Source organism: Moraxella lacunata (assembly GCF_002027545.1).
Classification (GTDB): domain Bacteria; phylum Pseudomonadota; class Gammaproteobacteria; order Pseudomonadales; family Moraxellaceae; genus Moraxella; species Moraxella lacunata.
Genome location: NZ_MXAN01000004.1, coordinates 1 through 57,671, shown reverse-complemented (window position 1 = coordinate 57,671; position 57,671 = coordinate 1). Strand labels below are relative to the sequence as shown.

The window sequence follows — 57,671 nt, the reverse complement described above, 5'->3', positions numbered from 1 at the left end:
TGGCAGATTTTAAAATTTGTTGGTATTTTGCTGTGGCTTGTACTGATGGCACGTGGCTGGGCTTATGGGTTTAAACAAAAAGGCGATAAAAACCTATTGTTTATCTTTGTGGCGTCTGTGGCGTGTGTCGGTCTGTTCTACGGCTCGGGTCTGTTCTATGGTGAACGCACCAACATTGCCATCATGGAATACTGGCGTTGGTGGGTGGTACATCTGTGGGTTGAAGGATTTTTTGAAGTATTTGCAACCGCAGCATTTGCCTTTATCTTTTATAACCTTGGGCTGGTGCGTTATAAAACCGCCACAGGGGCGACCATCATCTCAGCGGCATTGTTCTTATTGGGCGGTGTGCCAGGGACGTTCCATCATCTGTATTTTACAGGAACGACTACGCCAATCATGGCAATCGGTGCGTCATTTTCGGCATTGGAAGTTGTGCCACTCGTGGTGCTTGGCTATGAAGCCTATGAACACTGGGAAAAACAACATCAAGCCCCGTGGATGGACAAGTTAAAATGGCCCATCTTGTATTTTGTGGCAGTCTCGTTTTGGAACATGGTCGGAGCAGGCGTGTTTGGATTTATGTTAAATCCGCCATTGGCACTGTTTTATATCCAAGGGCTAAACACGACTGCCGTCCATGCTCATGCGGCGTTATTTGGTGTGTATGGCTTTTTGGCTCTCGGCTTTGTGCTGTTGATTGTGCGTTATATTCGCCCTAATCATGTCTTTGATGACAGTCTGATGAAGATGAGTTTTTGGGCTCTGAATGCAGGTCTTGTGCTGATGATAATGACAAGTTTGTTGCCTATCGGGGTGTATCAAGCCCATGCATCCATTACCGAAGGCTTGTGGTATGCACGCAGTGAAGGCTTTTTGCAACAGGACTTTTTGGTCATGCTAAGATGGATTCGCACCATTGGTGATGTGGTCTTTATTATCGGGGCGATAGCAGTAGCATGGCAAGTAGTAAAATTGGTCTTTGCCAAAGCAGGTGATGATAATCATCAGCCTAATGCCCTGTAAATCGTTAAATCTTTGTCAGTATTATAACCGCTACTTAATCTGGGTGGCGGTTTTTAATAGACTTCTTTCCAAACCCCGATTTTTGTGGATTTTTAAAAATCTCAACCCCAATACTTATAAGGGTTTATTTTTAGTTTGGAAAGAGATTTAATGGTAAAAAGGCGATCAAAAGTCAATCACAGGGCAATCGCACTATATTTAATTTCTAGCAAATAAAATTATGTTTTTGAAGAAATTGGCAATTTTTAGACACAAATTATTTAAAAACTCACCAAACCAATTATATTTTGAATAATTTATTAAAAATATATTTATATAAAATTAACTATAAATACTAAATTTGCTTGATTTTTAATCAATTTCATGTAAAATTTTGTAGTGCGATTGCCCTGAAGTCAATCATGAGTGATATTTAATCTTTTGATAGAATGTGTTATAATGTCAAAAGATGTATTTATCCATTTTGAGAGACCCATGTCATATAGTTTGCTTCGCCCTTATCTATTTTCCATGCAACCTGAAAAAGCCCATGAATGGACGCTTGAAAATTTAGAGCGATTGCACAAAGCACGCCTGCTTGGGTTTGCTTATCCACGCCAGTCAATGCCGACCAACTGCATGGGCATTAGCCTGATGAACCCTGTGGGACTGGCGGCAGGGCTTGATAAAAATGGCGAGTATATTGACGCTTTGGCTGAGCTTGGCTTTGGTTTTTTGGAGATTGGTACAGTCACGCCACAACCACAGGCGGGCAATCCACGCCCGAGAATGTTCCGTTTGGCGGACAGTGGGGCGATTATCAACCGTATGGGCTTTAATAACGATGGCGTGGATAAGATGATTGCCAACATTGAGCGTGCCAAATACAAAGGCGTGCTTGGTATTAACATCGGCAAAAATGCGACCACGCCTGTTGAGAATGCTTTGGATGACTATGTGTACTGCTTGGAGCGGGTTTATCCGTACGCCAGTTATATCACGATTAACATTTCTAGCCCCAACACCGCCAATTTACGAACCCTGCAAGGGGCATCTGAGCTAGCCCATCTGTTAGATGGTATCAAGACTTGCCACACAAAACTGGCAAACGAGCATGGCTACTATGTGCCACTTGCCCTAAAAATCGCCCCTGATTTGGACGAGAGCCAAATAGATGACATCGCCAAAAATCTCACCAACTTTGACATTGATGGGCTGATAGCCACAAATACCACGTTATCACGAGTGGGTGTCGAAGACCAAGAGCATGCCCATGAAGATGGTGGTTTGTCAGGCAGACCGCTTAGTCATCAAAGCACGTTGGTACTGACGGCATTTGCCGAGCGACTGTCGGGCAAGGTGGATTTGATTGGGGTGGGCGGTATTGATACGGGCGATTTGGCGGTGCGTAAGCTGACCGCGGGAGCGACTGCTGTACAGCTGTACTCAGGACTGGTTTATAAAGGTCCTTCGCTCGTGCAGGACTGTGTACAAAGCATTGCCAACTACAAAGAGCGTGCCTTGGTCGTGGCGGATAAATCTGATAGCTTGGATAAAAACGTGGACGATAATGATCCAGACAAAAATGCTTCGGGCGAGCCAAACAAAGCATGAGCATTCTTGATATTGGTATCGCCTTTATGGTGCTTGTTGGGTTGTGGCGTGGTTTTCAAGCAGGGGCGATTAAGACAGCGATGTCACTGGTGGCATGGTTTGTCGCACTCATTGTGGCATCAGCTCTTGCCAAAGAGTTCTCGCCTTTGTTCGTGGGTGTGGTGGATAACGAAGTCTTACAGATTTCGCTGGCGTTTTTGGTGATTGTGCTGATTATTGTGAGTATCACGCACGTTATTTCGTGGCTGGCATTAAAAACCTTAAAATTTTTAAAATTGGGCTTTTTGGATAACATTTTGGGTGGTATCTTGGGGGCAAGTAAGGGCGTATTAAAAGTGCTGATTATCCTAAGTATCGCATCCCCCTTGCTCGTTAAATTGCCCCAATGGCAAGAGTCCATTCTCGCCCAAAACCTACTGCCCCTTGCCCCTGTGGCACAGGCGTTATTGACCGAAGTGCTTGGCGAAGCATGGAACCAAGTGGAAAATCCGTATCAATAGGACGGATTTTTTAATGCAAAAAATTTGTTAAAACTAACTTTGTATTAGTGGTAAATCTCTTTAACCTAATTGGCGTGTTGCCAAACTTTTGGAGTGAGTGACTATGTGTGGTGTGATTGGTGTGTGTGCCCATGAGCCTGTGGGTCAGATGTTATATGATGGCTTGACCATGTTACAACATCGGGGGCAGGACGCGGCAGGGATTGTGACCCTAAAAGATGACCGCCTGTATCTGCGTAAAGACAACGGCATGGTGCGAGATGTGTTTTTAAATAAGCACATGGTGCGTCTGGTGGGGAATTTTGGCATCGGGCATGTTCGCTATCCGACCGCAGGCACGTCAAGCACGGCAGAAGCTCAGCCTTTGTACGTCAATTCGCCCTATGGCATTGCCTTGGCACACAACGGTAACCTAACCAATGCCGAAACCCTTGCCAAAGAAGTCTATGAGCATGACCGTCGTCATTTGAACACCGACTCGGATTCGGAAGTGTTACTCAACATCTTTGCTCATGAATTACAAAAATTCACCAAAACCAAACTTGCTCCCGATGATATTTTTACCGCCTTACAAGCTGTCTATGACCGCTGTCAAGGGGCGTATGGCGTGGTAGCGATGATAGCAGGGCATGGCATGCTCGCATTTAGAGACCCGAACGGCATTCGCCCACTGGTCTATGGTCGCCGTCTGACTCCTGCTGGCGTGGAGTACATGGTGGCGTCGGAGTCAGTGGCACTGACTGCGTTGGGCTTTGAAGTGGTGCGAGACATCAACCCCGGTGAAGCAATTTTTATTGATTTAAATTATAACTTGCACACCAAACAATGCACCGACAAAATCAAGCACACACCTTGTATTTTTGAATATGTCTATTTTGCCCGTCCTGACAGTATCATTGATAACATCTCGGTGCATAAGGCTCGCATGCGGATGGGGGAGAAGCTCGCTCAGCGAATCGTCTCTGAGTGGGGCGAGAATCACGAGATTGACGTGGTTATTCCTATTCCTGATACATCTCGCAACTCGGCATTAGAATGTGCTACTTATCTGGGTGTGAAATACCGTGAAGGCTTTAACAAAAACCGCTATATCGGGCGTACCTTTATCATGCCTGGTCAGTCCATGCGTAAAAAGAGCGTCCGCCAAAAGCTAAACGCCATTCCTTTGGAGTTTAAAAATAAAAACGTCCTATTGGTGGATGATTCTATCGTGCGTGGGACGACCTGCCATGAGATTATTCAAATGGCACGAGACGCAGGGGCGAAAAACGTCTTTTTTGCGTCTGTTGCCCCACCAGTGATTTTCCCGAATGTCTATGGCATTGACATGCCAGTGCGTAGTGAGCTGATTTCATCGGGGCGTACGGTTGATGAAGTGCGTGAGATTATCGGGGCTGACCGCTTGATTTTCCAAGATTTGGATGATTTGGTGGAAGCGGTAAACAACACCAAATACAGCCGTGTTGATGGCTTTGACTGCTCGGTGTTTGACGGCTGTTATGTGGCAGGGCAGATTACCGAAGAGTATCTACAAGAGCTGCAAGCCAAACGCAATGACGGTGCCAAAAAACAGCAAGTGGCAAATAACCCTGTGGACATTACAGGAATTATGGAATAAATCCATGCTTTATTTTGTGAAAATAGGTCTTGTCTGTCAAGACCTATTTTTATATACATCCAAGAAACTTTAAAATTACTGCAAACACAATGATGTTTGGATGTAGGGGCGTGCTGTGCACGCCTTGTGTAGTAATGCCATCAAAAGGTGTGCTCAGCACACCCCTACAAACCCGTGGCAAATATCAAGTTGGCTGGGTGTATAAAAGCCAAAAATCAAGCCTACCAATCGATAGGCTTGATTTTAAAATCACAACTTACACGCTCCGCCTGCACAGCCGTCATCTAACTCGCCTTGGCTGTCGTCTGCTCCGTCTCGGGTATTATGATAATACAGGGTTTTTACGCCCAGTTTATAAGCGGTGAGCAGGTCTTGAATCATGATTTTCATGGGGACTTTTCCGCCTTCAAACTTACTAGGGTCATAATTGGTGTTGGCAGAGATGGACTGGTCGATGAATTTTTGCATGATGCCAACGAGTTTTAGGTAACCGTTATTGTCAGGCATTTGCCATAATAGCTCGTATTTATTTGCTAGGTTTTCGATATCAGGCACGACTTGTTTTAAAATGCCGTCCTTTGACTGCTTGACCGACACCAAGCCCCGTGGTGGTTCGATACCGTTGGTGGCGTTGGCGATTTGGCTGGATGTCTCAGATGGCATGAGAGCTGACAGGGTGGAGTTACGCAGACCGTGCTGTTTGATGTTGGCACGCAGGGCTTCCCAGTCTAGGTGTAGTGGCTCATTGCAGATGTTGTCCAAATCCGCCTTATAGGTATCAATCGGCAAAATGCCTTGGCTGTATGTCGTCTCGCCAAAGGCAGGGCAAGCCCCTTTTTCTTGGGCAAGTTTATTAGATGCTTGTAGCAGATAATACTGGAACGCTTCAAAAGTACGGTGAGTCAGTCCAATCGCCCCCATGTCCGAGTAGCGTGTGCCGTTTTTGGCAAGATAGTAGGCGTAGTTAATCACACCCACACCGAGTGTACGACGGTTCATGCTACCATTTTTGGCGGCGATGACAGGATAGTCTTGATAGTCAAGCAAAGCGTCCAACGCACGCACGATAAGCTCGGCAGGCTCTTTCATCTCTTCTAGCTTATCAATCTTGCCTAGGTTGATGGCGGACAGCGTACATAGGGCAATCTCGCCATGCTCGTCATTGATGTTATCAAGCGGTTTGGTGGGTAGGGCGATTTCCATGCATAGGTTGGACTGGCGAACAGGGGCAACAGACGGGTCAAAGGGGCTGTGCGTGTTGCAGTGGTCAACGTTTTGGACATAGATACGCCCTGTGCTGGCACGCTCTTGGAGCATGAGACTAAACAGTTCACGAGCAGGGATTTTGCGTTTGCGAATGCTCTCGTCATTTTCATATAAGGTGTAGAGACGTTCAAACTCGGCTTGGTCAGCAAAAAATGCGTCATAAAGCCCTGCCACATCAGACGGGGAGAATAGGGTGATGTCTTCGTTTTTGATGAGTCGGGTGTAGAGTGTTTTGTTAATCTGTACGCCATAATCCATGTGGCGGACACGGTTGTCTTCGACACCACGGTTGTTTTTTAGGACAAGTAAGCTCTCCACTTCTAAATGCCACAGCGGATAAAATAAGGTCGCTGCCCCGCCACGCACACCGCCTTGCGAGCAGGATTTGACCGCTGCTTGAAACATTTTGAAAAAGGGAATACAGCCCGTGTGCTGAGCTTCACCGCCACGAATGGGCGAGCCTAACGCACGAATCGCCCCTGCGTTCACGCCAATACCCGCACGCTGTGAGACGTAGCGGACGATGGCGGATGTGGTGGCGTTAATGCTGTCTAGGTTGTCGCCACATTCGATGAGTACGCATGAGCTAAACTGACGGGTGGGGGTACGCACGCCTGACATGATGGGGGTAGGCAGTGAGATGTAGAAGTTGGATGTGACGTCATAAAAACGTTTGACATAGTCCAGTCGCACCGCTTTATCATAGTTGGCAAATAGGCACATGCCGACCAAAATATACAAAAATTGGGGGCTTTCATAGACTTTTTTGGTGACACGGTCTTGGACGAGATATTTGCCCATCATCTGCTCAACCGCTGCATAGGCAAGGTTCATGTCACGTTCGTGGTCAATGTAGGCGTTTAGCTCATCAAATTCGGCACGGTCATAATCTGCCAAAATATGTTTGTCGTATTTGCCCATTTCGGTCAAGCGGGCGACATGGTCATACAGATGTGGCGGTTCATAGTCGCCATAGGCAATCTTGCGTAGATGGAAAATGGCAAGACGAGCCGCCAAATATTGATAATCAGGCGTTTCGGCTGAAATCAAGTCTGCTGCTGCCTTGATGATGGTCTCATGAATGTCACGGGTAGCAATGCCGTCATAAAACTGAATGTGTGATTTTAGTTCTACTTGCGACACGGAGACATTGTCTAGCCCTTTGGCTGCCCATGTGATGACCTTGTGAATCTTGTCAAGGTTGATGGGTTCAAAGGTGCCGTCTCTTTTTTTGACTTTGATTTGGTCGATGTGTGTCATAAAATCACCCGTTTGTTGTAAATTGTAAAAAATTACCAAATCTCAATGACTTAGCGATTTTTCTATTTAAAAATTAACCACTAGATGTAGTAATGCATTTCTAAGGTAGCACAATATAGCCTAAAAATTTTTAAAATACTAGCTTGTATTTTGTGCCAATCTGTGATTTTATCATTTTAGCCAAACTTGAAAAACGTACAGAAAAGACAGGGTAAGGCTTTGGGGCTTGTCAAGAGATGGATAAAATTTTTTAAGAAAATTTTGTAAAGAAATTGGGTAAAATTTAATCAATTTGTTAGACAGGCGATTATCATATTTTTGATAAATTTTATAAAAATTATAAAAAACCAACCAGTCGGATTTTTAAAATTTATTTAACATAATCCATTTTTTAAATTCTTATTTTGAAAAGAAAAATGCACATCAAATCAATCATTATATTTTTAACCATAGAGAATTGTTTTTTGCTTAATTTCAAAATCATCTCCTTGGCGTATGTAGTTTATAGCCAACAAAAAAGCCGTCCAAAGACAGCTTTTTTAAAATACTTTTAAAATACTTAAATCATTTTTCAACCCATTGGCGAATTTTTTCACGCTCTTCGGGCGTGGCATTGAGCCACAGTTGCATAAAGCCGTCTAGGTTGTCTTTGGGGGCGACCATGGTTGGGGCGGTAGGCTGCGTGGGGGCTTGGTTAAGGGCGGCGATGGCTTTTTGGTTGGCTCGGGTGGCGTCATCACGACCGAATAGCCCGCCAATGCTGTCGCCTAGTGTTGATAAAATGCCCGTGCGACTCTCTACGGTCTGCTCAGAAGCCAACACTTTGCCATTTTGGCTGATGGCAAGGGTAGGGGCTTTGGCGTATTCTTTGGCATCTCTATAATTGTTTGGCTGATTTGGCATGACCAGCTGATAAGCTTGGTTGTCCGCTAGGTCAGCGGTGATGGTAACGTTACCTGATTTTAGGTAGTCATGCTCGCCACGGGGCAAGTCAAATAAGCGGTCATAGCGAGCGGTGATGACATGGCGACCAGCGTCAAGGGTAAACTCACGTCTAAGTGGTTGCAAAGCCCCGTGTTTAATCTCTTGCCCGTTGATGGCGGTTACTTTGATATGCTCATCCACATTCAGACGTACCTCGGCAAAAGCAGGGGTGGCAAGTGCGATGGCAAGCAGTAGGCTTAATTTTTTCATGGTATTTCCTGTTGGGTGGGTGGAAGTTGGAAAAAGCGGGGAAACGCTAATTATTTAAAATTAGTAAAGCAAAATCAGTCGCTCATGTCATCGATGTAGTCACCGAGCTCCAAAAGTAAGGTTTCTTTATCGATGATTTTTTTGGTGTCTTCTAAGGTTTTTTTGCTTACGGGCGTGCGTGCCAATCGTGTGAGCAGGGGCGAGATACTGTCTAGCACGCTCATCATGTCCGTGGCATTATAAGGACCATCGCTGACCAGATATTCAAAAATAACAGGGGGCAGTCGCCAGTTTTTACGTCTTAGAATGGACTTTAACATTGCCTCACGGTCGGCAGGGTTGTCGCCATCGGGCAGTTTAAAGGCAGGGGCGAGCGACAGCCGTGTGAGTAGGTCAAGCAAGTTGATGTCTAACTCACGAGCAGGGTCGTTGGCTAGGAACACGAGCTGTTTTTGTTCACGTCTGACCTCATTTATCAGATGAAACAGCCCCTCTTGCCATTCATGACTGCGTGCTACTGCCTCGACATCGTCTAATATCACAAGGTCAAACAGCTGTAAGCCTTGTAGGGCGGACGCATCATCGCCCTCGCTTTCTATCATCTTGTCAAGCGATAGACTGATGGCGGTTTTGCCTGTTTTGGTGTATTCGTTGTAGATGGCGAGAGCGAGATGGGATTTGCCAGAGCCTTTTTTACCATAGATAAAGATTTCAGGTAACTCGCCTTGGCAGAGCTTTTGGGTAGCGATGATGACCGCTTGGTAGCCCACGGACGTAAAATCCGAAAGCCGAGATTCCTCTTGTACGTCAAGGTCTAGGGCGGACTGAAAAAGGTCGGTCATGTAAGCTTGGTATCCAAAAGTCTGCTAGAACCGCTCAGCGGTTTTCAACTGATTTAAAAATGTGCTATATATACCAAATTTTTGGCGGTTTTGCAAGTCATATCGTCCTAATGCTCAAAAATAATATCCTTGCCATCATGTTTGTCATGCACGCCAAATTTATCCACCAAGGTTTTGCTTGCTTCATTTAGCCCAAAGACTTCCACCGATACGCCTTTTTTGCGGTATTTCATGACGATTTTGTCAAGGGCAGATACGGCTGTTACGTTCCAAAAATGAGCATAAGTCAAATCAATGCTCACCGCCTTAACAGGTTTATCAAAATCAAACTGAGCCACAAATCTATCAGCACTGGCAAAAAATACCTGCCCTACCACGCCATAGGCGAGCGTGGTGGTCTCATCTGGCGTGGGCAAGGATTGCACCGATATAAAGCGACCGATTTATTGGCAAAAAACAAAGACGCAAGTAGCACGCCTGCCCCTACGCCAAGGGCTAGATTGTGCGTGTATAGCACGATGGCGACCGTGGCAATCATGACGACATTAAAGCCCAAGGGGTGTGTTTTTAGCTCTTTGACCGACTGCCAATTAAATGTACCGATGGACACCATAATCATCACCGCCACGAGTGCTGGCATGGGAATGACGCTTAACACATCGCTCAAAAATACCACCATAATCAGCAAAATCACACCTGCCAAAAACGTGGATAGACGTGTGCGACCGCCTGATTTACGTTGATGACCGACTGCCCAATCATCGCACAGCCTGCCATCCCATCAAAAAATCCTGCCACAATGTTGGCGACCCCTTGCCCTTTGCATTCTTGGTTTTTGTCGCTCGTGGTGTCGGTCGTCTCGTCCACGATGGTTGCCGTCATCAAGGATTCAAGCAGACCCACCGCCGATAGGCTAAGTGCATAAGGCAAAATAATCCACAGCGTGTCCAAATTCAAAGGAATATCAGGCAGCAAAAACACAGGCAACGTATCAGGCAATTCGCCCATATCGCCCACCGTCCGCACATCAAGCCCCATCATTACGCTGATGACGGTCAAGACGACAATGGTAACAAGGGGTGATGGCAGGATTTTGCCAAGTTTGGGGATATAAGGAAAGGCATAAATAATCCCAAGCCCAAGTGCAATCAAGGCATAAGTTGCCATACCACGCCCCAAAATCTCAGGCAGTTGTGCCATAAAAATCAGTATCGCCAACGCATTGACAAAGCCCACGACCACCGCACGGGCGACAAATTTCATGAGATATCCGACTTTTAAAAAGCCAAAAATGATTTGAATCACGCCTGTCAGTAGCGTGGCAGCGAGCATATATTCTAGCCCGTGATTTTTGACAAGGCTTGCCAAGACAAGTGCCATCGCCCCTGTCGCTGCCGAAATCATGGCAGGGCGACCACCAAAAAAGCTAATCACCACCGCAATGCAAAAGGACACATACAGCCCCACTTTGGGGTCAACCCCTGCAATGATAGAAAAGGCAATCGCTTCTGGAATGAGTGCAAGGGCGACCACAAGCCCTGACAGCACATCGCCACGGACATTTGAGAACCATTGGTCTTTGGTAAAGTGGTTAAAAATATTCATCGGTCAAATCAGTACAGTATCAAAAACCGCCCATTATAACGTATCTGCCACCCAAACCCAAATAATCGCTCAAACAATTACCCAAATAATCGCCAAAAAACAGTAAAAGCAGTAAAAAATAATGGCAAAGACGAACCCTGCCATGATTTATTTGGTATTGTTAATTTAACTTATGTCTTTGGATAAATTTGTAGGGGCAAATTGCAATTTTCCCTATGATAAAGCATTGATTTTGGGCGAATAAATTGCCCCTACACGTTCAAATTTTAAAATTGTATCTTTATTGAACAATGCCATTTATTTTTTAAAAATTAATAGTGGTTTAAAATTTACCATAATGTCAGCTGTTTTTGCCCTTTATACCAATCGCTATCCAGATAAGCACAGTACGCATGATGAAACAGGACATTTAAAATCGCTGAGACGGGCAGGGCGATGAGCATGCCAACAAAGCCAAACAAAGACGCCCCTGCCAACACCGAGAAAATCACCCACAGTGGCGACAGTCCGATTTTATCGCCAAGCAGTAGGGGCTGTAACACATAACCTTCCATTGCTTGACCAACCATAAATGCCCCAATGATAAGACCGATGTAAATGGGGTCAAAACCAAATTGGAACAGCCCCACAACAATCGCCGCAATAATCCCCACACCAAAACCCAGATACGGCACAAAACTTGCCACGCCTGCCCCGATACCGATGAGCAGTCCGAATTTTAGTCCGATGAGTTGTAGCTGTATGGCATAAATTGCCCCAAGCAGTAACATGACACTAAGCTGACCTTTGATAAAGTTCATGAGCGTGGTATCGCAGTCTTTGGCGATTTCTAGGGCTTTTTTTTGATGGGATTTGGGTATGGCATGCAGCCATGTATTTAGACGTTTTTGCCAGCCGATGAGAAAATAAAACGTCAATATCGGCACCATTACTGCCATGCCAACATTATTTGCCACCATGATGCCTGAGCTTAGCACTTGTTTGATGAGTGACTGGGCATCTGCCACCTGATAATTTTTCTGAGCGTATTCAATGAGTGCATTTGAGATGACATCAACTTCAAGCGGCATGGGACGTCCGCCCATGTGCTGACTTATCCATGTTCTTGCTGTGGTGTTATACCACTCTACAAGCAAGGGTAGTGACTCCCACGCCAAAGTGATTTGTTGCCACAATACGGGCACAAACCACACAACCAACGCCCCCGTCAGTAGAATGCTGGCAAAATACACCACCACAATGGCAAGCATGCGATTCATGTAACGAGCCAATCGTGTTACCAACGGGTTTAGCATGTATGCCAAAATAAACGCCGCCACAAAAGGCAAAATCACCGCACGCATGAGATACAGGGCGTACAGAAAAATCACCCAAAACAGCACAATCAGTATTCGGCGAAAAAAGGGGTCAAGGGTACGATGTCGCATGATAAAATAGCACAAAAAAGTGGGCAAATATCCGCCTATTTTATGCTATTTTTACCAAAAAGGTAAGTTATTTATGATGAATTTTGTAAAAATAAATGATAGGGCGTGCTGAACATTGATAACATTTTTATAAATATAATCAAAGAACTTTAAAATCACCACAAATTTATGATGTTTGGGTGTAGGGACGCGCTGAGCACGCCTATAAAAATCGCTGTGTCATCAAAGGATGTGCGGAGCCAGTCCTACAAAGCTTGTGGTAAATATCAAATTCGTTGGGTGTAAGATGAAAATTTAATGTTTTAAATCAATTTTTGCATGAAAAATGGCTATCTGACCACTTAATTTAAAAAATTAAGTAAAACTCTTAAAATTTGCCCAGTTAATTTTTGAAAGATTTTTTGAAAATTTATTGGCAAATAATTGGGGCGTGTTGAACATTGATAACATTTTTATAAAATAAGATGAAAATTTAACGCTTTTATCAATTTTTGCATGAAAAATGGCTAAATCTTGTTTTTCATCGTCAAAAACTTGTCTGATAGAATGACTATCAGCCTGCGTTTTTTCCTTGAAAAACGTGCGATTTTTCTCATTTTTCATTGCAAATACCAAAGTTCAACACGCTCTGATAAATAGACAGGCAAAAGACATAAAAAAATCCCTAAGTCAGGGGAGACTTAGGGGATAAACTGGAAAAACCAGTTAAAAATGGCGCAGCGGACGGGACTCGAACCCGCGACCCCCGGCGTGACAGGCCGGTATTCTAACCAACTGAACTACCGCTGCTAAGGTCACTAATCTTTTTTAACCATAAAAGATTTAAAATGGTGGGCGGTAACGGATTCGAACCGCTGACCCTCTGCTTGTAAGGCAGACGCTCTACCAACTGAGCTAACCGCCCGAACTTAACTTACTTAACTATTTAAACAATGTTGTTTATTTGTTATGTATGTCGTTCGTTGTGGTGCGTATTATATAGATTTTTTGGTGGGTGTCAAACACTTTTTGCAAAAAATTTTGAATTTTTTTATAAGTGGTTGATTTTTATTAAATTAAAATCTATATAAATTTGCTTGTTATGCCAATGCTTTGACAATATCATCTTCCAAGCTCTCAGGCTTGGTGGTGGGGGCGTAGCGGTCTAGCACCTTGCCATGACGACCGACCAAAAATTTGGTGAAGTTCCACTTGATTGCATCGGTCAAAATTCCGCCTTGCTCGCGCTTTAAAAACTCAAAAATCGGGTGAGCGTTGTCGCCATTGACATCAACCTTGCTCATCATCAAAAAGTCCACGCCATAGTTCATTTCACAAAAACTTGCAATGCCAGTTTCGTCATCGGGTTCTTGTCCGCCAAACTGATTGCAAGGAAAGCCGATGACAACCAAACCTTTGTTATGGTATTTTGCGTGTAATTCTTGCAAACATGCAAGCTGTGGCGTAAATCCACATCTGCTGGCGGTATTGACAATGAGCAATACTTTGTTTTTAAAATCGGCAAAATTAACCACATTGCCACGAATGTCGGTGGCGGTAAAGGTGTAAATGGTTGTCATAGATTTTCCTAAATTATTGATAATTATAACAAATTATTGATTTTCAAGGTGAATGGACGCTGAGTTAATGCAATATCTCATGCCTGTGGTCTCTCTTGGTCCGTCTGGAAAAACGTGTCCCAAATGTCCACCACAATTGGTACAAGTCACTTCAATACGTCTCATGCCGTGCGACAAATCAAGCGTCTCGGTCAGGGCGGTATCACTGATTGTTTTGTCAAAACTTGGCCAGCCACAGCCTGAGTGGTATTTGTTATCGCTGTCAAACAGCTTGGCATTACAGCCCTTACAGCGATACACGCCCTTATCAAACACATCGGTATAAAGACCAGTAAAAGCTCGCTCGGTGCCTTTTTCACGCAAAACATGATATTCATCATCGCTTAGGCGGTTTTGCCAGTCTTGTTCGGTTAATTGGGCGATTTCATCGGGGGTTAGGGTGTTGTCAGATAGCATAAATGTTTCCTAATCAAAAATGCAAGTGTAGCATAATTTGACACGGTGGCAAATTGGCTTTTTGTAACGGCTTTTTGGTGGTAAAAGGGTAGGGCTTGGGGTATAATGAAAATAAACACAAAAGGTAGCATATGTGGCTAAAATTACTTCCTTATATCCAATTTATTTGCTTTATTATCTTTGTTATAGGGGTAATAAAATATGCAATTAGAACAAAGACATTTTTTGTCATGCCAAACATGAAACACCCAAAACACACCAAAGATGAAATTATTTTAAGTGCTTTTGGATTGCTTGGCTTTGTTATTAGTAGTAATTTAAGGGGATTTTTGGACATATAACAAAATCGCTTGCAAAATCCCCCAAACAGGCGTATGATAATTGCAACTTTTACTTGCAATGACCGCCATGACCACCAACACCCACCCACCAAATACGCCCACCACGCAGGGCGAACGCCTAAAACAGCTCCGCAAATCCTTAGGATTATCCGCCCAAACCCTAGCCGATAAGTTAAACGCCCACGGTGCGTCCGTCAGTCGTGGGGCGATTGCCAATTGGGAATGCGACAAAAATGGCATCACAAGTAGCAAGCTCCCCATTGTCGCCCAAGTGCTAGGCACGACCGAAAACTATCTTTTGACAGGCAACGTATCGGCAAATCCAACCGCCAATAACGCCAGTCAAGAGATTGATTTTCAAGAGATTGATTTACAAGACAATTTATCAAATTCACACAATCATTCTCACAAGGTAGCCCTCATGAAGCCTTTAAAAAAATCCGCCAAACTTGCCAACGTCTGCTATGACATTCGTGGTGAACTTTTGCAAACCGCCAACCGCATGGAAGCCGAAGGTCAGCGTATCATCAAGCTCAATATTGGCAATCCTGAACCCTTTGGGCTGTTGCCCCCTGATGAGATTGTGCAAGATGTGGCGATGAACTTGCATAATGCGTCTGGCTACTCCGATTCTAAGGGGATTTTTTCGGCTCGTAAGGCGATTTTGCAATATTATCAAGCCAAAGGACTGCTGTCGGCAACCGATGTCAATGATGTGTATATTGGTAATGGCGTGTCCGAGCTGATTGTCATGACTTTGCAAGCCTTGCTTGATGACGGCGATGAAGTACTGATTCCCATGCCTGACTATCCGCTTTGGACAGCGTCTGCCAACCTAGCTGGGGGCAGGGCGGTGCATTATGGCTGTGTGGAAGAAGACAACTGGCACCCTGATTTGGCGGACATTGAGAGCAAAATCACCGACAAAACCAAAGCCATTGTCATCATCAACCCCAACAACCCCACAGGGGCGTTATATAGCAAGGAAATCTTGCAAAAGATTGCCGATTTGGCGGTAAAACATGGCTTGGTTATCATGGCGGACGAGATTTATGACCGTATTTTGTACGATGATGCCGTGCATACGCCCATGTGTACGATTACCGATAAGACGCTGGTTTTGACGTTTAATGGCTTGTCAAAATCGCACCGCATTGCAGGTTATCGCTCGGGCTGGGTCATGCTGTCGGGCAAAAAAGACCACGCTGGCGACTTTATTGAAGGCTTGACCATGCTTGCCAGTATGCGACTGTGTGCCAACGTGCCTGCCCAATACGCCATACAGACGGCAATGGGCGGTTATCAGTCCATGCAAGCCCTGACCGCACCAACAGGGCGGCTGTACAAACAACGTGAAATGGCAGTCTCTCGCCTAAATGCCATTAAGGGCATTAGCTGTACCAAACCACAAGGGGCGTTTTATTGCTTTGCCAAGATTGATACAGATGTCTATCCCATTGAAAATGATATGAATTTTATGATGGATTTGCTTATCCAAGAAAAAGTGTTGATGGTGCAAGGCACGGGCTTTAATTGGGATAAGCCTGACCATTTTAGGGTGGTATTTTTGCCCAATTTGATAGATTTAGAAGATGCGATGGATAGGCTTGACAGATTTTTTGCCAATAAACGTAAGGAATTTGGCACGGAATAGAGTAGGGTGGTCATCTGGCGAATTAACCCCAATTTGCACCAATGCTAATTTTAAAAATACCCTTGTAGGGGCGTGCTTTCCACGCCCGTTGGTGTATTTTGAAGTTAAATGATTATATAGTAAATTCTATTCAAAACACAACAAAGGTTTTTCCGTTCGTGGTGAGCCATGCCTGCCCATAACGGAAAACCACTTCACCCTTCGACAAGCTCAGGGCGAACGGTTTTTGTATGGCTTTGATATGAATTAAGTATACAAAAAAGGGCGATTGATGTCGCCCTTTTTGATGTTTTTGTTTTTATTCAAGTTTTTAGCCAATAATCCCAAAAAACTGTAACAAAAACAAGCCTGCAAACCCTGCCAAAAAGGCAATGCCAAGCAAGGCATAGATGTTCATTTTTGGGGTGAGTAGGTTTTCAGATTTTGCCAAAGAATAGTTCAGATAAGCAAAAATCGGAGCGGAGACAAATGAGCTAATCATCGCAAATTTGAGCAGGCTTGCCATTTGCCCTGCAAACACGTTAATCAAGATAAATCCACCAATGACCATAGTAGTTGTCCAACGCATGACGTATTTTTCGGTAAGCTCGGTCGTGCCTGTTTTGACGAGCGACAGACTCTCGGCGTTGGTACGCCCATAGCCGTCTGCACTGGTGATAACCGTGCCAAACATACACAAAAAGGCGATGAATGCCACGAGAATTTTTGACCAGTTGCCAATGGTCTCTGTGTACATATGTACAAGCTGACCGATATAAGCACCGCCTTTGGTGGCAATCTCTTCGCCCGTGCCGTATTGCACAAACACGCCAAGCGTCAAGAAAAATAACGCCAAAATCGCCGATGTAAAATAACCCACATTAAAATCTACCACGCCTTGAAAATGGCTGGTGCGGTCGGTGCGGATTTTTTTGGATGTCCAGACGGATGTGATGACCGAGAATTCAAGCGGAGCAGGCATCCAGCCCATCAGAGCGATGATAAAGCCCAAAGACGCCAAATTCCAAGGCGACATCGGCACAAAATCAGAGGTGACTTCTTTGGGCGACATACCTGCGATAATAACCGCTGCAATGGTGGCAACCGTCAATGCTAGGATAATCCACTTTGAGATGTTATCCAAAACCTTATAATGCCCTGCAATGAGTAGCCCCCATGAGACCGTCATCACGATGATGGATAGAACAAGTGGATTTAGCTCAAAGGGCAAAATAAAGCCCAAAATGGTCGCACAGAGCAGGGCGACTGCCCCTGTGGTTATCACACCTGACACAACAGATAAGCCAAAAAATGCCCAAAGATAGGCTTTGGATTTTTTGGCATAACCTACCACAAGGCTGTCGCCTGTTTTGTAGGCGTATTCTGTACCAAAGCGGTAAAAGGGGTATTTAAAAAAGTTGGCAAGCACAATCATAATGGCAAGTTGCCAACCGTATAATGCCCCAGCTTGGGTGGACGATACAAGGTGCGAACCACCAATGGCGGCGGACGCCATAAGAATGCCTGGTCCGAAGGCCCTCCAAGTGAGTTTTTGTGTTTGTGTGTTGGTCTGTGGCGATGTGCTTTGTTCGGCTGTTGTCATGTTTATTCTCAAATAAAAAAACTATCAATCAACAAAGATATAAAATATAGATAAATAAGATAACATAGTTTATACAGAATAAAAAGTGAAGTATTTTTGAGATAGGTTGAATAAAATGGTGTTGTTTAGGCACTCTTCCCGATAGGTCAGGGGTGAAAAGTTTGCCCATCTACCATCAGTCAAAAACTTGCCCCATTTAGCGAGATATTTATAAAAATCAAATACTTGTATTTATAACACATGCATGACCTATCAAAATGTCTAGACAAATTTGCAAAACTTTTTTATAATCACAGTCCCACCCACACATTTTTAGGGACAATAATGAACATCGATTTTGACAACTTAGCCCGCCTTATCAAGCTGACCGAGACCGCCCAAATTCACTCGCTAGAAATCCAAGACGGCACACAAACCATCAAACTTACCAAATACCCATCTGATACGCCACCTGCTCCTGTTGGACACATCGCTCCTGTGCCAACAGCCGACACAGCCCCCACCAGAGCCACTCAAACACCCGACAATCCAAGTGCCAAACACACCATCACATCGCCCATGCTGGGGACATTTTATCGCAAATCCGCCCCCGATAGCCCAAATTTTGTGGAAGTGGGCGACACCATCAAGGCAGGCGACACCTTGTGTATTGTAGAAGCGATGAAAATCATGCACGAAGTCAAGGCGGACACCGATGGCGTGGTGGCTGAGATTTTGGTAGAAGAAGGCGACATGGTGGAATATGATGCACCATTGTTTGTCATCGATAACAAATAGACAACAAGGACAGTCCATGAACCCAACTCCCTTCAAAAAAATTCTCATCGCCAACCGTGGCGAGATTGCCCTAAGAATTATCCGTGCTTGCCGTGAGCTTGGCATTACATCGGTGCTTGTGCATTCTACTGCCGACAAGGACAGCTTGCCTGCCCGTCTTGCTGATGAGACGGTGTGTATTGGCAGTCATCTGCCCAAAGACAGCTATCTAAACCAGCGTGCCATCGTATCGGCAGCCGAGCTTTTGGGGGTGGACGCCATTCATCCTGGTTATGGGTTTTTGAGCGAAAATGCCGATTTTGCCGAATTTGTCAGCGAGCAGGGGTTTGTGTTTATTGGCCCTACCGCCCAAAATATCCGCATGATGGGCGATAAAGTCGCCGCCAAAAACACCATGATAGCCTCAGGCGTACCGTGCGTGCCAGGCTCTGATGGGGCGTTGCCTGATGATGACGAACAAATCATCAAAATCGCCCAAGATGTGGGACTACCTGTCATCATCAAAGCCGCTGGCGGTGGCGGTGGTCGTGGCATGAGAGTCGTTGAGAGTATGGACGAGCTATTGTCTGCGGTCGCCATGACCAAAAAAGAAGCAATGAGTGCCTTTGGTAATCCTGTGGTTTATATGGAGCGATACCTAAAAAACCCACGCCACATTGAAATTCAAGTCATCTCAGACACGCACGGCAACGCCATTCATCTGGGCGAGCGAGACTGCTCCATGCAACGCCGTCATCAGAAAGTCATCGAAGAAGCCCCTGCTCCCTTTATCAGCGATGACGAGCGTGCCAAAATCGGACAAGCGTGTGTCAAGGCGTGCCTTGATATGGGCTATCGTGGGGTGGGGACGTTTGAATTTTTGTATGAAAATGGGGAATTTTTCTTTATTGAGATGAACACCCGCATTCAGGTGGAACACCCTGTTACCGAGCTTGTAACAGGCGTAAACCTTATCGCCGAACAAATCCGAGTGGCAGAAGGCTACCCCTTACAATTCACCCAAGACGACATACAACTGACAGGACACGCCTTTGAATGCCGTATCAATGCCGAACATCCGTTCACACTTATGCCATCGGCAGGAACGGTAAGCTACTGTCATCTGCCCGCAGGCTATGGCACACGAGTGGACAGCCATCTTTATACAGGCTACAAAATCCCTGCCTATTATGACAGCTTGATTGGCAAGCTATGTATTCACGCACCCACAAGAGAGCTTGCCATTGCCAAGATGAAATCCGCCCTAACCGAGCTTGACATTCAAGGTGTGCAAACCAACAAAGCCCTACATCAAGCGATGTTTGATGATGACAGCTTTATCAAAGGTGGCGTGAGTATTCATTATCTAACCCATTGGCTTGACAATTATCAAAACAATCAGCCCAATCACAAAAATTAGACAATTTAGGCAACTTATGGATATAAACACCCAATGGATAAGCTCATCAGAAAGCACCTTTGTGCTATTTTTGGGTGGGCAAATCAGCCTTGACAAACAAAAACTATGCTGGGCATTGTCCCACCATCTGAACGCTTGCACCGATTTGCCTGTAAGTGAGACGGTGGTTGGCATGAACGCCTTGACGGTGTATTTGGATAAAGATGTACTTTATCAAAATCCAAGCAATCTTGCCATTTATCAAAAACTGCTAAACGAGATTACCGATGATTTTGTTGGCTCATCAGGCAGTTTTGATGGCATAGATGGCAAGCACGTGGACATTCCTGTCGTCTATGGCGGAGAATATGGGGCGGACTTGGCGGACAGTGCAAAAGTGCTGGGCATGAGCATTGATGAGCTTGTGGCACGCCATACCGCACCGCTTTATACCGTGTATTTTATTGGCTTTCAGGCAGGCTTTCCTTATCTTGGGGGGCTGCCTGATGAGCTACACCTGCCACGCCACGCCAAACCCCGCACCAAAGTCCCGCAAGGCTCGGTGGGTATTGGTGGGGCTCAGACGGGCATTTATCCTTTTGAATCGCCTGGGGGTTGGCAACTTTTGGGGCGGACGGATTTGCCACTTTTTGACAAAACAAACAACCCCCCAACGCTACTACAAGCAGGCGATACCTTGCGTTTTGTGGCAACGGACATTTTGGCATAAGGATAAATCATGTTAAAAATCAATACATTATCTGCCATTGCTAGCATCCAAGATATAGGACGCACAGGCTATTTAGGGCTTGGGATTGGACGATGTGGGGCGATGGATGCTTTGTCTTTACAGCTTGGCAATGCCTTGCTTGGCAATAAAAAAAGCCTGCCTGCCCTTGAAATCACACTTGGTGGATTGACCGCCACGTTTACCAAAGATACTACTTTTTGTCTGACAGGGGCGATTTTTGACGGTGTGCTTGATGGTAAGCGTGTCATTACAGGCTATCGTTATTTTGCCAAGCAGGGGCAGGTTTTGACCCTAAAACGCATGACAAATGGTATGCACGGCTATCTGTGCGTGCAAGGCGGATTTGATGTGGCACACGAGCTAGGCTCGGCAAGTACCGACGTCAAGACACACCTTGGCGGACTTGGTCGCTATGTGATGGCAGGCGATGAATTACCTTATCGTGCAGGGTGTGAGATGACTTCGATGGGCGTGGCGAATTTGTACCAATTTGACAAATTGACCGACATTCATGTCATCAAAAGTAGCGAATATGACAAGATTATCCAAGGGCGTGATGAATTTAGCGAACAAATATACACATTATCACCCAATAGCAATCGCATGGGCTATCGGTTAGATGGCACGCCATTAATCTTTGGCAAAATTGAGATGAATTCGCACGGTGTGGACTTTGGTATGATACAAGTACCACCCGATGGCAAGCCCATTGTTCTGATGGCGGACGCTCAGACCACAGGTGGTTATCCCAAGATTGGAGCGGTCATTGGGGCAGATTTGGGCAGATTGGCTCAGGTGCGGTTTGGCAATCAAATTCGCTTTGTGTATGTGAATGCAGACACCGCCCTACAAAAGATGGCAACGTATCACGCCCATCTACACCAAGTGGCAAGCATGGCAAAACGATTTTATTAGCTAGGAGAGAATATGACAACGATTGATTTAAATGCAGACGTGGCAGAAGGATTTGAATTTGATGAAGCACTCATGCACATCATCAGCTCGGCAAACATCTGTGCAGGATTACACGCAGGTGGGGCGGTGTGCATGGCACAAACGCTTGCCTTTACCCGTGATAATGGCGTAAGCATTGGCATACACCCAAGCTATGACGACCGTGCCAATTTTGGGCGTACCAATCACACCCTACCTGCTGATAACGTGCGTTCTTTGTTGTTTTATCAACTGGGGGCAACTGTGGCGGTTTGTCAAAATATGAGGCTTACCCCAAGCTATGTCAAGCCACATGGGGCATTGTACAACCAAGCCAGCACCGACCCTACTCTTGCCAAGACCATAGCCCAAGCGGTGTATGATTTTGACCCAAGCCTTGCCCTTATGGGCTTGTCTGGCAGTCAGCTTATCCATGCAGGTAAACAGGTAGGCTTAAAGGTCATCTGTGAAGCCTTTGCCGATAGGCGTTATAATGCTGATGGCACGCTGGTTTCACGTACCTTGCCCAACGCTTTGATAGAAGACGACCATGAAGCCATCAATCAAGTGGTGCGTATGGTGCAAGACGGGCAAGTGGTGGCGGTGGACGGCTCAGTCATCAATTTGCAAGTGGATAGCATTTGTTTGCATGGCGATGGCAAGCACGCCCTGGACTTTGCCCAAAAAATCAAACAAACTTTGCTCGAAAAAGACATTGGTATTGCACCTAAATACAACCCAAAACCCAACATTTAATGTGTTTTGCAAGGGCGAATAAATTACTCTTGCTAGGGCGTGTTGAACTTTGGTATTTGCAATGAAAAATGAGAAAAATCGCACGTTTTTCAAGGAAAAAACAAAGGCTGTAGTCTTCTATCAGACAAGTTTTTGACGAAGAAAAATAAGATTTAGCCATTTTTCATGCAAAAATTGATTAAAATTGTCAAATTTTCATCTTATTTTTATAAAAATGTTATCAATGTTCAACACGCCCTATACATTTATCCAAAACATCACTCCATTCTCAATTTTATATGGGTAATTGATTTATCAAGGGCGAATGTGATTCGCCCCTACAACTCAAAAACAATTGCCTAATAATCAATAATTTGTAATTTTAAGTTGAGATTGAAATAAAACATCGTTAATTGGTAATAAGGACATTTATGAAAAACTCTACCAAAAATTCCGCCATCTTAGGAGCGGCGTTCTTGATGGCAACATCAGCTGTTGGCCCGGGCTTTTTGACCCAAACCGCCACTTTCACCGAAAAACTAGGAGCAAGCTTTGGCTTTGTGATTTTGGTGTCCATCTTGATGGATATTGGCGTACAGCTCAACGTCTGGCGAGTGATTGCCGTCTCAAAAATGAAAGCCCAAGAGATTGCCAACCTTGTCATGCCCGGTATGGGCTATGTCTTGGCAGGGCTTATCATTATGGGCGGACTTGCCTTTAATATTGGCAACATCGGCGGAGCAGGTCTTGGCGTACAGTCCATTTTTGGCATTGACCCCATCATTGGGGCACTTGTGTCAGGCGTGATTGCCGTTGGGATTTTTTTGAGCAAAGAAGCTGGCTCATTGGTGGACAAATTTACCCAATTTATGGGCTTTGTGCTGATTGCCCTTATCATCTATGTGGTATTCAACACCAATCCGCCCTTTGGCGAAGCGGTTGCCCGCACCGTCGTTCCCGAAAAAATTGATGCGATGGCGATTGTTACCTTAGTTGGCGGTACGGTTGGGGGCTATATTACCTTTTCGGGGGCTCACAGGTTGCTTGATGCTGGCATTACTGGCAAAGAAAATCTGTCTGTCGTTTCAAAAAGCTCCATTCAGGGCATTTTGGCGGCGTCCGTCATTCGGGTATTCTTATTTTTGGCGTGTCTTGGCGTGGTTACATCAGGTGTTGCCATGATGAAGGACAACCCTGCTCTTACGCCCTTTACGCACGGGCTTGGCGATACAGGGCGGATTATTTTTGGTATGGTGATTTGGGCAGCATCCATCACATCGGTAATTGGCTGTGCTTATACATCGGTATCATTTTTGACCAATTTTCACGCAGGCATCGCCAAAAACAGCCGTTATTTTATCATCGGTTTTATCGCCATCTCAACGCTCATCTTTGCAACGATTGGCAGACCTGCCCAAGTGCTTGTGCTTGTGGGTACGCTAAACGGGCTTGTACTGCCGATTGCCCTTGTGGTTATTTTGCTTGCTGCCTATCGCAAAAACATCATTGGCGATTATAAGCACCCTGTATGGATGGCAGGCTTTGGCTGGATTGTGGCGGTGGCAATGTCCATTCTTAGCGTGATGACAATTTATAAATATTTGGCAGGATAAATCATGAATTTTGAGACAATACAACGCCTTATCGCACTTGCCGAAACAAGCGAACTTGGGCAAATTGAAGTTATAGATGGCACAGAGCGTATCAAGGTGGTCAATACCACCAAAACTTCAATGCCCACACCCCCCAAAACCGCCATAAGCCCAGCCCCACTTGTGGACGATGATGACAATGTCGATGAATCAGCCGTCATCAGGGCGACAGCCGTGGGCAAGTTCTGCCTTGATGGGATTGCCCTAACCACAGGCGACACCATCAAAGCTGGCGACACGGTGGGGGGCGTGCTTGCCCTTGGCGTACTCACACCCATCAAAGCCGATAAATCGGGGGTATTTTACGAATATCTTGTCAAAGATGGCGATAAGGTGGAATGGGGGCAGGCGATATTACGTTTGGTATGAATTTATTTGGCAACATTGATTGATTGAAATGTTATATAAAAAGGCAATGAATGTTCATCGCCTTTTTTATATAAGAGTTGATTTGTGAAAGTTTGAATTTAAAAAGAAATAACCTTGAAAAGGGCAAATATCAAAACCCAGCTTTGACAAACATCAGTGCCACGCTTGATATTATCATGAAAAACAAGGTCAGGCTAAACGCTTGGTAAGCCAAAGGCAGTCCTTGTTTGACTTGGTAAAATTTGGGCGTTTTTATGCGAATGTTTTTTATGCTGCTCTTATGATAAAATACCACATCATTACCCGTGATGTCTTGTTTGATGTGTTGTAGTGACTGGCGAATACTTTGATAGAGCATTTCTAATTGTTGGCAAATGACAATAACGACTTGCAATAAATGGCAAATTAGTTGTATGATATGATTTCTTATGGGGCGTAAAGATTTCTTGTCCTGTGAATGTGCCATGTGCTGAGCGGCGTCATAATTAACCATGTCATAAGATGTGTTCATCGCTAATCTCACTATAAAATACAAAAAGGGCGTCAGTTTGGATGCTGTGGGCAAAACTGACGAGTTATCTTGAAAGTATACAAAAATCGGCTAAAATTTTATTTGAATACTGTTACAACAATCAAGATGATGATATAATACCACAAAATTTTTAAAAGACAAGCAATTTTATGAGCAAAAATGACCAAGACTCAAAAACCATGCCAGACCCCACGCCAAATAACAGTGTCAAGGACAAAGGGGTAAGCGAAAACTCTCATGGCGGTAAGCGAAAAGGGGCGGGGCGAAAGCCATCCGCCATCAAGACGGTCGTCAAGCGGGTGCCGAGTATTTTAGTGCCGATGATTGATAAGATGACCGAGAACATGATGCAGACACTGGCAAATTCAGCAGTCATCAAAAGCCCCAATGTGCCACTTGATGCCATGATACCTGCCAATGATGACACGGATATGTCAGTGCTGATGAGCCTTGCCAAGGTGCCAGCAGGGTTGCCTGCTTATAATGATGGGCAAAGCGAAGAGATTAATCTTAATGACTATCTGGTCGGGCGTCAGAGTGATACGTTTGTGGTGCGATGCGGGGGTTATTCAATGTTGGATGCTGGCATTGATAAGATGATTTACTCATCATTGACCGCTCGGTAGAACCAAAGCATTTTGACATTGTGATGGCGGATTTGGGCAGTGAATTTACCATTAAACGCTTGCACAAGTTTAAAGATGGGCGACTGGAGCTACATTCAGAAAACGAAGCTGACCCACATCCTAATTTTAGTTTCAAAGATGGCGACCATATGATGGTTGTGGGCGTGGTCATGCACGTGATTAAGAGTTTGCGGTAAACACGCCTGCTTGTTTCTATATTTATATTAAAACTTGTACATATCAAAAATGTGCGAGTTTTAATATAGAAAAAGCGTAAGAGTTGGTAAAAATAACAGCATGGAAATTTGGGCGAATCTATGCTATAATTAGCTACTTCGCATAATCAATATTATGTTAAATAGTAAACGCCAAACTTGTCGTAATCATTATACAAGTTTGGCGTGAGCGTTGCTATTGTAACATAATATGCGTTATGCAAAAAGCAACGCACTTTTTGCACCGTCCGCCCTGCTAATTAAATATGGGTTCGGATTTGAACTTATCAGTAAAAATGTACTCATCTGTACTTGTTATGCCCCCTTGCACGGCTTGGGGGCTTGTTATCGGTCATGGTATGCCCCCTAAAGCAAACTAAAATGTGAAAATGTTACATGCATGCAAATAACATTGAGTGCATAATAACACATGTATGCAAGTTTATCAAGCACAAATAACAAATAACATGTAAAATTGCATGCAAGTTTTTATAGAGAGAATCCAAATGGTAATGAGCGTCAGAATGACAGAGACCGAGCAAGAACTAATACGCAAAAAAGCGGTAGAGATTAACCAAAAACTAATAAAAGACGGGCACCAGCCGTTAAGAGATAGCCAGCTTGTACATGCTATACTAGAACAATGCTTGCCCTATGTCGAAATAGGTAGCAAAGGTCAAGTAATTGTTGCAAAATAAAGGGTAAAAAATGATAAACATCCTACTAAAAATCTTTTTCTTGTACATTCCAGCAGGCTTAATGTGGATTGCAATTATCGCAGGAATTTTGGGTTATGAGTTATAACCCAAAATGTTACACAATTCTAACTAATTGTAAATAACCCTGCCAAAAATTCAAAAAAACTCTCAAATTTGAGAGCTAGGCACACCATTAGATAAGGTGTGCCTAGGTCGCCCTGTTACAAACTTTTCCAAAAAATCGCCTTTTCGTTTGTCGCTCCATCCGTCGCTTCGCACTCAAAGGGCGATTTTAGAAAATGAGTACAGTAAGAAGTTACCCACAATAACCGCCTACCCTGCCTGTGTTTGAATTTTCCATAATAATTCATCACAATCCATCACTCCCAAATCTTATCAGGATTCATGATGTTTTTGGGGTCGATGGCAGATTTGATGGCTTTCATGACTGCCAAAGCACCGCCATGCTCTTTTGCCATATATTTACGTTTGCCTTGTCCCACGCCATGCTCACCTGTGCAGGTGCCATCCATATCAATGGCACGCTCAGCAAGACGGGATAGGATTTCTTTGGCGTGTGCCACTTCACGCTCATCATCCATGTTCACCAATAACAGCACATGAAAATTACCATCGCCCACATGACCCACCACAGGCCCTAACATGCCACGTGTCTCTATGTCCTTGACCGTCTCGGTCACGCACTCAGCAAGGCGTGAAATCGGCACGCACGCATCGGTAGATAGTCCGCTGGCGGTCGGACGTAAGGCACGACTGGCATGATAAGCGTTATGGCGTGCTGTCCATAGCTGTTTACGCTTACTCTCATCTGCATCCCACGCAAAATCCTGACCATCAAAGTCGGCAATGATGTCCCCAAACAGCTGTGCCTGTTCTGCCACGCCTGCATTGGTTCCATGAAACTCCACCAGTAACGTGGCGGTCTCTTTGAGCGACAGCCCAGAATAAGCATTGCACGCCTTGATTTGTGTGGCGTCCAGCAGTTCGATACGAGCAATCGGCAAGCACATCTGTATCGTCGCCATCACCGCCTGACACGCTCTATCCACATCGGGAAAATGACAAATGCCACTGCCGATACACTCAGGTAAGCCAAACAGCTTCACCGTAATCTCAGTCACTATCCCAAGCGTGCCTTCGGAGCCGATGATGAGCCGCGTCAAATCATAGCCTGCCGATGATTTTTTGGCACGACTGGCGGTGCGGATAATCTTGCCATCAGGCATGACTACTTCAAGCGACAGCACCACATCTTTCATTGTGCCATAACGCACGGCATTGGTGCCACTGGCACGAGTCGCCACCATGCCACCAAGCGTGGCATTCGCCCCAGGGTCGATGGGGAAAAACAGCCCCGTGTCTTTTAGGTATTGATTAAGAGCTTCTCGGGTCACGCCTGCCTGCACAGTGGCGGTCAAATCTTCGCTATTAACCTGCAAAATCGCATCCATCTGACTCATGTCAATGCACAGCCCGCCATGCGGAGCATTTAACTGCCCTTCTAGTGACGAACCTATCCCAAAGGCGATGATGGGCATGCCGTGAGCATGGCAAATTTTGACTGCATCGGCAACGTCTTCTTTGGATGTGGCGGTCAGCACCGCATCGGCAGGTTCGTTATCTAGCCATGTCATGGTGTGGGCATGCTGCTCTCTGATGGTTAGGTTGGTGCTAAGAGCGGTGCCAAAACGGGTTTGTAATTCGCTGATGGCGGTGGCAAATCTGGCGGTCATGGGATGTCCTTGTGGATATGGAATGAATGGTAAATACAGGGCGTAAAATAAAATTATCCTTGATTTGACAGGGTTTTGCAAGTGCATTTATCAAAAAGTATAGGTTTGAATAGACCTTACTGTTTGTTGTAAAAATTTAAAACATTTGTTTCTTTTTGTAGAGATAATTGAGTAAATATCATGAATTTTTAAGATAAAATTGTCAATTTTTAAAATTTTAATAACAAATATTTATCATTTTAACAAAAAATAATCAGTTTTTATTTTTAAAGTAACCCTAATTGACAAATTTTGTAAAAATTTATACAATATCATAAAAATAATTACTATTATTTGATAATAGTAATATTAGTGAACAACATTTTTATTTAATGGTGAAATTTTATGAAAATGACAACCAAATCTACACTAACCCTATCCTTAGCGATACTGATGACTGCCTGTGCGTCCAACAAAGGCGATGTCGCACTGACTGCCATCGAACCGATAAAGCCGCCCAGTACCAACACCCCTATCCATGAAGATGTCCCCACGCCACCTAGAACCGCAGAAGAGCTTGATGCACTTATGGAGCCATCACTGGGCTTTCATATGGCAACCGTCAGACGTAACTTGCACGCAGACAGCACAGAAGAACATGTACCCCTGTCTACTGACATGATTAAGCCCATTAATGACAGGCTTAGCAGAGTGGTTGACAAACACAAAAAAGACTTGAACAACCTAAACGGTGCGTCCAGTCTTTATTCGGATAATTACGAAGACTCACACAGTCCCGTGCCAACATCCGCAGGTGCGTGGTATGGCAGTCGTGACCGAGACTACATGAAATTTGTCAAATCAGGCTGGGTGGCTGATTTGCAGCCCAGACCGAACTTTGCCACCAACACCATCCAATCAAGGCACTAATCCCGCCACCGCCCTACCCACCCAGACCATCACCTATAAAGGTACTTGGAATTTTATGACGGATGCCAAAAAAGGACGTGGCTCTGATGAGTTTCACAGCGAATACAAGAAAAATGCAGGGGCGGATTATAGTGCGTTTTCTTTTCATGAATCCACCAAGGATGATGCCAAATGGCGTGATGAAGGCAGAACAGGCGATGTAAGTCACACCAGCGTCTTTACCGTGGACTTTGCCAATAAAACCCTAACAGGCGAACTCTCTCGCCACAAAAGCAAGTCTGAGAAAGTCAAACGCTATGACATCAAAGCTGACATCAAAGACAATCGCTTTCGGGGCAGTGCCACAGCAAGCAATCCTAACGACCCATTTTTTAAATCCAACTCTAAAAGCTTAGAAGGCGGTTTTTTTGGGGCAAATGCCGAAGAGCTTGCGGGCAAATTCTTGGCTGATGACAATTCTCTGTTTGCTGTGTTTGGGGCAAGACAGCATAAAGATGGAAATCGGGCAGAATTTGGCGTTAATTTTGACAACAAAACACTCAAAGGCACGCTATACGCTGGGGGCAGTGTCGCCCCTAGTATCATCATTGACAACGGGGTCATCAGTGGCAATGGCTTTACCGCCGATTTTAGAACTGGCGAGAAAGGTCTAAGCCTAGATAAAAGCTCAATAAGTGGTGCCGTGGCTCATCTGTCAGGCAAGGTTGATGGTGGTTTTTATGGTAAAAATGCCACAGAGCTTGGCGGGTCGTTTTATAGTGAACGTACCAGTAAAAAAGACGGGGTTGCTGGCGTTTTTGGTGCCAAACAGCAGGTTAAAAAGTAACCGTTAGCATTTTTAAAATAGACTTCTTTCCAAACCCCGATTTTTGTGGATTTTTAAAAACCTCAANNTTTTTAGTTTGGAAAGAGATTTAATATATGATGAAATCTTGGCATGTCAGGCATTGGTGTGCCAAGATTTGGTTTTGATTTATTTGAAAATTATTAGGAAATATCATGTTATCATCTTATGTTATCTCACGTCCGACCACGCTACATTTGGCGGTGCTGTCTGTCTTTTTGGGAATGGGCAACATGGCTTATGCCAATACCACAGAAAACCCAAGCACGCCCCACCCTGATGATGAGCCACACGTCATCTTAGAGTCAGAGACCATTAAAATCGTACGCAAATTAGGACGTAAAAGCACCGAAGTAACAGGACTGGGCAAAATCGTCAAATCCACAGATGACATCAACAAAGAACAAATCATGGGCATTCGCGACTTAACACGCTATGACCCTGGTATTGCCGTGGTTGAGCAAGGACGTGGGGCGAGTAGTGGCTACTCCATCCGTGGCGTGGATAAGAACCGTGTGGGTTTGCAAGTTGATGGGATTGTACAAGTGCAATCCTACATCAACGACCTAAGTAATAAAGCCAATGGCGGTGCCATCAATGAGATAGAATATGAAAACGTCCGCTCCATCGAGCTCTCCAAAGGCTCAGCGTCATCTGAGTTCGGCTCTGGGGCATTGGGCGGGGCGGTGAGTTTTCGCACCAAAGACGTGGGCGACATCATCAAAGATGGCAAAGATTGGGGCGTCTCTACCAAGAGTGCATACAGCAGTAAAAACAACCAATTTGCCAATACCGTTGGACTGGCAGGACGTGCTGGCGGTTTTGAGGCAGTACACGCACCGCACAGGCGAAGAAACCAAGGTACACAAGGACGTGGCAGACCTGCCCCAAAGCCTTACCCGTGTGGGGGCTTTTACCGATTTGTACGAACTGCGGGGGTCGCCGTGGAACAACACGGGTGATACCGAGATTGTGAATAATCACAACTGGTTTATCCTGCAAAATGAATGCCCGACACGAGACTGCACCCCAAAAATGCTTGCCAAACACACGCTGGACAATCCCCATACCATGCGTACCGACCCGCCCTACACGCCTGCCGAACAAGAATCCTACGACAAGATGAAGCACATCACCGAAACCGTGAGTGCCAGCGACTACACAGGGGCGAATCGTATCATGGCAAACCCCATGGATTATGAATCCAAATCCTACCTTGCCAAAGTCGGCTATCGTTTTGATGATACGCATTATGTTGGCGGCGTATTTGAGAACACCAAGCAAGAGTACGACATCCAAGACATGGGCCAAGAAGCCTACATCACGCCTGCGTTTCTTAAAAAATAAAAAATACATGAGTGGCACGCCTGCCATCCGTGGGGTGTATTATGGTGACAATCTACTATCAGGCTTGGTCGTGCCGATAGCCCCACATAACCTAAGTCTGGGCTATACCCGTGGTTTTTATTTTGATGAACATCACGATAAAAACCGCCATGGCATCAACTATCACTACACACCAAAGGCTCATGCGTGGATTGATGATTTGCGTCTTAGCTATGACCGTCAGAGCATTAAACTTGACACGCTAAGACGAGAGACCAGTTGTGCTGTTTATCCGACATTTGATGAAAATTGCCGAGCAGACATCACCAAGCCACTGTCAAGCTATCTGTCTGAGCGTAACACCTATAAAGAACAGCATGACGTGTTACAACTGTCCGCCCAAAAGAGCTTTAAATTTGCCAATACCGAGCATAGGGTTAATGTCTTGATGGGCATGGATAAGTTTGATTCTGCTCTAAGACGTGGCGATTGGTACTCCGAACAAGCCCAAACTAAGGTGACTAATCTGGGCGGTAAGGGCAAACAGGATGACCCTTATGTTTATCAGTTTGAGCCCACAACCATCCACACCGAGCATTTTTGCAAAGATGGCTTTAGCACCCAAGACTGTACCGACCGCAACATCACAGGATACAACCATTTCTTTGCCATACGAGACCACATCCAACTGGGCGACAAAGTGGACTTGGGGCTGGGCGTGCGTTATGACAGACACAAATTTGACTCCGATGATGATTTTACCGCCACCGGCAAATACAGCAACTGGTCGTGGAACACGGGTCTAACCTTTCATGCCACAGACAACATCGCCCTATCCTATCGTCGCTCCAATGGATTTAGAGTGCCAGCATTTTATGAGTTGTATGGCACTCGTGGGGCTTATGACGGCAGTAACGCTGTCAGTGTGGCAAGACAATACATCTCACAGCTTGACCCCGAAACATCATCCAACCAAGAATTTGGCATTGGTCTGACGGGCAATTTTGGATATCTTGAAGTAAGTCATTTTGATAACAAATATCGCAATCTCATCACTGTCGGCGAGAAAATCGGCAATGGCAGTGAACGCAATGACGGCTATCATAACCTACAAGACATCAGACTCTCAGGCATTAACGTGCTTGGCAAAATCGACTGGTATGGCGTTTGGGACAAACTGCCCGATGGTCTGTACACCACGTTGGCTTATAACAAAATCACTCCCAAAGAGCTAAGCATCAAAGAAGGCTACACCAAAGTGCGTACACCCATACTGGACACGCTCCAACCTGCTCGCTATGTGGCAGGGCTTGGCTATGATTCCCCTGATGATAAATGGGGCGTCAATCTCATGGCAACTTACTCAAAAGCCAAAAATGCGGATGAATTACAAGGGGTAAGTACCTTTGGCATTGACCGAGCCATCGTGGCAACCCAAGGGGCGACAAAACGTTGGTACACCTATGATTTATCAGGTTATTATCATGTCAATGACAGCATGACTTTGCGAGCAGGCGTGTACAATCTGTTTAATCGCAAATACAGTACTTGGGAGTCTGTCCGCCAGTCTTCTATTAATGCTGTCAATCCAACCACAGGCAACACTGCCCGTTATGCCGCCCCAGGGCGTAACTTTAACGTGGCATTAGAATTTAAATTCTAATTTTTAAATTCTAGCTTGTAGATATACTTAATTTTTGTTAAAGTGTGCGATTAGTCGCACACTTGTTGTTTTAGATATTAACAGACCTTTATATGCCCTACTCTCAACTTCGTATGAGCGATTGATTTAAAGGATGAATTGCAATTCGCCCCTACAACTTGGAAATAACTATTTGATAATCAATAAGTTATAATATTAAGTTGAGAGTAAAGTTTTATATAAACCTTGGTAGGTTTTATGGATTTTATGCAAAAATTTCATCTCCCATCATGTTTAGCACTCTTGCCTTTTATTGGCTTTTTTGGCGTGGGCTTTGGCGTGAACATCGCCCACGCTGACGCTCTGACCAAACAAGATGACAGACGTATCCAAGACAGTCATTTACAAAGACAGGTAGAACAGCAGAATCTGCCCCTGTCCTTGCCACCCATAGATGTCCCCATCATCGAGTCGTCTGATGACAACACTGTCTCGCTAAGTACCGATGAGCTAAAAGAACATCCCCAGCTCATCGTGCGAGCCTTGATGGGCAGTCTCATCCAAAACCAAGCGGACAACGTGGCATTTTTATTGCCCTATTATCAAGACTTGCCCAAGCATCAGCATGAGCCAATGATAGAGCATTGGGCAACAGGACTGGTCGCTGAACAAGCAGGCAAAAACAGCCAAGCCATCCATGCGTATGAACAAGCCCTAGCCCATAATGAGCATGCCAGCCTGATTCGTCTGCGACTTGCCATGGTGCTGTTTTATGACAAACGCTTTGTTAATGCTGAGCAAAACTTTCATAAGCTTTTAGGTGAGCCTGACATGCCCGATGAGTTAGCCACACTCATTAACGCACATCTGCAAGCCATCCACGCCCAAGAGAAAATCTCCATCCAAGGCGGGGGTAACTTTTTGGATGATAAAAACATCAACAACGCCCCTGTCAGTCGTGATTTGGGTGGGGGCTGGGTAGCACCCGAGCCAGAGTCCGCCCAAGGCATTAGCCTTTATCTCAATGCTCACAAAAAATGGCTAAGACCCGATGGCTTTTATCATGAAGTCCGACTGGATAATAACGGCAAATATTATTGGGACAATAAACCCTACAACGAACTCGCCAGTCGCTTATCCTTAGGCATGGGACATGCCAACGCCCATCATGACATCACGCTTTTGCCATTTAGTGAACATACGTTTTATGCAGGTGGAAGTAAAGACTCTGATGACTTAAAGCATTTTTCACAAAATAAGGGGCTGGCAGTCGAGTGGCAATATCGGTTTAACCCCCAATGGCAGAGCAGTATTTATGGCGAAGTTGCCAAACAGACCTACCACACACGCCCCCATCTAAACGGTATCGCTCGCAGTCTAAGTGCCAGTGCCATCTACTCGCCAAATGCCAAGCGGTATTGGCTGGTTGGTGTGGACGCTCATCGCACAGACGCTCGTGATGCCGATGATTCGTTCATCAGACGGGGTGTGCGGGCAGGCGTAGGACAGGAGTTTGACAATGGTTTTGGTGCTCGTCTTAATGTCGGCATGGCACATAAAGACTACCGTGGGGCAGGTTTTTTTGGTGAGATTCAGCACAACAAAGAATACACGCTTAGCACGTCTGTGTGGAACAACCATTGGCAAATGTTTGGTATCATGCCACGCTTGACATGGAGTTATCAAAAAGTGGACAGCAATCTACCCTTATACAAATACGATAAAAATCGTGTGTTTATCGAAGCAACAAAACGGTTTTAAGATTTTTTAAAGTGCATTTGAGATATTTTAAAAATAAGTCTAACTTTAAAACCAAAGTCATCCACACCAAAAAAATCCCTACCAAAACGGCAGGGATTTTTATCATGATTTAGCTCTTAAAATGAATTGCAAATGAGCATTGTGGCTTTTACTGCTTTCTCGCCCCATACGCCCCTTTGACTGCACCATCATCACTGGCAAAGACACCGCTAAGCTCGCTGGCGTTTTTGCCATAAAAAGCTCCTTCGGTGCGGATGTTGATTTTATCGTTTTGCTGAGTGCCCGAGAAGGTGTTGCCTTTGATGGTTGCTGATAGTTTTATCAATTCATTTGGCAAATCCACGCCTGCTACTGTGCCTGTCAAAGTTTTTTGGTCAAAATTAACAGAGAACTTAGAACCCGCACCGACCTTGATGTTATTATCATGCACATAAAGTGATGAACCATCATAGCTGACCACCCCCTTGGGAAATCATCAACGCCAGTCTTAGCCCCTTGATGGAACAGGTATGTGGTGTTTGTTTCTTTGTCAAAGACATAGCCGTATTTGGCATTGCCTAGATGAGTACCACTAACCATCAAGGCGTGGTTTTCATCACTGGTATTTTGCACAAGGCCTTCGCTCACCCCTGTGCTAGGTGCTAGGTTGTAAAGCTTGCCATCTATAACCAACGTATTAATGTCGGTAAAGGTTAGCTGACTTAGTACAGGCTTGCCATCTTTGAAAGTGTAGCCTTGGGAGATGTTAGTGTCATCAACAGTATTGCTTGGGTTGCTTGGTGTGTCATCACCTGATTTTTTATCATCGTTATTGGTTGGCGGTATGACAGGCTTGGGTGTGACTGATGGTGTGGTGTGGTTAGCGTGGTTACTGTGACCACCGCCACTACTACATGCACTGATGGTTAGGGTAGAAAGTAAAGCAAGTGTTAATAATGTCGTTTTTTCATAAATTACCGTTAAGATTATGAGTGCAAAACACATAAAGCCAAGAAAATAATCAAGACCTAAATGTTGGCATAATAAATGATTCTTATAAATTATAAAAATAATGCACTCTTGTTAAAAATACCCCACCCGATTAGACGGGGTGGCATTATAACACATCTGTTCTTATAATTAAAAAAATTAATACCAATATTTTAAAAAAACAATGATTTTAAATTCATGTTTCTTTAAACTCATGTTTTTGGAACCTGCCTACCTGCCACCCAAAACCCTTGCAAGCGGTTTTGTCCGATAAGATAGGACAAATCGGCAGGTCGGTCAATCTGCCACAACGCCACATCAGCATCCATACCTACCGCAATTTGCCCTTTGGTGTCTTGTAGTCCCAAGGCTTGGGATGCGTGAATGGTTGTCCCTGCCAGAGCTTCTTCAGGCGTTAAGCCAAACAGCGTACACGCCATGTTCATGGCAAGCAGTAGGCTTGTTGATGGCGATGTGCCAGGGTTACAGTCGGTAGATACTGCCATCTTTACGCCATGTTGTCGCATGGTATCAATGGGGGGTAGTTTGGTTTCTTTTAGTACATAAAAGGCAGTCGGCAACAGCACGCCCACCGTGCCATGTTTTGCCATCTTGACAATGCTGTCGGTGGACAGGTATTCGATGTGGTCGGCTGACAAGCCGTCAAACTCTGCCACAAGTCCCGCTCCGCCCATGTCGCTCATCTGCTCGGCGTGAAGTTTGACAGGCAATCCTAGCGATTTGGCAACTTCAAAGAGCCTGCTTACTTGATGGGTGTCAAAGGCGATGGACTCACAAAACGCATCCACCGCATCCACCAAATGCTCGCTATGCAACACTTTTAGCCACTTGCACGCCTGCTTGACATATTCGTCTGCTTTCCCTTGATATTCTGGCGGTAGAGCATGTAGGGCAAGGTAGGTTTTTTTGACGGTAACACCAAAGTCATCGCCCAATTTTTTGGCAACTTTGAGCATTTTGCGTTCGTTATCCAAATCAAGCCCATAGCCCGACTTAATCTCAATCGTCCCCACGCCTTGACTTACAAGGCTTTTAAAACGTGGCAAACTAAGCTCATACAATTCATCAAAATCCGCTTGTCTTGTGGCTTTCACGGTGGACAAAATCCCACCGCCCTGCTTGGCGATGTCTTTATAATCCACGCCATTTAGACGCATCTCAAATTCATTACTGCGATTACCGCCATAGACCACATGGGTGTGGCAGTCCATCAAAGCAGGGGTTAGCCAGTCTTGTTTGGCATCAATTATCTTGTTAGCAGTTGCCGTGCCAAGCTCGCCCATTGTGCCGACAAAGGCAATTTTGCCATCTTTGATGCCAACTGCACCGCCATGTATCGCCCCATAGGGGGTATCTTTGGTGTAGCCAAATGTGTCGCTCATGGTGGCGATGTTGGCGTTGGTAATTAGGGTGTCAAATTGCATGGTTTTTTCCTTAGATATTAGATTAGCTTTAATCTCAACTTAAAATTACAAATGATTGATTATTGGGCAATTATTTTTTGCTTGTAAGGGCTACTTATTCGCCCTTGATAAATCAATTACCTATACAAAGTTGAGAATAGAGTAGATTAATAGTTATCGACAAGTTTTAAGTTTAATTTAATCCCAATCACACACCACCAAGCAATGCCCGCTCCACACACACCGCAAGCAGGCGTGCCACGGTTTTTGCTCCACGGCTGTCAATGTCGTAAGTTGGGTTAAATTCGGCAAAATCCAAGACCTTGACTTTGCCTGTTTGAATGAGCTTTTCAAGCAAAAATTCCACCAAATCAAGCTCAGTCCCCTTGGCATTTACCGCACTGACCGCAGGCATGACCCCTGCTGGCAGACAGTCCAAATCCACCGTAACATACAGCACATCAACGCCCCTAACAAAGCCATCAAGCCTTGCCCAAATCTCATCATAAGACAAGCGATGGCAGTCATCATCACTAACAACACCGACGCCCAAGGCATAAGCCTTGTCAAATAGACTTGCTGTATTACCAAAACGGCTAATGCCCACACAAAAATAATAAAACTCATCGCCCATCGTATCAGCAATCTGCAAAAAAGGCGTACCTGACGTGGCGTACTCGTCCGTTCGCAAATCAAAATGAGCATCAAAATTGATAATGCCAATCTTGGGTAAGTCCTTACTATTTGATTTTAGATACTCATACAACCCCAAAAAACTGCCATAAGCAATTTCATGCCCACCGCCAAGCCCCACCGCTAGGGCGTTGTTTTGTAGGGCGTGAGTGATGTGCGTGGCATAATTTTTTTGGGCGGATTCCAGACTGTCCTTGATGATGGTATCATTGTCATGACACACCACATCACCACAGTCGCCCACCAAGTCGGACAAATTGGCGTATTTGTCCTGCACGCCTGCCGTGATGGGCAGTTTGGCAAAAAACTCTCTGATGATGGGTGGAGCGGACTTTGCCCCCACTCTGCCTAAGTTTCGCCTTACCCCTTGATGGCAAGCAAAGCCCACCAAGGCAATAGGCTGTCGGTCAAAGGCTTGCACGGCATTATGCCAGTACACTGCCCTATTACTCTCAAAAGGGTCGGTGCGTCCTGTATAATGAGCAGGGTCAAAAGGGATATGGGTGGTGTGGATGTCGGTCATGGCTTTTAATTGGCTTAAAATGGATTGATAAATCAGCTTGGATAAGAAAAAGGGTTAAGGGTTTTGATGGGCAAATGGGCAAAATCCGCCACGTTGCGAGTAACCAAAATCAGTCCGTGCTCTTTGGCAGTGGCTGCTATCCAAGCATCATTCTCTGGCGATTTATTAGGAACGTGAAACGTAGCACACAGCTCGGCGGTGCGTTCTGTGATGGGCAGAATTCGCCCTTGATACAAATCAAGCACTGCCTTTTGATACCAGTCTCTAAGGCTTGCCCCCTGCCTGATATCTTTTCGCTCCATGGCAAGTACGCCACGTTGCAACTCCATCGATACCACAACATTGATGTACAAATCTTTTTGCAAAACACTGGCATACCATTCATCAAAACCCGTGTTGGCAACGCCCCGATAAACTTTTCGTGTCTCGCTGATGGCGTTGGTGTCAAGTAGATACATCATTACTCTCCAAAGTCCACAAGGGAGCGTTGGGCGGTGCTTCTTACTGGTAGTTCAAAGTCAAGCTCTGCCAAGTCATCGCTTAGTTCAAGCGACAACAGCACCTCTTTAGCGGTCTTAAACTCACTTAGCTCTTGTGTTTTTTGATAATCGGCAAAGGTCATCAGTACATAACTTGGCTCGCCCCGCTTAGTGATGATGACAGGGGCGACATCAGCTTGACGTTGGGCAAAGCTGGTGCGTTGATTAAACTCTCGGCTGGTCATTTGCATGACATTCTCCCAGTCAGTATAAATATCAGCATAAATGTAGATATATTACTACATTTATCTTAATTTGCCAATATTGCTCGATTAGTCTGCCAAAACCACAAAATATGGGGCAAATAAATCACCCCATAATAATACAACCATCACACATTGCTAAACCAGTTTTGGCGTAGCTCGTCCCAACCGTCAAGCAATTCGCCCGACAAGACAAGCTGTTTGGCACTTTCAATATCAGGGGCAAAGTAGCGGTCTTTGTCATAATGAGCAATGCTCGCACGCACTTTGGCATGAACGTCGGTTAGCACCTTATCGCTCTTATAACCCAAGTCCTCGCTGTGAATGTCCACGCCTTGGGCGGCAGTCAGCAGTTCAATGCCAACCACGGCAGCGGTATTGTGTGCCATCTCAAACAATCTTCGCCCTGCATAGGTCGCCATTGAGACGTGGTCTTCTTGATTGGCAGACGTTGGAATGCTGTCCACCGATGCAGGGTGGGCGTGCGATTTGTTTTCGCTAACCAAAGCGGCGGCGGTAACATGAGCAATCATAAAGCCAGAATTCACGCCTGCATTACGCACCAAAAACGCAGGCAATCCTGACAAACTACTGTCAATAAGCAGAGCAATACGGCGTTCGCTCATTGAGCCAATCTCACTGATGGCAAGTGCCAAGGTATCGGCAACAAAGGCGACAGGCTCGGCATGAAAATTACCGCCCGAGATAGCAACAGGCTCATCGTCGCCAAAGATAAGCGGATTGTCGGTTACGGCATTGGCTTCGATGAGCAGTGTCTTACCTGCTTGATTGATAAGGTCAAGGCACGCTCCCATCACTTGGGGCTGACAGCGTAGGCAGTAGGGGTCTTGTACACGCAAATCCGCCTCGCCACGGTTTTTGCCCCTAAATCCGCTGTGTTCAAGCAATGCCTTATAGGTCTTGCCAAGCTCAATCTGCCCATGATGTCCACGCACCTCGTGAATGCGTGGGTCAAAGGGCGAATCATTGCCACGAGCCGCCTCCACCGACAACGCTCCTGTTACGGTCGCACTTGCCAGTAGGTCGCACGCCATAAAATAGCCACGAATGGCAAGGGCGGTGGACGTTTGGGTGCCGTTGATAAGTGCCAAACCCTCTTTGGCAGCAAGCGTGATGGGCGACAGTCCTGCCTTGGCAAGGGCATCTTTGGCGGACACACGCTCACCATGAACCAACACATCGCCCTCGCCCAAAATCGCAAGTGTCATGTGCGACAACGGGGCAAGGTCGCCTGATGCTCCCACCGAACCTTTGGCGGGAATGATGGGTGTAATGTCGTGATTGATAAGATTGATAAGTGCGTCTACCACTTCACGGCGAACACCCGACACCCCTTGCGATAGGCTTGACACTTTCATGGCAATGATAAGGCGAACCACATCTGCAGGCAACGCATCGCCTGTACCAACCGAATGGCTTAGGATAAGATTTCTTTGCAAAAGTTCAAGCTCATCGTCAGGGATACGAGTCTTGGCAAGCAGTCCAAAGCCTGTATTGATGCCATAAGCAGGTTTATCACGGGCGATAATCGCTTGCACGGCTTGGTGCGACTTTTCGATGGCATCATAAGCCGATGGGTCAAGGCTGATGGTAACGGGGCTGTTGTAAATGGCACGCAACTGCCCAAAGGTGAGATGGCGTGGGCTTAAGGTAATGGTGGGTTTCATAGGCTATCCTTATTTAAATGCAATGAATGAACAAAAGATAAATTTGTCTATACAAATATAACAAGAAATTCCATCAAGTGCAAGCCCCAAAACAAAAAATTATCCCACAAAGTGTCTGCATTTATCGCTAGTCAAAAAATTTAAATTATGATATAAATACTTACAAAAATTAGGTGATTGTAGTGAAAAAAAGGGGCTTAGTATGATTTATCTGTTTTCATTTTTGATTTATGCCGTGGTCTTTGGGGCGGGGTTTTATTTGGTCAGAAAAAACCCTACCAAAGTCGAGCGGTTGGTTGGGCGGATTTGCTTTATTGGGCTTATCTTGCAACTGTTTGTCAATTATCTGTTTTGGGGGCAGTATGGCAAGTGCTTTCAACCCTTTGGCGGTCATGATAAGCCCCGAGCGGAGTGCGGTAAACTTGATGTTTTTGGCACTCATTAGCATTTTTTGTTATGCCAATTTGCTTGTGGTTTTGTTTAAGGCGAATGATTTTTATAACGAATAACTGCTTTTAAGAATACTTTTAAAAATAGGCTACTCCATCATGGTAGCCTATTTTTCTTAACGCCATCGCAAAACGTGCTAGCCAAGCCAGCCCATCATCATGGCAAATTGCCCAAACCACCCTGCCAGCACAATCGACAACGCCACACGAATCAGCCACACAAGCACCATTTTGCCAATGCTAAGCGGAATTTTGGTGGCAAGCACACAAGGTATCATTGCCGAAAAGAAGATAATGCCCGACACCGACACCACCGCCGTTACATAACGAGTCAAAATATCAGTGTTGGCAAGCAATAAGGCAGGCAAGAACATCTCTGCCAGCCCTGACGAGATGCCTTTTGCCGATGTCATCGGTTCAGGTAGTCCGCCAATGAACGTAAAGGGATACAACACTACGCCCAAAATATCAAAAACAGGCGTGTACTTTTCTAATAACAGTCCAATCAAACCAATGGCGATGATAGATGACACGATGGCAGATGCCATATTGATACCATCTTTAAAATTTTGCCAAAGCAATGTGGGCAGGCTTGGGGCATTTTTGGCAGTGTGAATGCCTGTATCAATGGCGACTTTTAGGCGTGAGGCGGTTAATTTGTCATCATCGGCAATGCGTTTTTCATCGCTAAATCGGCTAATGGGCGGAATGCGTGCCGTGATTGCCGTTACCAAAAATGTGATAAAAAGACACGACCAAAAATACACACCCCAAAACGGCATAAGCTCCAAAGTCTTGGCGACAATCACCATAAAGGCGGTGGATACGGTCGAAAATCCTGTGGCGATGATAACCGCTTCTTTGGCAGAATACGCCCCTTGCTGATAGACCCTGTCGGTAATCAAAAGCCCCACCGAATAACTGCCCACAAAGGACGCCACCGCATCAATGGCGGATTTGCCCGATGTTTTAAATATTGGTTTCATGACAGGTTGCATGAGTACGCCCACCATTTCAAGCAAGCCAAATCCCAACAAAAACGACAGCATAACCGCCCCTATCGGCACAATCATGCCCACAGGCAAGGCAAGCTTGTCAAACAAAAAAGGCAACATATCTTTTGTCATCAGACTGGCAGGGGCAGTATTGGTAACATAAAGACACGTCAACACAAAACCCACCACCTTTAAGACGGTTAAGATTTTATTGGTTAGATTGGCGTTAAATGATTTATCCCTAAAAGGCTTGATAATGCCATATATCATCAAGCCAAATAATAAGACAATGGCAAGACTTCTTTGCTCTTTGACCAGATAACTTGCCATGTGGTCAAAGGCGATGGTGTTTTTGCCACCGATGTCAATCGGCACAAAAAACAAAAATATCCCAAGCAAGCTAAATCCGATAAGTTTGGCAAGTGCCATGCGATTTTGTGTTGTCATACATTATCCTTAATTCATCTTACAACCTAAAAACAAAACAAGCCATCGACATATTGCCAATGACTTGTTTTTTAATTATAGCTTTTAAATCACCAAAAGCTATTTAACCATCGGCAAATTTAGCCCATAATTTTTGGCGGTTTCGATGGCAAGCTCATAGCCTGCATCAGCGTGTCTCATAACCCCACTGCCACAGTCATTAACCAGCACATTGGCAAGGCGTTCGGCAGCTTCATCTGTGCCGTCCGCCACAATCACCATGCCCGAGTGCTGACTGTATCCCATGCCAACACCGCCACCGTGGTGCAAACTTACCCACGTTGCTCCGCCTGCGACATTGAGCATACCATTTAACAATGCCCAGTCGGACACCGCATCCGAGCCATCTTTCATGGATTCGGTTTCACGGTTGGGACTTGCCACAGAGCCTGTGTCTAGGTGGTCTCGCCCGATGACGATGGGGGCTTTTAGCTCGCCATTTTTAACCATTTCATTAAAGGCAAGCCCTGCTTTATCACGCTCGCCCAAGCCAAGCCAGCAGATACGAGCAGGTAAGCCCTGAAAGTGAATGCGGTCTTTTGCCATATCAAGCCAGTTGTGAACGTGAGTGTTGTCAGGGAACAACTCTTTGATTTTTTGGTCAGTTTTGTAGATGTCTTCTGGGTCGCCAGACAGTGCCACCCAGCGAAAAGGTCCTTTACCCTGACAGAACAAGGGGCGGATATAAGCAGGAACAAACCCTGGGAAATCAAAGGCGTTTTTTACCCCTTCATCAAAGGCAACTTGGCGAATGTTGTTGCCATAGTCGGTAGCAGGTACACCCATCGCTTGCAAATCAAGCATGGCTTGCACATGAACGGCACAAGACTTGGCGGCAGCTTTGGAGAGCTTGTCGTGCTGATTTGGGTCTTGTTGGGCAGATTTCCACTCATCCACCGTCCAGCCCATCGGCAGATAGCCGTTAATCAGGTCATGAGCGGACGTTTGGTCGGTAACAAAATCAGGTTTGATGTCGCCATTTTTGGCACGCTCAACAATCTGTGGCATAATCTCAGCCGCATTGCCTAAAAGTGCAATCGACACCGCTTCGCCTTTGGCGGTATGTTCTTTGATGAGCTCATAGGCGTGGTCTAAATCACGAGCCTGCTTATCCACATAGCCTGTCCGCAGACGAAAATCAATGCTTGACTGCTGGCACTCGATGTTAAGACTCGCCGCCCCTGCAAAAGTGGCGGCGAGTGGCTGGGCTCCACCCATACCACCAAGCCCTGAGGTCAAAATCCAGCGACCCTTCCAGTTGGCGGTGGACTTATCCTTACCACCGCCAAAGTGCTGGCGACCTGCTTCGGCAAAGGTTTCATAAGTCCCCTGCACGATGCCTTGTGTGCCGATATAAATCCAGCTCCCTGCGGTCATCTGTCCGTACATAAACAAATCTTTGCGGTCAAGCTCATTAAAATGCTCCCACGTTGCCCATTTTGGCACAAGGTTTGAGTTGGCAATCAGTACTCGGGGGGCATTTTTGTGGGTGTTGAACACGCCAACGGGCTTGCCTGATTGAATGAGCAAGGTTTGATTGACTTCAAGCTCTTTTAGGCTTGCTAAAATCTGGTCATAGCACTCCCAGTTGCGAGCGGCACGCCCAATACCGCCATAGACTACAAGGCTTTTGGGGTTTTCCGCCACATCGGGGTGCAGGTTGTTTTGAATCATGCGGTAAGCAGCTTCGGTCAGCCAGCTTTTGCAGGTAATCTGGGTGCCTGTGGGGGCTTTGATGACACGTCTTGTGTCGGTGCGAGTAAAGTTGCTCATATGCGTTCCTTATTTTTTTGGGGTGTTTTTTGGAATAACTTCATCAAACTCAAATTTGTCTATACAAATTTAAGACTAATTTAGCAAAAATTTTGGGGGAATGCAAGGGGTTTTTTGGGTATTTTTGCCAAAAATCATTGTCTTTAATTTTGGCTTAAAATACGCTATACTATTAATTTTTAGCCAAGACCATGCCAAAAACACCCGCCTACCAACGCATCAAATCCGCCATCTTAGCTAAAATCCACGCAGGACAATGGGCGGTCGGCTCTGCCATTCCCACCGAGATGGCATTGTCTCGTGAATTTGATGTGGCTCGCATGACTGTCAATCGTGCCCTAAAAGAGCTGACAGATGAGCAAGTTTTAGAACGCCGTCAAGGTTCAGGAACATTTGTGGCTCAGCAGCGGTTTAACCAGACTTTCATCACCGTTCGTAATATCGCTCATGACATACAAAACACAGGCAAACGCTATCATGCCAAAGTCGTAAGCCAGCTTGCCTTGCCCCATAGCGACCTACCGCCATCGGCTCGGGCGGTATTTCACGACACTCAGCATCTATATAAGGTGGAGATTGTGCATTTTGGTGATGATAAGCCTTTGCAATTTGAACGGCGTTTTGTGGATTTGGCGATTATCCCCGCCTTTGAACATCAAGATTTTAACAAAATCAACACAAGCGACTACCTTATCAGTCAAGTACCGCTTGTGCGTGGACACTATTTTATTGAAGCCAAACCCTGCCCGTCTGATGTGGCGACTTGTTTGGGCTGTCCGCCAAACTCGCCTGCCCTGCGTTTGTCTCGCTACACTTATTCAGGCGATAAGGTTGTTACCTTTGTGCAGATGTGGCACGATGGGGCGACTTTTCGGTTTGATGGGGAATTGGGCTAAGGCTAGGTTTGTCATAGATTTGTCGTATGGTGTGATACATACTTTTTAAAAATAAGTTTTATGAACAAAACCCCAATCTAACCTTAGATTGGGGTTTTTGATGGCTTAAATTTTTAAAAATATTTATAAATTTAAAGCTGTTTTAAACCATTTTTAAACCATTAACTTCGCTCAGCAGTACCGACAGCTCCGCCAGTCCCACTTTGTCTGACAAGCCAGCTATCTGCTCTGACAACACTGCCAGTCGCTCACGGTGCTCATCCTGCCATGCTGACAGACCGCCCACCGCCAGCACATCGGTGATGAGTGTCATGAGCGTGCGGTTAAACTCGCCAGTGAGTGCATAAGACGCTTTTCTGTCCCAATAACTCTCAGCAGGCAACTCCGCCACCGCTGATGTCAGCTTGTCCATGTGTAGCTGTGAGAACACGCCAAAATATGCCTGTGCCACGTCAGTCACTGCCACGCCTTTTTGCTCGGCAAGTGCCACAACATCTAGGGCATGCACATAGATGGGCAGGCGGGCAAAGGCACGGGCATCATCATCGCTAAGTCCTTGGGCGGTCAAATCAGCGACATCTTTGGCGATATACGCCCCAAAATGTTCATCAATGACATCATAAGAGAACAAGTCCGCCACCAAGTTTTTAAAGGTCAGTGCCGTCTGTGCCACACTCTCGCCTGTCAGCTGACGATTTAGGAACCATGCCATGCCTTGTTTTAGCACATCTTGGATGGTAAGTTCAAGCTCGATTTGGGTGTTGCCAGCGACGGCATTGTCAAGGCTTGACAGTCTGTCCCACACCGTTTGCACATCAAAGACATCACGCACGATGGCATAGCTTCGGGTGATGTCCGCCACACTGTGACCTGTCTCATCACTCATGGCAAACACGTTTTCTATGCCCAGACGGTTCACCAGTCCGTTAGTCAGATAAGTGCAGATAATCTCACGGTGCAGGCGATGGCGGGTCATCTCATCAAAGAACTGCTCGCCCAACGTATCTGGGAAGTACTTTTTAAGCTCATGCAAGAAGTAGGCATCTTCGGTCAGACCACTGCCAAGTAGTTCGTCATACACCCACATTTTGCCATAAGACAACAGTACCGCCAGCTCAGGGTTGGTTAGCCCACGCCCGTCTTTTGCCTTGCGTTTGGTTAGGGTGTCATCGCTTGGCAGATATTCGATAGCACGGTCAAGGCGACCTGCTTTTTCTAAGAAATTCATAAAGCGAATATGCTCGCCTGCACGCTCAGGGGCTTGATAAGCTGACAGCTCAATGGTCTGTGGCTGTAAGTAGTTTTGGCGTAGCACCAAATTTGCCACCGTATCGGTCATGCTCGCCAGCAAGTCATTACGCTGTTTGATGGTCATATCCCCACGCTCAGTAACTGAGCCCAACAGGATTTTGATGTTCACTTCATGGTCTGAGCAGTTTACACCGCCTGAGTTGTCAATGGCATCGGTGTAGATACGTCCACCATTTAGGGCGTACTCAATACGTCCACGCTGAGTACAGCCTAAGTTACCACCTTCACCCACGACTTTGGCACGCACTTCACGCCCATCCACACGAATGGCATCGTTGGCACGGTCACCCACATCGCTGTGGTCTTCATCAGATGACTTGATGTAAGTGCCAATACCACCATTCCAAATCAAGTCCACAGGAGCTTTTAGAAGCTTATTTAGTAGCTCATTGGGCGTAAGGCTATCTTCAGCGATGTCAAAACGCTCTTTCATCTGTGGGGTGATGGCGATGGCTTTGTCGGTGCGGTTAAACACCCCACCGCCTTCACTGATAAGCTCTGCCTGATAATCCGTCCATGCCGAACGTGGCAAATTAAACAGACGCTCACGCTCTACAAAACTTGCCTTGGCATCAGGATTGGGGTCAATAAAGATGTGTAAGTGGTTAAAGGCTGCCACAAGGCGAGTGTTGTTTGATAGCAACATACCATTACCAAACACGTCTCCGCTCATGTCGCCAATGCCCACCACGGTAAATTCATCACGGGCTTGAATGTCTTTGCCCATCAAGCGAAAATGACGTTTGACACTCTCCCACGCCCCACGAGCGGTAATGCCCATGCCTTTGTGGTCATAGCCTGCCGAGCCACCTGAAGCAAAGGCATCTTGTAGCCAAAAGTTGTATTCGGCAGACAGGGCGTTGGCAATGTCTGAGAAAGTCGCTGTGCCTTTGTCGGCTGCCACCACCAAATACGGGTCATCTTCGTCATGGCGGACGGTATTAGCAGGCGGAACAACGTTGCCATCAACCAAATTGTCCGTCAAGTCTAATAAACCACGGATATAGGTCTGATAACACGCCACGCCTTCGGCTTGCCATGTCTCACGGCTTGCTTGCTTGGATTTATCTTTGCAGACAAAACCGCCTTTTGAACCCACAGGCACGATGACCGAGTTTTTGACCATTTGGGCTTTGACAAGACCCAACACTTCGGTGCGGTAATCTTCCATACGGTCAGACCATCTAAGTCCGCCACGAGCCACCTTACCACCACGCAAATGCACCCCTTCAACTCTTGGCGAGTACACATAAATCTCAAACATGGGCTTGGGCTTTGGTAAATTGGGAATATCACTTGCTTTGAATTTAAAAGACAAGCGGTCTTTTCTTGCCCCGTCTTTGTCCACTTGATAAAAATTGGTGCGTAGCATGGCGTTTAACAAATCCAAGAACCAACGCACAATGCGGTCTTCATCAAGACTGGTTACCGAGCTAAGTTCGCTGTCAATCTGTGCCAAAATCGGTGCGGTGCCCGTCTGCTCAGCAGGCGACATCTTGGCATGGAACAGCTTGACAAGCAAACTGGCAATGGCAGGATTGCCCACCAACGTGCTGTGAATGTAGTCGGTTGAAAATGGGGCTCGGGCTTGGACGATATAGCGAGACAAGGCACGCAGTGCCACCACATCATAGGTGTCAATGTCCGTGGTTAAAATCAGCTGATTTAGGCGGTCGGACTCAACACGCCCTTGCCAAATCTCATCCAAGGCATGCTCTACCTGCGTTTTGACTGCGGTCAAATCCACCGTCAATCCTGTTTTTAGGGTGAGTTTATACTCTTGTAGCCACAAATCATCGCTGACATCAGGGGTGTCTTGTCCACCAAAGTCATAAGTGGACGCTGAGATGACCGCCACCCCAAAATGCTCCAATATCGGCAAGACGTGCGATAACGTCAAAATCTCGCCCCTGCCATAGAGTTTTAGGGTTAGGCTGTCCGCACGCTCGCCTGCCGACTGATACAAATGCCAAATTTTGGGTTTATCATCATCAAGCGACAGCAATTTGGTAGTATCCGCCACCGCCGTATGCACATCAAACCGCTCACGATACGTCAAAGGAATGCTCGCCCCCAATGTCGCCAATATCTCTCTGGCACGGCTCTCGCCTGTTTGAGCGGTTAGGGCTTTGGCATATTCATCCGTCCAGTCGTGCATGAGTGCCGACAGTTCACGCTCCAACTTGGCTAGGTCATAATCCTTGACTTTGCCCGTCTCGGTGCGTACATGGATATGCACACGGGCATGATGAAGCTCGTTAAATTCGGTCGTAAAGCTCGATGACACACCACCAAAGGCTTGGGTTAGGATGTCTTGGATTTTTTGGCGTAAGTCGCTGTTAAACTTAGACAACGGCACATAGATCAGACACGACACGAAACGCTGATAATGGTCGGTACGCACGAGCAGGCGCAGGCGGTTTTTGTCATGCAAGCTGGCAATGCTCGCCACCATCGGGTAGAGCTCATCGGTACTGGCTTGGAATAGGTCATCACGGGGCAAGGTATTGACGATGTGAGCAAGTTTGAGATAAGCATGGCTGTTTTTGGGCAGGCGTGACATGGCAAGGATTTTGCCCGCTTTTTCGTTAAGTAGCGGAATATTTGCCACGCTGGTCTGATATGCCCGTGATGTCAGCAGTCCGACAAAACGATATTCGCCAATCAGCTCGCCTTGGTCGTTGTATTTTTGAATGCCCAAAAAGTCCAGATAAGCAGGGCGATGGATGGGCGACAGACGTGCCGATTTAGACAACAGTAGCACGCGTGGCTCGGCTATCAGGTGTTTTAGGTGCGTGGGCAGACCATGAAAGCTCTTGGATAACTCATCGGTCTCTTTGCCTTGTAGCACGCCCAGTCCGCTACCGCCCACCGAGTACAGCTCAGGTGTGCCATTGTCATTTTCAAAACGATATTCACGATACCCCATAAAGATAAAGTTATCACGCCCCACCCATTCCAAAAAGCCCGTCACCGCTTCTTTGGTGTAATGCTCTGTGGGAATGGGTAGGCTTTTTAGCTCTTCTTTAATCTCGTCCAGCTTGTCCGCCATCGCCCCAAAGTCGCCAACGATGACATCAATGGTGTGGATTTTCTTTAATAACATCTCTTTGATGTCCGCCAACTTGTCATCGCTTTGGCGGTCAATCTCAATATGCACCAACGCAAAACAGCTGTCCGCCCGACCACTGCTCTCATCGACGGCTTGAATGTCGCTGATGTGTCCGTCTGTGCGTTCTACCTTGATGATGTTATTATAAATGCGATGAACACCAATACCCCGACGCTCCAAGCTCATGAGTAGCGTGTCGGTCAAAAAGGGACGATCAATGGCGACCAAAGCAATGACGGTACGCTCGCTATTAAACAGGTGTGACTCGCCCAAAGGGTTGATGACGCTGATATTGGGGCTTGTGCCGTTATGTGTTTTTAGTAAGCTAAAATGGTGCAATGCCATGCCCGACAACGTCTCATCGGAGAACCTGTCCGCCATCTCTGTGGGCAAGTGCTGATAATAGATGGGAATAAACTTCGCCAATATCTCTTGATGGTTGGCGTGGTTGTCATGATGATGGCTTGTGGCGTGACGGGCGATGTTGCTGACACGTTCAGGGCTGATGGTCAGATGGTTGCTTGTCATGTTTTTTCCTATTATTGGGTTTATTAAGTTTATCTATGATGGATGATTTAAAAATAAACGCCTATAAACTAAACCAAAGCGGACAAAATAGCAAATGGAAAATCTTTGTATTATTATTAGTTTTTATGATAAATATAAAATTTTTTAGATATATTTCTGATAAGTGTTTTGGTGTTGGATTTGAGATGTACTGACATCCGTCTTTGTAGTTTAGATTTTGCAATGAAAAATACAAAAATAAAAAGGACGGATAAATCCGCCCTTTACAAACCCTTAAAGCATCATACTCGGGTCAAACGCTCGCACAGGCTCTTGTCTTAGCACGTTAGGGTCGGCTTTATAATAACCTGCCGTTGATTTTGGCAATTTTTGCCCACGCATGACATCAGCAATTTTTTCTGCCATCATAATGGTGGTGGCGTTTAGGTTGCCTGAGATGATAAGGGGCATGATAGACGCATCAACGACACGCAAACCTTCTAAGCCATGCACACGCCCTTGCCCGTCCACAACCGCCATATCGTCCATACCCATTTTACAGCTACAAGACGGATGATAAGCGGTCTCGGCATGATTACGCACAAATTCATCAAGCTCGGCATCGGTCTGGGCATTACGACTTGGGCTAATCTCACGCCCACGGTACTCATCCAAAGCAGGCTGGTGCATAATTTCACGAGTGATACGAATACCGTCTCTAAACTCCTGCCAGTCTTGCTCGTGCGACATATAGTTGAACAAAATGCTTGGGTGGTCGTGGGGATTTAGCGATTTTAGGCGGATACGTCCACGAGACGGCGAACGCATGGAGCCAACGTGTGCTTGAAAACCATGCTCTTCTACGGCATTTGAGCCGTTGTAGTTAATGGCAACTGGCAAAAAGTGATACTGGATATTTGGCCATTCAAATTCAGGACGGGTACGGATAAAACCCCCTGCTTCAAACTGGTTGCTCGCCCCAATGCCCGTTCCCAAGAACAGCCACTGGGCCCCAATGGCAGGTTGATTGTACCATTTTAGGGCAGGATACAGCGATACGGGTTTCTTGCATTCGTATTGCAGATACATCTCCAAATGGTCTTGCAAGTTCTCACCCACCCCTGGCAGGTCATGCACGACAGGGATTTTAAATTCATCAAGCAAACTTTTTGCCCCAACGCCCGAACGCTGTAAAATCTGCGGAGATGCAATCGCCCCCGCCGAAAGTATCACTTCTCGCTTGGCGTGGACGGTTGTGGGGTTTGTGTCATTGCCTTGTAGATACTGCACGCCAATGGCACGCTTGCCTGAAAATAGGATTTTGTCGGTCACGGCATGGGTTTTTATGGTAAGATTGGGACGTGATTTTGCCATGTCTAGATAGCCCCGAGCCGTGCTAGAACGGCGTCCTTTTGGTGTAACCGTTCTGTCCATAGGTCCAAAGCCTTCTTGCTGATAGCCGTTCAAATCATCGGTGCGTGGATAACCTGCTTGCACGCCTGCTTCTACCATGGCATTAAACAGCACGCTACTGCCTATGGTTGAGCCACGCTGTGAAGTCGTTACGCTCACAGGGCCTGTGCCACCGTGATAGTCGTTTTCGCCCACATCACGGGTTTCTGATTTTCTATAATAAGGCAAGCAGTCGGCATACGTCCAGTCTTCTAGCCCGTCCATTTTTGCCCAATTGTCCAAATCCATGGCATTACCACGAATGTAGCACATCCCATTGATAAGCGATGAACCGCCAAGCCCCTTACCACGTCCGCACTCCATACGGCGGTTGTTCATATAAGGCTCAGGGTCGGTCAGATACGCCCAGTTGTAGCGTTTGCCTTGCAAGGGGTACGCCAGTGCTGCGGGCATTTGCGTGCGAAAATCCAAGCGATAATCAGGGCCACCTGCTTCTAGAAGTAGCACGCTCACATCACTGTCTTCTGTCAGACGTGTGGCAAGCACATTGCCTGCCGAACCTGCACCGATGATGATATAGTCATATTCTGTCATGAGTTTTCCTTAATAAGTTAATAAAAATAGACTTCTTTCCAAACCCTGATTTTTATGGATTTTTAAAAACTTCAACCCCAATACTTATAAGGGTTTATTTTTAGTTTGGAAAGAGATTTAATAAGTTAATAAATTTTGATAATTTGCCCCAATCTCAACTTAAAATGCTAGCCTATTGGTTTTCCAATGATTATTTTTTGGATTGTAAGGGCGAATTGCAATTCGCCCTTGATAAATCAATCACTTACACAAAGCTGAGAATGGGGTATGATATGGTGTTATTTAAAAATAGACTCAAATTTACCCATTTCTATCTGAATGGATTTAACTTGGGTATAATGTTCCAGCGTCATGATGCCATTTTCACGCCCAACGCCTGATTGCTTATAGCCACCCACAGGCATTTTGGCATCCGACTCGCCCCATGTATTGACCCAGCAAATGCCCGCTTGTAAGGCGTGGGTAATGCGATGAGCTTTATTTAAATCAGACGTAACCACGCCCCCTGCCAAGCCAAAAATCGTGTCATTGGCACGCTCTATCGCTTCATCTTCATCATCATAAGTCAAAATACTCATGACAGGCCCAAAAATCTCATCGGTAACAATACTCATCTCATCGGTGCAATCGGTAAAGACAGTCGGTAGCACAAACGCCCCCTTGGACAGCGACTCGCCACGCTCGGCAAAATCATTCGCCACCGCACGCCGTCCGCCAAACAGCACCGTTGCCCCTGCTTTTTTGCCCTGCTCCATATAATCAAGCACTCGCTCCATGTGGGCAAAGCTCACCAAAGGACCCATGTTGGTTGTCTCATCAGTTGGGTCGCCCAAGCGAACCTTGGGCAGGCGTGCCAAAATGGCTTGTTCAAAGGCGTGTTTTTTGGCACTTGGCACAAAAACTCGTGTGCCATTGGTGCACACTTGTCCTGTGCTATAAAAGTTTGCCATCATCGCCACATCAGCCGCCAGCTCAATGTCGGCATCATCACAAATAATCAAGGGCGACTTACCGCCAAGCTCCATGGTTACGTCTTTTAGTGATGATGCTCCTGCAAGACTCATCACTTTTTTGCCTGTTGCCACCGAGCCTGTAAATGAGATTTTGGCAATATCAGGGTGTTCGGTCAGATACGCCCCCACATCGCCACCGCCTTGCACGACATTAAACACCCCGTCAGGCACGCCAGCTTGGCTATAAATCTCGGCAAGTTTTAGGGCGGTCAAAGGCGTAACTTCACTCGGCTTAAAAATCATGGCATTACCAGACACCAAGGCAGGGGCGGATTTCCATAGGGCGATTTGAATGGGATAATTCCACGCCCCAATCCCTGCCACCACGCCAAGCGGTTCTCTTTGGGTATAAAAAAAGCTCCCTTCTTTGCCAGTGCGAAGTGGCACTTGCACCCCTTCAATGGCTGTGGCAAGCCCTGCATAATACTCCAACACATCCGCCCCTGTAACAATATCCACGTAAGCGGTCTCGCTGATTGCTTTGCCTGTGTCCGCCGTCTCCAAGCGTGCCAGCTCATCATTTTGTTCACGCAAAATCACCACCGCTTTTAGCAGTATCCGAGAACGCTCCACCGCCGTCATGCTTGCCCAGATTTTTTGTCCTGCTTTGGCACTTTGCACCGCTTTATCCACGTCCGCTTTTGAAGCACTTTGTAGCTTGGCAAGCGTGTCTGCCGTGGCAGGGTTGACCGTCTCAAAAAACTCCCCACTGCTGGCGGATACATATTTTCCACCGATATATAGCGATGTTTGTTCTACGTTTGGTAGTGATGACAATGGCATAACAAGACTCCTGTATTTTTAAAAATATATCATCAAAACTTATAAATTTTATTCAAAGGTTGATGAAACCAAAAAGATAGGTTATGATAACAAAAAATCATCTATAACGCAAATAATTGATTTTTAATGAATTTCTTGTTTAATTTGTGTTAAATGATTGTGTATTGCAAATTGATTTTTGTAAACTTTTTGTAAATTTATTAGGTTTTTTGAAAATATTTAGAGCGTGTTAAACCTTGATAACATTTTCATAAAATAAGATGAAATTTACACTTCAATCAATTTTTGCATGAAAAAATGGCTAAACCTTGTTTTTCTGCACCAAAAACCTGCCTGATAGAATAACTATCAGCCTACGTTTTTTCCTTGAAAAACGTGCAATCTTTCTCATTTTTCATTGAAAATACCAAAGGTAGGCACGCCCTATCAATTTTATATCATTAACAAACTTGGAAGGTAACGCTATGGAAGATACCAAATCCAAAGACGGTCGCCTAAACCGAACGGTATTTGCCTGTTCGGCGGTGATTATTGTCTTTTTTAGCTTATATACCATGCTGTTTAATGACAGTGCATCCGCCATTTTGGATGGTGTGTTGGCATGGGTAAGTACCACTTTTGGTTGGTACTACTTTTTTGCCGCATCGGTGTATATCATTTTTGTACTGTTCATCGCCTGCTCTCGCTATGGCAACATCAAGCTAGGCCCCAAGCACTCCCAACCTGAATACAGTCTTTTGACGTGGTCGTCCATGCTGTTTGCTGCAGGGATTGGCATTGACATCATGTTCTTTTCGGTGGCAGAGCCTATCATGCAGTACATGAATCCGCCTGTTGGGGACGGTCAGACCACACAGGCGGCTCGTGAAGCCTTGATGTGGACGATTTTTCACTATGGGCTGACGGGCTGGTGTATGTATGCGTTGGTGGGCATTGCCCTTGGCTATTTTGCCTACCGCTACAATCTGCCCCTAACCATTCGCTCGGCATTGTACCCCATGATCGGCAAAAAGATTGACGGACCAGCAGGTCATGCTGTGGACGTGGCGGCGATTTTGGGGACGATTTTTGGTATTGCTACCACTTGCGGTATTGGGGTGGTGCAACTAAACTACGGACTGCACGTTATTTTTGATTTGCCTGAAAACTTACTTTGGCAAATCGGACTTATCGCCCTAGCGGTCGCCATTACTATTGTGTCGGCAACCACAGGGGCATCCAAAGGCATCAAAATCCTATCGGAGCTTAACATTTATTTTGCCTTGGGGCTGATTTTGTTTGTGCTGTTTTTGGGCAATACCGAATTTTTACTAAACGCCATTGTCATGAACGTAGGCGACTATCTTAGCCGTTTTCCGACTTTGACTTTGGATACTTTTGCCTACAACCAAACGCCCGAACAAAAACAATGGATTCAAGACTGGACGCTGTTCTTTTGGGCGTGGTGGATTGCGTGGTCGCCTTTTGTGGGGCTGTTTTTGGCTCAAATCTCAAAAGGTCGCACCATTCGTGAATTTGTCATTGGCACCTTGTTCATTCCCTTTATGTTTACGCTCGCTTGGCTGTCGGTCATGGGTAACAGTGCCTTAAATGAAGTGCTAGGGGGCAACCTTGCCTTTGCCGAAAAAATCATCGCACGCCCTGAGATTGGCTTTTATGAGCTATTATCCACTTATCCGTGGTTCTCGGTAACGGCAATCATCGCTTTTGTCTCGGGACTTTTGTTTTATGTAACATCGGCAGATTCTGGGGCGATTGTGCTGAGTAATTTTAGCTTTAAAAGCCAAAAAAACACCGACACACCCCCCATTTGGATACGCCTGTTTTGGGCGGTGGCAATCGGTATGCTAACTGCTGCCATGCTGATGACAGACGGTATCACCGCCCTACAAAAAGCAACCATTGTCATGGGCTTGCCATTTAGCTTTGTCATGTTTTTTGTCATGGTGGGGCTGTTTAAGTCGTTACGCCTTGAAGATTTTAGAGAAGAGATTACCAAAATCAACGCCGTGCCTGTGGCAGGTGGCGTGGACGTGAGCGACTGGCAAACTCGCCTGCACCGCATTACCGCCTACCCTGACACCCAAGAAACAAAAGCGATGATGACCAATGTCTGCTTGCCTGCCCTAACTGACGTGGCAGACGCTCTACGCCAAAAGGGGCTGTCGGTGCGTGTGGAATCGGTCGCCTTGGACGATGAGCCAAGCCTTGTACAACATATGCTGACGGTGGATTATAAGGATGAGTACAACTTCGTCTATGGCATTGTCCCTGTCAAATACCCCGTGCCAGAGCGTCCAACAGTTGATGACGGGCAAGAGTTTTATTATCGCTTGGAGACGTATTTGTTTGAAGGCTTGCAAGGCAATGATTTGTCAGGCTTTAACAGCGAACAAGTCATCAATGACGTACTTGACAAATACGAGCGTCATCGGGCGTTTTTGCACTTAAATCGTGAAACCCCTGGCAATCGCCCTGTGTTTCCTGAATGATTTGTCAAAAAATAAAAGCGTGTCAAAAGGCACGCTTTTTTATTAAAATCCCCCTAAACTGTCATTCCCAAACTGCCATTTTTGCATTATAATAATCCTATTTTTTATCCGTGAACATTTATCATGAAAAAATCCTTACTTAGCCTAGCCCTACTTAGCCTTAGCTTGTCCACTCATGCCCAATCAGACACGTCCGCCCTTGACGGCTTGACCATTGGTGCCTTAGCCAGTTTTGGCTCGCACGCCTATGCCACCGATGATAAAGTGGGGGCAGTGCCACTCGTGCTATACGATAACGACTATTTTTATGCCGAAGGCTCAGAGCTGGGTTTTTATGCTCACAAAGACAGCGAAAATTGGTTTCGTGTGGGGGCAGGCTATGAATCTCGCCACTTTGAGCCAGATGACGCCACCACAACCGCCCTAAAAGGCTTAAATAGCCGTAAATCCAGTGCCAATATCGTGCTAAGTTATATGCGTATCACGCCTGTGGGCGGTTTTGAGATTAAGGCAGGCACGGACATGATGGACAGAAGTGGCGGTCAAACCGTCTCACTGGCTCATCGCAGTCTGTTTAAATTCGCCGATGACAAGCTCACTGTGTATCCCAAATTTGGCGTAAACTGGTACAGCGATGATTATAACCAATACTACTTTGGCGTATCCGAACAAGAAAGCACCAAAACAGGCATAGACACCTACACCGCCAAATCCAGCTACTCGCCCTTTGTCTCGGTCTCTGGCAAATACCAATTTACCGACCACATCGGTGCCTTTGCCAACACCAAAGCCGAATGGCTCTCATCAACCCAAAAAGACAGCCCCCTAACTGATGATAAAGTGGACATTGGGGCAAATGTGGGTTTGACTTATACCTTTTAATGGTTAAATTTATATAAGTGCTTGATTTATCAAGGGCGAATGTGATTCGCCCCTACAACCCAAAAATAATTATCAAACAATAAAAAGGGCAAACCTGAACC

Annotated in this window: 47 protein-coding genes, 2 tRNA genes and 2 pseudogenes (1 of these 51 running past the window's edge); 26 read left to right on the top strand and 25 right to left on the bottom strand. The window is 45.8% G+C overall.

Annotation, left to right across the window (positions count from 1 at the left end; translation table 11 throughout):
* The 4 genes and pseudogenes from B5J94_RS00630 to purF all read left to right on the top strand — a co-directional run.
* Positions 1–1,026, top strand: the end of a protein-coding gene (locus B5J94_RS00630) for a nitric-oxide reductase large subunit (protein WP_062501524.1). 1,239 nt of this gene lie to the left of the window's left edge; only the last 1,026 of its 2,265 coding nucleotides appear in the window; its start codon lies off the left edge, out of view; the stop codon is at positions 1,024–1,026.
* A gap of 474 nt (positions 1,027–1,500) precedes the next feature.
* A pseudogene (locus tag B5J94_RS00625) lies at positions 1,501–2,514 on the top strand (quinone-dependent dihydroorotate dehydrogenase); the annotation flags it as partial.
* A gap of 101 nt (positions 2,515–2,615) precedes the next feature.
* On the top strand, positions 2,616–3,119 hold the full coding sequence (locus B5J94_RS00620) for a CvpA family protein (RefSeq protein WP_062499396.1): 504 nt from the start codon (positions 2,616–2,618) through the stop codon (positions 3,117–3,119).
* A gap of 103 nt (positions 3,120–3,222) precedes the next feature.
* Complete coding sequence (purF, locus tag B5J94_RS00615; RefSeq protein WP_062499398.1) at positions 3,223–4,737, top strand: amidophosphoribosyltransferase; 1,515 nt, start codon at positions 3,223–3,225, stop codon at positions 4,735–4,737.
* A gap of 249 nt (positions 4,738–4,986) precedes the next feature.
* Here purF and nrdA read toward each other — a convergent pair whose 3' ends face one another.
* From nrdA to msrB, 10 genes and pseudogenes are all read right to left on the bottom strand, one after another.
* A complete protein-coding gene (gene nrdA, locus B5J94_RS00610) occupies positions 4,987–7,263 on the bottom strand; it encodes a class 1a ribonucleoside-diphosphate reductase subunit alpha (RefSeq protein ID WP_062499400.1) in 2,277 nt (758 codons plus the stop codon).
* 564 nt (positions 7,264–7,827) lie between these two features.
* Complete coding sequence (locus B5J94_RS00600; RefSeq protein WP_062499404.1) at positions 7,828–8,457, bottom strand: DUF2057 domain-containing protein; 630 nt, start codon at positions 8,455–8,457, stop codon at positions 7,828–7,830.
* Between the two features lie 74 nt (positions 8,458–8,531).
* Positions 8,532–9,299 carry a DnaA ATPase domain-containing protein gene (locus tag B5J94_RS00595; RefSeq protein WP_062499406.1) on the bottom strand — a complete coding sequence of 256 codons (768 nt, stop codon included), beginning with the start codon at positions 9,297–9,299 and terminating at the stop codon, positions 8,532–8,534.
* Between the two features lie 107 nt (positions 9,300–9,406).
* Positions 9,407–10,904, bottom strand: a pseudogene (locus tag B5J94_RS14420) (SulP family inorganic anion transporter).
* 329 nt (positions 10,905–11,233) lie between these two features.
* A complete protein-coding gene (locus tag B5J94_RS00585; protein WP_062499408.1) occupies positions 11,234–12,331 on the bottom strand; it encodes an AI-2E family transporter in 1,098 nt (365 codons plus the stop codon).
* Between the two features lie 354 nt (positions 12,332–12,685).
* Entirely contained in the window at positions 12,686–12,934 is a 249-nt protein-coding gene (locus B5J94_RS00580) for a hypothetical protein (protein ID WP_079363863.1), read from the bottom strand.
* A 109-nt stretch (positions 12,935–13,043) separates the two neighbouring features.
* Positions 13,044–13,120 (bottom strand) — tRNA-Asp (locus B5J94_RS00575).
* 39 nt (positions 13,121–13,159) lie between these two features.
* A tRNA-Val gene (locus tag B5J94_RS00570) sits at positions 13,160–13,235 on the bottom strand.
* Positions 13,236–13,410: 175 nt separating this feature from the next.
* Complete coding sequence (locus tag B5J94_RS00565) at positions 13,411–13,890, bottom strand: glutathione peroxidase (protein WP_062499742.1); 480 nt, start codon at positions 13,888–13,890, stop codon at positions 13,411–13,413.
* Positions 13,891–13,923: 33 nt separating this feature from the next.
* Positions 13,924–14,346, bottom strand: coding sequence for a peptide-methionine (R)-S-oxide reductase MsrB (msrB, locus tag B5J94_RS00560; protein ID WP_062499744.1), 423 nt, complete (start codon positions 14,344–14,346; stop codon positions 13,924–13,926).
* Positions 14,347–14,477: 131 nt separating this feature from the next.
* Between msrB and B5J94_RS00555 the strand changes: the two genes are divergently transcribed.
* A complete protein-coding gene (locus tag B5J94_RS00555) occupies positions 14,478–14,687 on the top strand; it encodes a hypothetical protein (protein WP_062499746.1) in 210 nt (69 codons plus the stop codon).
* 58 nt (positions 14,688–14,745) lie between these two features.
* The gene (locus B5J94_RS00550; RefSeq protein WP_373280028.1) at positions 14,746–16,341 is read left to right on the top strand and encodes an aminotransferase class I/II-fold pyridoxal phosphate-dependent enzyme; all 1,596 of its coding nucleotides are present in this window, start codon (positions 14,746–14,748) and stop codon (positions 16,339–16,341) included.
* A gap of 310 nt (positions 16,342–16,651) precedes the next feature.
* Here B5J94_RS00550 and B5J94_RS00545 read toward each other — a convergent pair whose 3' ends face one another.
* On the bottom strand, positions 16,652–17,923 hold the full coding sequence (locus B5J94_RS00545; RefSeq protein ID WP_062499748.1) for an NRAMP family divalent metal transporter: 1,272 nt from the start codon (positions 17,921–17,923) through the stop codon (positions 16,652–16,654).
* A 324-nt stretch (positions 17,924–18,247) separates the two neighbouring features.
* On the opposite strand from B5J94_RS00545, the gene accB reads away from it, so the two are divergent.
* From accB to B5J94_RS00510, 7 genes are all read left to right on the top strand, one after another.
* On the top strand, positions 18,248–18,700 hold the full coding sequence (gene accB / locus B5J94_RS00540; RefSeq protein ID WP_062499750.1) for an acetyl-CoA carboxylase biotin carboxyl carrier protein: 453 nt from the start codon (positions 18,248–18,250) through the stop codon (positions 18,698–18,700).
* 16 nt (positions 18,701–18,716) lie between these two features.
* Positions 18,717–20,099: an acetyl-CoA carboxylase biotin carboxylase subunit gene (gene accC, locus B5J94_RS00535; RefSeq protein WP_079363862.1), complete on the top strand. Its 1,383-nt coding sequence runs from the start codon at positions 18,717–18,719 to the stop codon at positions 20,097–20,099.
* 16 nt (positions 20,100–20,115) lie between these two features.
* On the top strand, positions 20,116–20,808 hold the full coding sequence (pxpB, locus tag B5J94_RS00530) for a 5-oxoprolinase subunit PxpB (RefSeq protein WP_079363861.1): 693 nt from the start codon (positions 20,116–20,118) through the stop codon (positions 20,806–20,808).
* 9 nt (positions 20,809–20,817) lie between these two features.
* Positions 20,818–21,744: a 5-oxoprolinase subunit C family protein gene (locus tag B5J94_RS00525; RefSeq protein ID WP_062499754.1), complete on the top strand. Its 927-nt coding sequence runs from the start codon at positions 20,818–20,820 to the stop codon at positions 21,742–21,744.
* Between the two features lie 12 nt (positions 21,745–21,756).
* Entirely contained in the window at positions 21,757–22,518 is a 762-nt protein-coding gene (gene pxpA / locus B5J94_RS00520; protein ID WP_062499756.1) for a 5-oxoprolinase subunit PxpA, read from the top strand.
* Positions 22,519–22,928: 410 nt separating this feature from the next.
* On the top strand, positions 22,929–24,110 hold the full coding sequence (locus tag B5J94_RS00515; RefSeq protein WP_062500337.1) for an NRAMP family divalent metal transporter: 1,182 nt from the start codon (positions 22,929–22,931) through the stop codon (positions 24,108–24,110).
* A gap of 3 nt (positions 24,111–24,113) precedes the next feature.
* Complete coding sequence (locus tag B5J94_RS00510) at positions 24,114–24,518, top strand: acetyl-CoA carboxylase biotin carboxyl carrier protein (RefSeq protein WP_062500339.1); 405 nt, start codon at positions 24,114–24,116, stop codon at positions 24,516–24,518.
* A gap of 130 nt (positions 24,519–24,648) precedes the next feature.
* On the opposite strand, the gene B5J94_RS00505 is transcribed toward B5J94_RS00510, so the two are convergent.
* Positions 24,649–25,029, bottom strand: coding sequence for a hypothetical protein (locus B5J94_RS00505; RefSeq protein WP_062500340.1), 381 nt, complete (start codon positions 25,027–25,029; stop codon positions 24,649–24,651).
* Positions 25,030–25,199: 170 nt separating this feature from the next.
* Here B5J94_RS00505 and B5J94_RS14415 point away from each other — a divergent pair, with 170 nt between their 5' ends.
* The 3 genes from B5J94_RS14415 to B5J94_RS00495 all read left to right on the top strand — a co-directional run bounded on the left by B5J94_RS14415 (position 25,200) and on the right by B5J94_RS00495 (position 26,589).
* Positions 25,200–25,676, top strand: a complete 477-nt coding sequence (locus tag B5J94_RS14415) for a LexA family protein (RefSeq protein WP_062500342.1) — start codon at positions 25,200–25,202, stop codon at positions 25,674–25,676.
* A gap of 23 nt (positions 25,677–25,699) precedes the next feature.
* On the top strand, positions 25,700–25,873 hold the full coding sequence (locus B5J94_RS14410) for a S24 family peptidase (RefSeq protein WP_255216933.1): 174 nt from the start codon (positions 25,700–25,702) through the stop codon (positions 25,871–25,873).
* Between the two features lie 542 nt (positions 25,874–26,415).
* A complete protein-coding gene (locus B5J94_RS00495) occupies positions 26,416–26,589 on the top strand; it encodes a hypothetical protein (protein WP_228144480.1) in 174 nt (57 codons plus the stop codon).
* Between the two features lie 380 nt (positions 26,590–26,969).
* On the opposite strand, the gene B5J94_RS00490 is transcribed toward B5J94_RS00495, so the two are convergent.
* Positions 26,970–28,343: an FAD-binding oxidoreductase gene (locus tag B5J94_RS00490; protein WP_062500344.1), complete on the bottom strand. Its 1,374-nt coding sequence runs from the start codon at positions 28,341–28,343 to the stop codon at positions 26,970–26,972.
* A gap of 384 nt (positions 28,344–28,727) precedes the next feature.
* On the opposite strand from B5J94_RS00490, the gene B5J94_RS00485 reads away from it, so the two are divergent.
* The 6 genes from B5J94_RS00485 to B5J94_RS00465 all read left to right on the top strand — a co-directional run bounded on the left by B5J94_RS00485 (position 28,728) and on the right by B5J94_RS00465 (position 34,825).
* On the top strand, positions 28,728–29,252 hold the full coding sequence (locus B5J94_RS00485) for a transferrin-binding N-lobe domain-containing protein (protein ID WP_062500346.1): 525 nt from the start codon (positions 28,728–28,730) through the stop codon (positions 29,250–29,252).
* Positions 29,221–30,078, top strand: a complete 858-nt coding sequence (locus B5J94_RS00480) for a transferrin-binding protein-like solute binding protein (protein WP_158081024.1) — start codon at positions 29,221–29,223, stop codon at positions 30,076–30,078. Before B5J94_RS00485 ends, B5J94_RS00480 begins: the two co-directional genes overlap by 32 nt.
* A gap of 173 nt (positions 30,079–30,251) precedes the next feature.
* On the top strand, positions 30,252–31,058 hold the full coding sequence (locus tag B5J94_RS14600; RefSeq protein ID WP_062498717.1) for a TonB-dependent receptor plug domain-containing protein: 807 nt from the start codon (positions 30,252–30,254) through the stop codon (positions 31,056–31,058).
* The gene (locus B5J94_RS14595; RefSeq protein WP_228144485.1) at positions 30,970–31,443 is read left to right on the top strand and encodes a hypothetical protein; all 474 of its coding nucleotides are present in this window, start codon (positions 30,970–30,972) and stop codon (positions 31,441–31,443) included. Before B5J94_RS14600 ends, B5J94_RS14595 begins: the two co-directional genes overlap by 89 nt.
* 7 nt (positions 31,444–31,450) lie before the next feature.
* Positions 31,451–33,085 carry a lactoferrin/transferrin family TonB-dependent receptor gene (locus B5J94_RS00470; RefSeq protein ID WP_062498719.1) on the top strand — a complete coding sequence of 545 codons (1,635 nt, stop codon included), beginning with the start codon at positions 31,451–31,453 and terminating at the stop codon, positions 33,083–33,085.
* Between the two features lie 246 nt (positions 33,086–33,331).
* Entirely contained in the window at positions 33,332–34,825 is a 1,494-nt protein-coding gene (locus tag B5J94_RS00465; RefSeq protein ID WP_158081023.1) for a surface lipoprotein assembly modifier, read from the top strand.
* A gap of 148 nt (positions 34,826–34,973) precedes the next feature.
* Here the strand turns inward: B5J94_RS00465 and B5J94_RS00460 are convergent, their stop codons facing one another.
* The 7 genes from B5J94_RS00460 to hutH all read right to left on the bottom strand — a co-directional run bounded on the left by B5J94_RS00460 (position 34,974) and on the right by hutH (position 40,864).
* A complete protein-coding gene (locus B5J94_RS00460) occupies positions 34,974–35,255 on the bottom strand; it encodes a transferrin-binding protein-like solute binding protein (RefSeq protein ID WP_158081022.1) in 282 nt (93 codons plus the stop codon).
* On the bottom strand, positions 35,186–35,809 hold the full coding sequence (locus tag B5J94_RS13780; protein WP_062498722.1) for a hypothetical protein: 624 nt from the start codon (positions 35,807–35,809) through the stop codon (positions 35,186–35,188). Before B5J94_RS13780 ends, B5J94_RS00460 begins: the two co-directional genes overlap by 70 nt.
* A gap of 197 nt (positions 35,810–36,006) precedes the next feature.
* A complete protein-coding gene (gene hutI, locus B5J94_RS00455; RefSeq protein WP_062498723.1) occupies positions 36,007–37,239 on the bottom strand; it encodes an imidazolonepropionase in 1,233 nt (410 codons plus the stop codon).
* A gap of 187 nt (positions 37,240–37,426) precedes the next feature.
* Complete coding sequence (gene hutG / locus B5J94_RS00450) at positions 37,427–38,434, bottom strand: formimidoylglutamase (protein WP_062498724.1); 1,008 nt, start codon at positions 38,432–38,434, stop codon at positions 37,427–37,429.
* A 32-nt stretch (positions 38,435–38,466) separates the two neighbouring features.
* Positions 38,467–38,895, bottom strand: coding sequence for a type II toxin-antitoxin system VapC family toxin (locus B5J94_RS00445; protein ID WP_228144479.1), 429 nt, complete (start codon positions 38,893–38,895; stop codon positions 38,467–38,469).
* Positions 38,895–39,164: a type II toxin-antitoxin system prevent-host-death family antitoxin gene (locus tag B5J94_RS00440; protein WP_062498725.1), complete on the bottom strand. Its 270-nt coding sequence runs from the start codon at positions 39,162–39,164 to the stop codon at positions 38,895–38,897. The genes B5J94_RS00445 and B5J94_RS00440 overlap by 1 nt, the downstream gene beginning before the upstream one ends.
* A gap of 140 nt (positions 39,165–39,304) precedes the next feature.
* Positions 39,305–40,864, bottom strand: a complete 1,560-nt coding sequence (gene hutH / locus B5J94_RS00435) for a histidine ammonia-lyase (RefSeq protein WP_062498726.1) — start codon at positions 40,862–40,864, stop codon at positions 39,305–39,307.
* Between the two features lie 202 nt (positions 40,865–41,066).
* Here hutH and B5J94_RS00430 point away from each other — a divergent pair, with 202 nt between their 5' ends.
* Complete coding sequence (locus tag B5J94_RS00430) at positions 41,067–41,309, top strand: hypothetical protein (protein ID WP_062498727.1); 243 nt, start codon at positions 41,067–41,069, stop codon at positions 41,307–41,309.
* Between the two features lie 141 nt (positions 41,310–41,450).
* On the opposite strand, the gene B5J94_RS00425 is transcribed toward B5J94_RS00430, so the two are convergent.
* Together B5J94_RS00425 and hutU are read right to left on the bottom strand one after the other, a co-directional pair.
* Positions 41,451–42,755: a YjiH family protein gene (locus tag B5J94_RS00425; protein WP_062498728.1), complete on the bottom strand. Its 1,305-nt coding sequence runs from the start codon at positions 42,753–42,755 to the stop codon at positions 41,451–41,453.
* 99 nt (positions 42,756–42,854) lie between these two features.
* On the bottom strand, positions 42,855–44,567 hold the full coding sequence (gene hutU / locus B5J94_RS00420) for a urocanate hydratase (protein ID WP_062498729.1): 1,713 nt from the start codon (positions 44,565–44,567) through the stop codon (positions 42,855–42,857).
* A 191-nt stretch (positions 44,568–44,758) separates the two neighbouring features.
* On the opposite strand from hutU, the gene B5J94_RS00415 reads away from it, so the two are divergent.
* Complete coding sequence (locus B5J94_RS00415; protein WP_062498730.1) at positions 44,759–45,463, top strand: GntR family transcriptional regulator; 705 nt, start codon at positions 44,759–44,761, stop codon at positions 45,461–45,463.
* Between the two features lie 142 nt (positions 45,464–45,605).
* Here B5J94_RS00415 and B5J94_RS00410 read toward each other — a convergent pair whose 3' ends face one another.
* From B5J94_RS00410 to betB, 3 genes are all read right to left on the bottom strand, one after another.
* Positions 45,606–50,414: an NAD-glutamate dehydrogenase gene (locus B5J94_RS00410; protein ID WP_062498731.1), complete on the bottom strand. Its 4,809-nt coding sequence runs from the start codon at positions 50,412–50,414 to the stop codon at positions 45,606–45,608.
* 273 nt (positions 50,415–50,687) lie between these two features.
* On the bottom strand, positions 50,688–52,400 hold the full coding sequence (gene betA, locus B5J94_RS00405) for a choline dehydrogenase (protein ID WP_062498732.1): 1,713 nt from the start codon (positions 52,398–52,400) through the stop codon (positions 50,688–50,690).
* Between the two features lie 278 nt (positions 52,401–52,678).
* Positions 52,679–54,196, bottom strand: a complete 1,518-nt coding sequence (betB, locus tag B5J94_RS00400) for a betaine-aldehyde dehydrogenase (RefSeq protein WP_062500965.1) — start codon at positions 54,194–54,196, stop codon at positions 52,679–52,681.
* Positions 54,197–54,660: 464 nt separating this feature from the next.
* On the opposite strand from betB, the gene betT reads away from it, so the two are divergent.
* On the top strand, positions 54,661–56,688 hold the full coding sequence (betT, locus tag B5J94_RS00395) for a choline BCCT transporter BetT (protein WP_062500963.1): 2,028 nt from the start codon (positions 54,661–54,663) through the stop codon (positions 56,686–56,688).
* Positions 56,689–56,811: 123 nt separating this feature from the next.
* Positions 56,812–57,570: a MipA/OmpV family protein gene (locus tag B5J94_RS00390; RefSeq protein ID WP_079363857.1), complete on the top strand. Its 759-nt coding sequence runs from the start codon at positions 56,812–56,814 to the stop codon at positions 57,568–57,570.
* The last annotated feature ends 101 nt before the right edge of the window (positions 57,571–57,671 follow it).

What these genes read in the sequence shown, in the direction of transcription:
- B5J94_RS14415 (WP_062500342.1), top strand. Translation starts at nt 25,200, where the DNA reads ATGAGCAAAAATGACCAAGACTCAAAAACCATGCCAGACCCCACGCCA.
- msrB (WP_062499744.1), bottom strand. Translation starts at nt 14,346, where the DNA reads ATGCTATCTGACAACACCCTAACCCCCGATGAAATCGCCCAATTAACC.
- B5J94_RS00585 (WP_062499408.1), bottom strand. Translation starts at nt 12,331, where the DNA reads ATGCGACATCGTACCCTTGACCCCTTTTTTCGCCGAATACTGATTGTG.
- betT (WP_062500963.1), top strand. Translation starts at nt 54,661, where the DNA reads ATGGAAGATACCAAATCCAAAGACGGTCGCCTAAACCGAACGGTATTT.
- B5J94_RS13780 (WP_062498722.1), bottom strand. Translation starts at nt 35,809, where the DNA reads ATGTGTTTTGCACTCATAATCTTAACGGTAATTTATGAAAAAACGACA.
- B5J94_RS00620 (WP_062499396.1), top strand. Translation starts at nt 2,616, where the DNA reads ATGAGCATTCTTGATATTGGTATCGCCTTTATGGTGCTTGTTGGGTTG.
- hutG (WP_062498724.1), bottom strand. Translation starts at nt 38,434, where the DNA reads ATGACCGACATCCACACCACCCATATCCCTTTTGACCCTGCTCATTAT.
- B5J94_RS14600 (WP_062498717.1), top strand. Translation starts at nt 30,252, where the DNA reads ATGTTATCATCTTATGTTATCTCACGTCCGACCACGCTACATTTGGCG.
- B5J94_RS00595 (WP_062499406.1), bottom strand. Translation starts at nt 9,299, where the DNA reads ATGACCGACCTTTTTCAGTCCGCCCTAGACCTTGACGTACAAGAGGAA.
- B5J94_RS00390 (WP_079363857.1), top strand. Translation starts at nt 56,812, where the DNA reads ATGAAAAAATCCTTACTTAGCCTAGCCCTACTTAGCCTTAGCTTGTCC.
- B5J94_RS00440 (WP_062498725.1), bottom strand. Translation starts at nt 39,164, where the DNA reads ATGCAAATGACCAGCCGAGAGTTTAATCAACGCACCAGCTTTGCCCAA.
- B5J94_RS00600 (WP_062499404.1), bottom strand. Translation starts at nt 8,457, where the DNA reads ATGAAAAAATTAAGCCTACTGCTTGCCATCGCACTTGCCACCCCTGCT.
- B5J94_RS00525 (WP_062499754.1), top strand. Translation starts at nt 20,818, where the DNA reads ATGTTAAAAATCAATACATTATCTGCCATTGCTAGCATCCAAGATATA.
- B5J94_RS00430 (WP_062498727.1), top strand. Translation starts at nt 41,067, where the DNA reads ATGATTTATCTGTTTTCATTTTTGATTTATGCCGTGGTCTTTGGGGCG.
- betB (WP_062500965.1), bottom strand. Translation starts at nt 54,196, where the DNA reads ATGCCATTGTCATCACTACCAAACGTAGAACAAACATCGCTATATATC.
- hutU (WP_062498729.1), bottom strand. Translation starts at nt 44,567, where the DNA reads ATGAGCAACTTTACTCGCACCGACACAAGACGTGTCATCAAAGCCCCC.
- B5J94_RS00410 (WP_062498731.1), bottom strand. Translation starts at nt 50,414, where the DNA reads ATGACAAGCAACCATCTGACCATCAGCCCTGAACGTGTCAGCAACATC.
- purF (WP_062499398.1), top strand. Translation starts at nt 3,223, where the DNA reads ATGTGTGGTGTGATTGGTGTGTGTGCCCATGAGCCTGTGGGTCAGATG.
- B5J94_RS00485 (WP_062500346.1), top strand. Translation starts at nt 28,728, where the DNA reads ATGAAAATGACAACCAAATCTACACTAACCCTATCCTTAGCGATACTG.
- B5J94_RS00510 (WP_062500339.1), top strand. Translation starts at nt 24,114, where the DNA reads ATGAATTTTGAGACAATACAACGCCTTATCGCACTTGCCGAAACAAGC.
- B5J94_RS00495 (WP_228144480.1), top strand. Translation starts at nt 26,416, where the DNA reads ATGACAGAGACCGAGCAAGAACTAATACGCAAAAAAGCGGTAGAGATT.
- accB (WP_062499750.1), top strand. Translation starts at nt 18,248, where the DNA reads ATGAACATCGATTTTGACAACTTAGCCCGCCTTATCAAGCTGACCGAG.
- B5J94_RS00425 (WP_062498728.1), bottom strand. Translation starts at nt 42,755, where the DNA reads ATGACAACACAAAATCGCATGGCACTTGCCAAACTTATCGGATTTAGC.
- B5J94_RS00555 (WP_062499746.1), top strand. Translation starts at nt 14,478, where the DNA reads ATGTGGCTAAAATTACTTCCTTATATCCAATTTATTTGCTTTATTATC.
- B5J94_RS00545 (WP_062499748.1), bottom strand. Translation starts at nt 17,923, where the DNA reads ATGACAACAGCCGAACAAAGCACATCGCCACAGACCAACACACAAACA.
- hutI (WP_062498723.1), bottom strand. Translation starts at nt 37,239, where the DNA reads ATGCAATTTGACACCCTAATTACCAACGCCAACATCGCCACCATGAGC.
- B5J94_RS00565 (WP_062499742.1), bottom strand. Translation starts at nt 13,890, where the DNA reads ATGACAACCATTTACACCTTTACCGCCACCGACATTCGTGGCAATGTG.
- pxpB (WP_079363861.1), top strand. Translation starts at nt 20,116, where the DNA reads ATGGATATAAACACCCAATGGATAAGCTCATCAGAAAGCACCTTTGTG.
- nrdA (WP_062499400.1), bottom strand. Translation starts at nt 7,263, where the DNA reads ATGACACACATCGACCAAATCAAAGTCAAAAAAAGAGACGGCACCTTT.
- B5J94_RS00445 (WP_228144479.1), bottom strand. Translation starts at nt 38,895, where the DNA reads ATGATGTATCTACTTGACACCAACGCCATCAGCGAGACACGAAAAGTT.
- B5J94_RS00550 (WP_373280028.1), top strand. Translation starts at nt 14,746, where the DNA reads ATGACCGCCATGACCACCAACACCCACCCACCAAATACGCCCACCACG.
- B5J94_RS00490 (WP_062500344.1), bottom strand. Translation starts at nt 28,343, where the DNA reads ATGACCGCCAGATTTGCCACCGCCATCAGCGAATTACAAACCCGTTTT.
- B5J94_RS00505 (WP_062500340.1), bottom strand. Translation starts at nt 25,029, where the DNA reads ATGAACACATCTTATGACATGGTTAATTATGACGCCGCTCAGCACATG.
- hutH (WP_062498726.1), bottom strand. Translation starts at nt 40,864, where the DNA reads ATGAAACCCACCATTACCTTAAGCCCACGCCATCTCACCTTTGGGCAG.
- B5J94_RS14410 (WP_255216933.1), top strand. Translation starts at nt 25,700, where the DNA reads ATGGCGGATTTGGGCAGTGAATTTACCATTAAACGCTTGCACAAGTTT.
- pxpA (WP_062499756.1), top strand. Translation starts at nt 21,757, where the DNA reads ATGACAACGATTGATTTAAATGCAGACGTGGCAGAAGGATTTGAATTT.
- B5J94_RS00470 (WP_062498719.1), top strand. Translation starts at nt 31,451, where the DNA reads ATGAGTGGCACGCCTGCCATCCGTGGGGTGTATTATGGTGACAATCTA.
- B5J94_RS00415 (WP_062498730.1), top strand. Translation starts at nt 44,759, where the DNA reads ATGCCAAAAACACCCGCCTACCAACGCATCAAATCCGCCATCTTAGCT.
- B5J94_RS00580 (WP_079363863.1), bottom strand. Translation starts at nt 12,934, where the DNA reads ATGAAAAATGAGAAAAATCGCACGTTTTTCAAGGAAAAAACGCAGGCT.
- B5J94_RS00515 (WP_062500337.1), top strand. Translation starts at nt 22,929, where the DNA reads ATGAAAAACTCTACCAAAAATTCCGCCATCTTAGGAGCGGCGTTCTTG.
- betA (WP_062498732.1), bottom strand. Translation starts at nt 52,400, where the DNA reads ATGACAGAATATGACTATATCATCATCGGTGCAGGTTCGGCAGGCAAT.
- accC (WP_079363862.1), top strand. Translation starts at nt 18,717, where the DNA reads ATGAACCCAACTCCCTTCAAAAAAATTCTCATCGCCAACCGTGGCGAG.
- B5J94_RS00465 (WP_158081023.1), top strand. Translation starts at nt 33,332, where the DNA reads ATGCAAAAATTTCATCTCCCATCATGTTTAGCACTCTTGCCTTTTATT.